Here is a 55,680-nt window from a genome sequence, read left to right as displayed (position 1 = left end):
CCACCGCGGGCTGTTCGGTCGCCACGGCGGGCTGACCGTTGGCGGTGGCCGCGGTAATCCCCACCGCGACAACCGACATCACAACAGCAGTAGTGAACTTTCCGAACTTCATTCTTGAATCCCTCCACATTCGAAAGCCCCCCGACCGGGTGGGCGAATTCAAGCTAGCTGACCCGAAAAGCCTTGCCGCAACGGGATACCCGTCGTCAACAAACCGCAATAAATGCGATATTGCCGAATGCGGGATTCAGTCGTTGGCGTGCAGCGCCGCATTGAGCTCGATACCGGTGCCCGAGCGCGGCACCACTTCCACCGCACCGGTGGTCGAATTGCGGCGGAACAGCAGATTGTTCTGCCCGGCCAGGGTGGCGGCCTTGACGACGGTGCCGTCGGGCGCGGTGACCTTGGTTCCGGCGGTCAGGTACAGGCCCGCCTCGAGCACGCAGTCGTTGCCGAGCGGAATGCCGAGACCCGCGTTGGCGCCGAGCAGGCTGCGCTCACCGACCGAGATGACGGTGGTTCCGCCGCCCGACAGCGTGCCCATCGTCGACGCGCCACCACCGATATCGGAGCCGTCGCCCACCACGACACCGGCCGAGATGCGGCCCTCGACCATCGAGTTGCCGAGGGTGCCCGCGTTGAAGTTCACGAAGCCCTCGTGCATGACGGTGGTGCCCGAGGCCAGGTGGGCGCCGAGGCGGACGCGGTCGGCGTCGCCGATGCGTACACCCGAGGGCACCACGTAGTCGACCATGCGGGGGAACTTGTCGATGCTGTACACGGTCACCGGGCCACGGGCGCGCAGCTTGATGCGGGTCTGCTCGAAACCCTCCACCGCGCACGGGCCGTGGTTGGTCCACACCACATTGCTGAGCAGGCCGAACTGGCCGTCCAGGCTCAGGCCGTGCGGCTGGACCAGGCGGTGCGAGAGCAGGTGCAGGCGCAGGTACACGTCGTGGGCGTCGGTGGGAGCCGCCGACAGGTCGGCGATGGTGGTCCGTACCGCGACCACCTCCACGCCGCGCGCCTTGTCGGGGCCGAGCAGGTCGGCGAACTCCGGTGCGTCGGCCGCGTCGAGGCGCTGGGAGCCGGTCTCGGTGAATTCTCCCAGCTCCGGGCTCGGGTACCAGGTGTCGAGGACGGTGCCGTCCGAGGTGATGGTGGCGATACCGACTGCGCTTGCTCCTTGAGTGCTCACGGGCCACATTTTGCCGCGTCGATCGATGTCGAGGTGGCGCGGGGGCTGTGCGTTGGACCACCCGGTCCGATTCCCGCACCCGGACACGGCGTCGTACCCGCGTACTACTGTCGAGATGTGACTCTCGATTTGCGCGCCGACCCCGTCCAGTTGACCGCCGCTCTGGTCGATGTGCCGAGCGTTTCCCGCGACGAGGCCGCCATCGCGGACCTGGTCGAGCAGGCGCTGCGCGATCAGACCACCGGTTTCGAGATCAAGCGCCACGGCAATGTGGTGCTGGCGCGCACGAACCTCGGCCTGCCGACCCGGGTGATCCTGGCCGGGCACCTGGACACGGTGCCCATCGCCGACAACGTGCCGAGCAGGCCCGCCGAGGTGAACGGGGAGCCGGTGCTGTTCGGCTGCGGCACCGTCGACATGAAGTCCGGTGACGCGGTATTCCTGCACCTGGCCGCCACCATCACCGACCCGGCCCACGACCTCACGCTCATCTTCTACGACGGCGAGGAGATCGCCGCCGAGTTCAACGGCCTCAACCACATCGAACGGGATATGCCCGAGTGGCTCCACGGCGACCTCGCCGTGCTCGGCGAACCCTCCGGTGGCTGGATCGAGGCGGGCTGCCAGGGCACGCTGCGGGTGCGGTTGAGTACCTCGGGTGTGCGTGCGCATTCGGCGCGGGCCTGGTTGGGGGAGAACGCGATTCACGCGCTGGCGCCGGTGCTGGAACGGCTCGCCGCCTACGAGGCGCGCCAAGTCGACATCGACGGCTGCGTGTACCGCGAAGGGCTCTCGGCGGTGCGCGTCTCCGGTGGCGTCGCGGGCAATGTGGTGCCCGACGTGGCCGAGGTGGACGTGAACTTCCGCTACGCCCCCGACCGCACGGTCGAGCAGGCCATCGCCCACGTGCGCGAGGTCTTCGACGGGCTCGACGTGAGTTTCCGGGTCACCGATTCCTCGCCCGGCGCCCTGCCCGGTCTCACCGCACCGGCCGCCCGCAGCCTCATCGACTCGGTCAACGCCCACGGCGGCGGCGGAGTGCGCGCCAAGTACGGCTGGACCGACGTCTCGCGCTTCGCCGCCCGTGGCATCCCCGCCGTGAACTTCGGCCCCGGCGACCCCAACCTCGCCCACAAGCGCGACGAACACGTCCCGCTCAGCCAGATCACCGCCGTCACCGCCATGCTGCGCACCTACCTCACCGCGGGTGCCCAGTAGCGTGGAGGACATGTCGAGCGAATCCGTGGATGAACAGGTGGGGAAGGCCAAACCGAAGTTCCGGGGGCCGGTGATGTTCCGTCGCGAACGCAAGCCGGGAGCGCGGACCGCGGACCGCAATCTTCTCGACACCCGTCAGGACAGCGAGTGGGTGCACACGGATCCGTGGCGGGTGCTGCGGATCCAGGCCGAGTTCGTCGAGGGCTTCGGCGCGCTGGCCGAGGTGCCGCCCGCCGTCACGGTGTTCGGCTCGGCGCGCACGCCGGTCGACCACCCCGAGTACGCGGCGGCACGGGCGATCGGGTCGGCGCTCACCGACGCCGGTTTCGCGATCATCACCGGCGGCGGTCCCGGGGCGATGGAGGCGGCCAACCGTGGGTCCTCGGAGGCGGGCGGGTACTCGATCGGCCTCGGCATCGAGCTGCCGTTCGAACAGGGGCTCAACGACTGGGTGGACCTGGGGATCAACTTCCGCTACTTCTTCGTCCGCAAGACGATGTTCGTGAAGTACTCACAGGCCTTCGTCTGCCTGCCCGGCGGTTTCGGCACCCTCGACGAACTGTTCGAGGCGCTCACCCTGGTGCAGACCCGCAAGATCACCCGCTTCCCGATCATCCTGTTCGGCACGGCCTACTGGTCCGGGCTGGTGGAGTGGATGCGCAATTCGCTGGCCGGGTCGGGCAAGATCTCGCCGGAGGATCTGGACCTCATCCAGGTCACCGACAGCGTCGAAGACGTGGTGCGCATCGTCAAGGAGGCGACCGGCGGCGGCAACAGCGACATCGAACGGCTCGGCACCGAGGACCAGTGGTGAGCTACTCGATCTGCGTCTACTGCTCGGCGAGTACAACCGAACCGAAACTGATCGACCTGGCGTCTCAAGTAGGCACCGAAATCGCCCGTCGCGGTTGGCAACTGGTGTCCGGCGGCGGCCGGGTGTCGATGATGGGCGCGGTCGCGGCGGCCGCGCGGGCGGGCGGCGCGCACACCGTCGGGGTGATCCCCAAGCATCTGGTGCACCGCGAGGTCGCCGATACCGCCGCCGACGAACTGCTCGTCACCGACACCATGCGCCAGCGCAAACAGCTGATGGAGGAACGCGCCGACGCCTTCCTCACCCTGCCCGGCGGTGTCGGGACGCTCGAGGAATTCTTCGAAACCTGGACCGGCGGCTACCTGGGCGAACACACCAAACCCGTGGTCGTCCTCGACGCCGACGGCTTCTACCGCGGGCTGTTCGGCTGGTTGGACGAGCTGTTCGAGCGCAAGATTGTCACACAGCAGGCGCGCGACCGCATCGTCGTGGCCGCCGACCTGCCAGCCGCGTTCGCCGCGTTGACACCGGCCGCGGCCCGAGGGTAGGAGATCGACGTGAGCAACGACGCCCGCGACACCGTCAGTGTGTTCGACCTGGCCAAGAAGCTGCCTGGCATGGCCATGGACGCACCGCGCATGCTGCGCAACGCACCGGGAATGCTGGTGGGGCCCAAGGACAAAGCCTCCATCGGCAAGTACTTCCAGCGGCTCGCCCACCGGCGGCCCGACCGGGTGTTCCTGCGCTTCGAAGGCCGTTCCTACACCTACCGCGCCGCCAACAGCGAGGTGAACCGGTACGCCGCAGTGCTTTCCGCGCGCGGAGTCGATCGCGGCGACGTGGTCGGCGTGCTGATGACCAACCGTCCCGAGACGCTGTTCACCGTCCTCTCGGTGCTCAAGCTCGGCGCCACCGTCGGGTTGCTCAACTACAACCAGCGCGATCAGGTGCTGGCACACAGCATCGGTCTGCTCGACAGCGCGCTGGTCGTGGTCGGCGAGGAATGCGTCGAAGCGCTCGAGTCGCTGCCCGAGGCACCGGCGACCGTGCTCATGTCCGAGGAACTCGCCGAATCCGCGCGTGGCGCAACAGCTTCCGATCCGGCGGTCTGTGAGCAGGTGACGGCGGGCGAACGCGCGTTCCTGATCTTCACCTCCGGCACCACCGGCATGCCCAAGGCCAGCGTGATGACCCACCTGCGCTGGACCAAGAGCATGGCTGGGCTCGGCGGGCTCGGCGTGCGGTTGCGCGGCGACGACGCGCTGTACTGCTGCCTGCCGCTGTACCACAACAACGCGCTCACAGTAGCGCTGTCGGCGGTGCTGGCCGGTGAGTCGACCTATGTGCTCGCGCGCAAGTTCTCCGCCTCCAACTTCTGGGCCGAGATCGCCCGCGAAGGGGCGACGGCGTTCATCTACATCGGTGAGCTGTGCCGCTACCTGCTCAACCAGCCCGTACGGCCCGACGAGGACAACAACCGGGTCCGGCTCGTCGTCGGCAACGGGCTGCGGCCGGAACTGTGGGACGAGTTCCGCCGCCGCTTCGGCATCGACCGCGTGGTGGAGTTCTACGGGTCGAGCGAGGCGCCGCTCGCCTTCGTCAACGCCTTCGGTGTCGACCGCACGGCCGGGCTGTGCCCGCTGCCGTACGCGGTGGTCGAATACGACGACGAGACCGGTAAGCCGCGCCGCGGACGGGACGGGAAGCTGCGCAAGGTGCGCTCCGGCGGCGTCGGACTGCTGCTGGCGAAGGTGAACAACCGTCAGCCCTTCGACGGTTACACCGATGCGAAGGCCTCCGAATCCAAGCTGGTCCGCGACGGGTTCAAGAAGGGCGACTGCTGGTTCGACACCGGCGACCTGGTGCGCGACCAGCACTTCTGGCACATCGCGTTCGTCGACCGGCTCGGTGACACCTTCCGCTGGAAGGGCGAGAACGTCGCCACCACCGAGGTGGAGGGTGCGCTCGACCAGCACCCGAGCGTCGAGCAGGCGGTGGTGTTCGGTGTGGACATCCCCGGCACCGACGGCAAGGCGGGCATGGCCGCGATCACCCTGCACCCCGACGCCGAATTCGACGGCAAGGGGCTGGCCGCCACCGTGTACGAGCGGCTGCCGCTCTACGCGGTCCCGCTGTTCGTCCGGGTGGTCGCCGAACTCGAGCAGACCTCCACCTTCAAGAGCCGCAAGGTGGAACTGCGCAAGCAGGGCTACGCCGCCGATGCCGAGGGGCAGCTGTACGTGCTCAGCGGACCCACCGAGGGCTACGTTCCGGCCTACGACGGCTACGCCGACGACGTCGCCGCGGGTAGAGCTCCGCGATAGCGATGCCTGAACCCACCTTCTGTGGTCGGCCCGTGCCGACCGATCGCGCCCTGGTGATGGCGATCGTGAACCGCACCCCCGACTCGTTCTACGACCGGGGTGCCACCTTCACCGACCGGGCCGCGATGGATCGGGTGACGCGGGCCGTCGACGAAGGCGCCGATCTGGTCGACATCGGTGGGGTGAAGGCCGGACCGGGCGACACGGTCGACGCGGCCGAGGAAACGCGACGGGTGGTTCCGTTCGTCGCGGCGATCCGGGAGAAGTACCCGGAGCTGTTGATCAGTGTGGACACCTGGCGCGGCAAGGTCGCCAGGGACGCCGTGGCGGCCGGTGCCGACCTCGTCAACGACACCTGGGCCGGGGCCGACCCCGAGCTGGTGCACGTGGCCGCCGACCTGGGTGCCGGGATCGTCTGCAGCCACACCGGCGGCGCCGCGCCGCGCACCCGTCCGCACCGGGTCCGCTACGCCGATGTGGTCGCCGAAGTGACCGCCACCGTGGCCGCCGCGGCCGAGCGCGCGGCCGCCGCCGGGGTGCGTCGCGACGGAATCGTGATCGATCCCACTCACGATTTCGGAAAAAACACCTATCACGGGCTCGAGTTGTTGCGTGGAATCGACAGTCTCGTAAAAACCGGGTGGCCAGTGCTGATGGCCCTGAGTAACAAGGACTTTATCGGGGAGACTCTAGGTGTCGGTCTGACCGAGAGGGTCGAGGGCACACTGGCGGCAACCGCGTGGTCGGCCGCCGCGGGCGCTCGGGTCTTCCGGGTTCACGAAGTCGCCGAAACCCGGCGGGTCGTGGACATGATCGCCGCGATCCAGGGCATCCGGCCCCCCGCACGAACTCTGCGAGGTCTGGCATGAAAATCCAACACCGCGAGCCCGCCTGGGCCACTACCCACACCTGGGACACCCCTGACTGGACGGTCGGCGACCTGGTCGCCGCCAAAGCGGGCCGCACCGTTTCGGTGGTGCTGCCCGCCCTCAACGAACAGGACACCGTCGCCGACGTGGTGGCCAGTATCCGGCCGCTGCTCGGCACCCTCGTCGACGAACTGATCGTGCTCGACTCCGGATCCACCGATGCCACCGCCGCCCGGGCGCGACGCGCGGGCGCCGAGGTGGTGACCCGCGAGGAGGCCGTGCCCGAGCTCGAACCGGTCGCGGGCAAGGGCGAGGCGCTGTGGCGGTCGCTGGCCTGCACCTCCGGTGACCTCATCGCCTTCGTCGACTCCGATCTCATCGATCCCGATCCGGCGTTCGTGCCCAAGCTGCTCGGCCCGCTGCTGACCATGCCCGGCACCCACCTGTCCAAGGCCTACTACCGGCGCCCGCTGCGCCAAGGCGAGTCCGTCGACGCCAACGGCGGTGGCCGGGTCACCGAACTGGTCGCCCGCCCCCTGCTGGCGGCGCTGCGCCCCGAACTGGTCCAGGTGCTGCAACCGCTCGGCGGTGAATACGCGGGCACCCGCGAACTGCTCACCGCCGTCCCCTTCGCCCCCGGCTACGGCGTGGAGATCGGCCTGCTGCTCGACACCTACGACCGCCTCGGCCTGGACGCCATCACCCAGGTGAACCTCGGTGTCCGCACCCACCGCAACCGCCCCCTCTCCGACCTCGGCGTGATGAGCCGCCAGATCCTCGGCACCGCCCTGCGCCGCAGCGGCGTCCCCGACTCCGGCGCCCCCCTCACCCAATTCCCCCTCATCGCAGGCGAATTCATCCCCCACACCACCGAGGTCTCCCTCGAAGACCGCCCCCCGATGAAAACCCTCCGCCCCGAACAGGTCGCCGCCTGACACCTGCCCCGACCGCCTCGTCGTCCCGACGAGGCGGTCGTCGGCGGGCGCACCCCTTGCCCTCGCTGCCGCTGATCCGTACTGTTTGCCGGTTCTGGCGAATCGGCTTGCGGGAGAAGAAGTTCAGTGGTTTTGGAGGTTCAGCTCAACGGTAGTGTCCGATGTCGGCATTGTGGAGCATCGCCGGCCATCGACGTGGATCTCGTCGGGCACTGGGGTCTGCTGATCTTCCGGATCGAAACCACCGAGGAAGGCCCGTTCTGCCGCGACTGCGGGCTGGCGACCTACCGCGAGATCACCATCGGCAGTGCGTGGTTCGGGTGGTGGGGCGTGCAATCGATGTTCTACAACCTTGGCGGATTCGTCGTCAACGCTAGGAACCGGCGCCGTATCGCCGCCCTGCCCGCGCCCGAGACCGCGTGGGGTCATCGGCCGATGGATCCGGGCAAACCATTGTTCCGACGTGTCGGCGCCCTCGGTTTCACGATCCCGTTTCTCGTCGCGCTCGGGGTCGTGTTCACCGCGTACCTGGGCGATCAGATCGAGATCGAGGAATCGATGCAGCGGGTCACCGCCGGGCAGTGTGTCGGCCAGTTGACGGTCGGCTGGTTCCGTGACGAGATCCGATGGCAGAAAGTCGCGTGCTCCGACCCGGCGGCGGCCGGCAGGGTGTTGCGCAAAGTGACAGGGACGGCGACGGATCCTGCGGACGCGCTCGACTGTGCTGGGCTGCCGACGACGCTGTTCGTCCACTCCGAGCGGGATTTCGTTGTCTGTATCGGTCCACGGAACTGAGTGGGTGCGGTCGGCGTCTGTGCGGGGATGCGTGGTGGTCGAGGTGTTCAGGGTGTTCGGGGGTGGATCGGGCCGGTCAGGGTGGTGAGGGGGCGGGCCGAGGTATTGGTTCGGGTGGCGAGGATCTGGGCGAGGATGGAGACGGCGGTTTCCTCGGGGGTGTGGGCGCCGAGGTCGAGGCCGAGAGGGCTGTGGATGCGGGCGATGGTGGTGGGGGAGAGGCCGTGGTCGTGGAGGCGGGTGGTGCGGTCGCGGTGGGCTCGGCGGGAACCGAGGGCGCCGATGAAGGCGACCGCGGGGAGGTCGAGGGCGGTGGCCAGCATGGGGACGTCGAATTTGGGGTCGTGGGTGAGGACGCAGACGACCGTGCGGTCGTCGATGCGGTCTGCCGCGGCTTCGGCGGCCAGGTAGCGGTGGGGCCAGTCGACGACCACTTCGTCGGCGGTGGGGAAAAGTGCCGGGGTGGTGAAGGTTTCGCGGGCGTCGACGACGGTGACGCGGTAGCCGAGCTGGGTGGCGGCGGTGGTGAGGGCACGGGTGTAGTCGTTGGCGCCTGCCAGGATCATGCGGGCGGGGGAGCGGAACACCTGGACGAAAGTGCGGGGACGGGTCGCGGCGGCAGGCGTGCAGTCCTGGGCGCCGACCATGCCGTTGTGGCCCGCGGTGAGCAGCGCGGCCGCGTCCTGGTCGAGACCGCGCCACGGCGAGACCTGCCCGGGCCGCAGTAGCCGGCGATCCGGGGTGGATTCGAGAGTCGTGGCGTAGGCGATGGGCTGGTGCGCGGTGAGCGCGGCACGCAGCTCGCGAAGCCGTGGCAGATCGGCGTGGTCGAGCCGTTCGACGAAGACCTCGATCTCCCCGCCACACGGCAGTCCGACGGTGAGCTCGTCGGCTGCCGCGAACCGCTCCACACAGGCCGAGCCGTCGGCGAGCACCTGTTGGGCCGTCACCAGCAGGGCCGCCTCGACGCATCCACCCGAGAGCGAGCCGACGACCCGACCATCCGGGGACACCACCATGGCGGCCCCGGTGTCGCGCGGCCCCGCCCCGATTCGATCGACGATCCGGGCCAGCGCCACGGGCCCGTCGGCGAGCAGACCGAGCACCTGTCCGAGCAGATCGCGCATCGCCCACCGGCCTCTCCACCGACTGTGACCTTTCAGTCCAGCCTAGCTAACCGCGAGCATCCCGGCGCGGCGAAAGCTCAGTCGAGGATCTCGCGGTGCTGCAGCCCGGCGGGCACGACGCCCTGGTGGAAGAACTCGTGGAAGATCTGCGCCGCGTACTCGGCGGTGAAGACCTCCTCCGGGTACACGTAGGTGTCGTCGTCGCCGTGTGGCACGTAGACCGTGGGTAGCCCGAGGCGGCTGCCGGGGAACCCGAGGGTGTACCGGCGCGGCAGATGATCGACCGTCGTGCGCAGCTGCAGCGTCATCGCGTCGGCCGAGCCGGTGCAGCGCAGCGCCAGATCGCCGCGGGCCGCGCTCACCGAGGCCGTCACCTCGGTGGCGGGCATGGGCTCGGGCAGCACCGTCAGATCGAGCGCGAAGCGCTGATGACCGTCCATCCGGCGCAGAGGGCGCAGGAAGCTGTCCACGTCCTCGTGCGGGCCGATGAAGACCTTCAAACGGTCGCTGTAGGTCACGCGGTGGGTCGTCATGACCACCTCACCGCCGACGGATTCGGTATCGGACGGGGAAACAGGCCGGGGGCCCGCGACGCCGACCGCGCGCACGGGCAGGACCCGGCAGGCATTGGCCTCGGGAGACGAGAACATGTGAAGCTCACCTACTCACACTCGGTTACTCGCTAGCAATCTAACCATCGGGCTCGGGTTGTGATCTATAACATTACCGTGATGCAGATCACAAAGTGCCCGTTGTTTAGATGCAGTTATGGGCGAGTCCGGTTCGCAGCGGACTTTTGGTCGGTTTCGTGCCGATAAACCGGGGTGAGTAGATCCGCATCGACCGGTTCACCGGTCGTGCGGTCGTACCGCACGGCGATGAGAACCGAGAACAGATGCGTGCTCGCCCGCTCGTGCAGCGTCGCCAGCCGGGTGGCCAGCAACCGGATCGCACCCAGCGAACCCGGCGGGTGCAGCCCGTCGATGAGCATCACGGTGCCGCGCCGGTCGGGGCGGGGCAGCCGGGCCAGATAGGCGATGTCGTGTGGTTCGGTGCCGCCGGGCCGGTAGACGCGGCGCGCGGCCCGGTCCTCGATGCCGCGCCGGGTGTCGCCCGCGCGGGTGACGGTGCGCCGCAGTCGTGGATCGGCCGCCACCAGCTGACGCAGGCTCGGCGACAGCTCGGGCCCGCCGAGGACCACCAGGCCGTCGCGATTGAGATCGATGGGTCTGCCCGGCAGGAACGTCTCGACCGTCGCCACGAAACCGAGCTGGCGCAGCAGCTCGGCCAGCCGTTGCGCGGCCGCCGGATCGGGTGCGCCGAGCAGCCTGCCCGTGCGGACCTCCGGGGCAAGCACGGTGAGCGTGCCGTGCCCGAAGAACAGTCCTTCGGGTACCGGACCCTGGGTGCTCACCTGGTGGATGCGCGCCCGCGACAAGCCCGCTGCGGCGCCGATGCGGGCGAACGTCCAGCCCTCGGCGTGGAGTTCGCGGATCACGGCGCGGCGGATCCTGGTGAGTTCGTTGATGGTCTGCTGGGCAGCCGCCACCCCGTCGGTGGCTGCTTTGAGTCTCTCGACCTTGTCTTCGATCGCGAAGACTCGTGCCACGTCATCGGCCGACATGTGCGAAGTCTAGACAGCTGGACGGCGATTCGTGTCTATAACGATTGACATCGAATGTCTTGGCGCACAACGCCGATCGAGGTATGCCTGTCGGCAACCACAAAGACGGCGAGGTCGGCGCGGACATCGGCGCTACGCGCGATCGAGTGGCAAATGACGACCGTGTGGTCTGTTCGCCGGTGTCAGGTGGCGTCGGAGTCGATCGGCGGCCGCTCGTTGTGCTCCAACGGCTTCGGCGCCTTCGACAACGAGGGCCCGCTGCCGGGCATTCCGCTGCTCGTGCCGAACAGCTCCTTGCGGTCCGGCACGGCCTTCTCGAGATCGCGCAGCACCGAGTCGTCGCCGCCCAGCAGGTGCTTGGTGACCGCGGCCCGCGGTGTCATCCCGCGCAGCTCGTTGAGTTCGGCGAGCGGTTTGCGCAGCTCGTCGAACTCCGGGCCGAGTTCCTGCTTGAGCGTGGAGGTGGCCCCGCTGGCGTAGTCGCGCACCTGACGCAGCGACGACGTGGTCCAGCGGATCGCCCCGGGCAGGCGCTCCGGGCCGAGGATCACGAGGGCGGCGACGAGCAGGATCATCATCTCGCTCCACCCGATGTTGCTGAACACGATCCCAGGTTACCCGGCGCGCGTCGTCGCAGCTCAGTCGGATTCGAGGGTGACAGGCACGTCCACCTGCCTGCCATCGCGGATCAACTGCACGTTCACCCGCTCGCCGATCTTGTGCGACTGCACCGCGACGACCAGTTCGTCGGGACCCTCGACGACACGGTCGCCGACCTTGACGATCACGTCGCCCTCGACGATGCCCGCCTTGGCCGCAGGTCCGCCCGCCACCACGTCGGCCACGGCGGCGCCGCTGCGCAATTCGTTGGCGACGGCCTTGGTGCGGGCGCTGAGCCCGAGCTGCGGATGGTTGACCTTGCCGTCGCGGATCAGGGTCTGCGCGATGGAGGTGACCACGTCGATCGGGATGGCGAACCCGAGACCGACCGAGTTACCGGTGTTGCTCTTGATAGCGGTGTTGACGCCGATCAGCCTGCCGTCCATGTCGACGAGGGCGCCGCCGGAGTTACCGGGGTTGATCGAGGCGTCGGTCTGCACCGCGTCGATCACGGCATTGGTGTCGGTGCCCTCGCCGCCGAGGCTCACCGGGCGGTGCAGCGCGCTGACGATGCCGGAGGTAACGGTTTTCTCCAGGCCGAGCGGCGAACCGATGGCGAGCACGTCGTCGCCCACCTGCACGTCGTCGGAGCGGCCGAGGTTCGCCTCGGTGAGGTTGTCGGCGTCGACCTTGAGCACCGCGAGGTCGGTCTTGGGATCGCGCCCGACGATCTGGGCAGGCACCCGGGTGTTGTCGGAGAATTCGATCTGGATCTTGGCGTTGCCGGACTTGTCGGTGGCCGCCGCCGAGATCACGTGGTTGTTGGTGACGATGTAGCCCTGCTCGGCGTCGAGGACGACCCCCGAGCCGGACGGTCCGCCGTCACCGATGATGACCTGGATCGACACCACCGACGGCAGCACCGCGTCGGCGACAGCCGCGATCTTGCCGTGCGGGGAATCGGAGCTCTCGCTCTGCTGCAGGGTGACCTTGCGCGAGGTGAGGGTGGACGCGGTCTCGGCGGTGATCCGCCCGACCAGCCCACCGACTACGGCGATACCGAGCGCGATCACGGCGAGCAGAGCCAGCGCTTTCGGCGCGACACGGGAGCCGAACAGCACCTCGCGGGCCGACAATTTGGGTGCGACAGGCAGCGGGGCGGGTTCGGGTGTCTCGATCGCCGGGGCGCCGAGGCGCGCGCCCGCGGCAGGGTCACGCCAGGGGTCGACCGGACCCGCGACGACGATCTTGCGTTCGCCGGAATCGGGTTCGCGCTGCAACAGTTCGTCGGAGCCGTCGGGGCGGGCGAACGCCTCGGCGAGTACACCGTCCGGCGGCCGCCGATCGACCAGTTCGCCGTCGTCGGAACGCTTGCCGCCGCGCATCGGGTCGTGCGGGGCGAACGAACCCGTCTGGCCGTTCGGGCGGCGGAACGCGTGCGCGGTATGGCTGTCGATGTGCGGCCGGTACACCGGACGCGGGCCGAGGGTCGGCGCGTCGGAGGGCCGCAGATTCCCCCGTGACGCCGCCGAATCCGAGTTGTCGGTCGATCCGGGATTCGTCGATTCGCCTGTCACGCCCGTGACTCTACTTGCGCCGCCACGTAGTCCACCGGGCTGCGGGGAACGAATCGGTCAGGAATCCGAGAAATGCCTCGTTACGGCGGGGAGGTTCGGGTGCGGCGGCGGGCAGTTCGGCCAGCGGGATGCGGCTGAGGCTGTCGTGCAGGCTGCGTGGAACGGCGATTTCGCCCGCCCGGCGCAGCGCGATCCGCGCCTGCTGCTGGGCCTCGACCTCGGCGGCGCATTCGGGGCACACCGAGAGATGCTGGGCGGCACGCAGATAGGCGTTCATGCGCAGCTCGCCGTCGACGTAGGCCGCGATCGCCTCGCTGGCCAGATGCTCGGTGGGCTGAAAGCGCGGTGTGCGACCTGAGGATGCTGGATCCACGCTCATGCGGAGTTCTTCCTTCCGACCGACATCAACCCGACCAGGCCGGGTGTGGCCGCTCGCGGCGGTCACCCTGCGTAGGCGTCAGCGGAGTATCGCTGCTCAGTTCCATTATGCGCAAGGTAGTCGCGCAGTGCCTGGCGCCCGCGGTGGATGCGGCTGCGCACAGTGCCGAGCTTGACGCCGAGGGTGGCGCCGATCTCCTCGTAGGACAGGCCCTCGATGTCACACAGCACCACGGCCGCGCGGAACTCCGGAGCGAGGGCGTCGAGCGCCTTCTGCAGGTCCGGGTCGAGGCGGGAGTCGTGGTAGGCGTCCTCGGGCGTCGGTCCCTCGGCGGGTACCCGGTCGTAGTCCTCGGGTAAGGCCTCCATGCGGATGCGATTGCGTCTGCGGACCATGTCGAGGAACAGGTTCGTGGTGATGCGGTGCAACCAGCCTTCGAACGTGCCCGGCTGATAGCTCTGCAGGGAACGGAACACCCGGATGAAGGTTTCCTGGGTGAGGTCCTCGGCGTCCTGGGCGTCGCCGGACAGCCGGTAGGCGAGGCGGTAGACCCGGTCGGCGTGCTCGCGGACCAGTTCGTCCCACGACGGCATCACCGTGCGGTCACCGGTGGCGTCGAAAGCCGCGGTGCCGGTGAGTTCGGCATCGAGATCGTCCTCGACGGACGGCGGAAAGTCGGTGGGAAGGGTCTGGGCGGGCAGTGTGGCGTCGGAACGCGCCGTGTCTACCATCGGGATGGGACACCTCCTACTCGGGACCGCCGGCACGAAACCGAACCGGTCCGGGTCAGCGGACCTTGTCTTGTCAGAAACAACCGCCGGATGTCTGCGGTTGTTCCCGCGTCTCGTACCCGCCGCGATCGGCTGGTGTGGCAACTATTTCCTGTCGCGATATGGGGCACGTGTGGAGACCCTGAGTGGCGCCTGAGAATCCTGGCGCACCCCGACACTCACCCCGCGTGGGCGCCTTCGCTGAATACACATACCCAGTCGGTGACATAGCCTCATAGCTGTGGCATCGAACGTGGAGCGGAACCTGGCCTATGTGGAGGAGTCCGTCGTCGAGGACGAAGTCCTCCTCGACGCGCGCGAGCGGGCCACCGAATTGGGCGCCGCGCCCGTGCCCGCCTCGGTCGGCGCGCTGCTGAGCATGTACGCGCAGATGCTCGGCGCCCGCTCGGTCGTCGAGGTGGGCACCGGCGCGGGTGTGAGCGGATTGTGGCTGCTCGACGGCATGCGTGAGGACGGAACCCTCACCACCATCGACTCCGAACCCGAGCATCAGCGGGCCGCCAAGGAGGCCTTCCGCACCGCCGAGATCGCGCCCGCGCGCACCCGGCTCATCAACGGCCGTGCTCTCGATGTGCTGCCGCGCCTGGCCGACGGCGCCTACGACCTGGTGTTCGTCGACGCCTCGCCCATGGAACACCCGCTCTACGTGGAGCAGGGTGTGCGATTACTGCGCGAGGGCGGTGCGTTCATCCTGAACAACGCGCTGCTCGGCGGGCGCGTCCCCGATCAGTCCCAGCGCGACCCGGCCACCCAGGCGGTGCGTGCCGCGACCAGGGCGATCGCGGAGAACCCCGAGCTCACCAGCGTGCTCATCCCCATCGGCGACGGGTTGCTCTGCGCATCGCGTGGGTAGTCACCCCACCCAGATGCCCTTGCCGACGGTGACGACCCCGCCGTTGCTCACGGCGAATCGTTCCCGGTCGCGGTCCAGGTCCACGCCGATGATCTCACCCTCGCCGACCACCACGTTCTTGTCGAGGATGGCGTGGCGGACCACCGCGCCACGCCCGATGCGCACGCCGGGCATCAGCACGCTGCCCTCCACCGTCGCGCCGTCGTCGATCATCACGTTGGAACTGAGAACCGAATTGCGCACGGTGGCCGCCGACAGGATCGAGCCCGCGCCGACGATCGACTCCTGAGCGAGCCCGCCGCGCGCGAACTTGGCGGGCGGCAGGTTCTCGGCGGCGCCGCGGATGGGCCAGTGCTTGTTGTAGAGGTTGAACACCGGATGCACCGAGACCAGGTCCATGTGCGCCTCGTAGAAGGCGTCGATGGTGCCGACATCGCGCCAGTAGCCCCGGTCGCGAGCGGTGGCCCCCGGTACGTCGTTGTCGGCGAAGTCGTAGACGGCGGCCTGCCCGGCCGCGACCAGCGACGGGATGATGTCGCCGCCCATGTCGTGATCGGAATCGGAGTTCTCCGCGTCGGCGCGGATCGCGTCGACGAGCACGCGGGTGGTGAACACGTAGTTGCCCATCGACGCGAAGGTCATGTTCGGGTCGTCCGGTGTGCCGGGCGGATGGGCCGGTTTCTCCAGGAACTGGGTGATGCGGCCGGACTCGTCGGAGTCGATGCACCCGAACGCGCTCGCCTCGCTGCGCGGCACCCGGATCCCCGCGACGGTGACGCCCGCGCCCGAGGCGATATGGCTGGCCACCATCTGTTCCGGGTCCATCCGGTACACGTGATCGGCGCCGAAGACCACGATGTAGTCGGGGTCCTCGTCGTAGATCAGGTTGAGCGACTGCATGATCGCGTCGGCGCTGCCGGTGTACCAGCGCGGTCCGAGCCGCTGCTGGGCGGGCACCGGGGTGATGTACTCACCGGTGAAACCCGACAGCCGCCAGGTCTGGGAGATGTGGCGGTCCAGCGAATGCGACTTGTACTGGGTGAGGACGCACAGGCGCAGATATCCCGCGTTGACCAGGTTGCTGAGCACGAAATCGATCAGCCGGTAGGCCCCACCGAACGGAACCGCGGGCTTGGCGCGGTCGGCCGTGAGCGGAAACAGTCGTTTGCCCTCGCCACCGGCGAGCACGATCCCGAGTACGTGCGGCTGGCTCCTCACCCTGTCAAAGTACAGGCCCCGGGCCCACCCGGTGGCCCATGTCGACCCGAGCGTCTAACTTTGGACCCGTGAGTGATGGCACCGACGGGGAATCAGCGATCGCGGATCCGTTGCGGGTGGCCATGCTGACCCGGGAGTATCCGCCCGAGGTGTACGGCGGTGCGGGCGTGCACGTCACCGAGCTCACCGCGCGGCTGCGCGCGCTGTGTGAGGTCACCGTGCACTGCATGGGCGCGCCGCGCACGGGGGCGGTGGTGCACCGGCCCGATCCCGAGCTGTACGCCGCCAACGCCGCCTTGCAGATGATGTCGGCCCAACTGCGGATGGCCGACGCCGTGGGCGCGGTGGACGTGGTGCATTCGCACACCTGGTACGCGGGCCTGGCCGGCCATCTCGCCGGTGCGCTGTACGGCATTCCGCACGTGCTCACCGCGCATTCGCTCGAACCGCGCAGGCCGTGGAAGGCCGAACAGCTCGGCGGCGGGTACCGCTTGTCGTCGTGGTCGGAACGCAATGCCATGGAGCAGGCCGACGCCGTGATCGCGGTGAGCGAGGGCATGGCCCACGACGTCCTCGACGCCTATCCCGCCATCGACCCCGGCCGGGTCCACGTGGTGCACAACGGCATCGACGCAGGCGTGTGGCATCCGGGTGCCCCCGCCGGCTCCGAGCAACCGGTGCTCGACCGCCTCGGAGTGCGCGCTGATCTGCCGATCGTCTCGTTCGTCGGCCGTATCACCCGACAAAAGGGTGTCGGCCACCTGCTGGCCGCCGCGGCCGATTTCGACCCCGACATCCAGCTGGTGTTGTGCGCCGGCGCGGCGGACACGGTGGAACTCGAGCAGGAAGTGGCCGCCGCTGTCGACGAGCTGCAAAACCAGCGCGGCAATGTGTTCTGGGTGAAGGAGATGCTCCCCACCGAACAGGTGCGTCAAATCCTCACGGCCTCGACAGTTTTCGTCTGCCCGTCGGTATACGAACCCCTCGGCATCGTGAACCTGGAAGCGATGGCCTGCGCCACCGCCGTCGTCGCCTCGGACGTAGGCGGTATCCCGGAAGTGGTCGCCGACGGTGTCACAGGGCGATTGGTGCACTACGACCCGGTCGCCTCGGGTGACTACGAACACGCACTCGCCGACGCGGTGAACGCGGTGGCAGGCGACGCCGAATTGGCGACGCGCTACGGGCAGGCAGGCCGCGCGCGAGCCATCGCGGAGTTCGACTGGTCGAGGATCGCGGAACAGACTGTGCAGGTCTATCGCGAAGTCATCCGCTGAGAGCCTCCGCGCCACGTGCGCCTCGCTGCATCCCAGCCACACGGCCCCACTCGGGTCCGTCACCTACCGCACTCCAGCCCACACAGCACTCGGGTCTGCCACTTACCGCACTCCCAGCCACACGGCACCACTCGAGTCCGCCACCTACCGCACTCCAGCCCACACGGCACCACTCGAGTCCGTCACCTACCGCACTCCAGCCCACACAGCACTCGGGTCCGCCGCCTACCGCATTGCCCAGCCGCACGGCACTACTCGAGTCCGCCACTACCGCCTTCACAGCCGCACGGCACCACTTAAGTCCGCCATGACCGCATTCCCAGCCCCGTACGACCCGACCTCGAGGAGGGTCCGCCGCGAAGCGGCGCAGCGGCCCGGCCGCGCGAACAGCGCTCGAAGCGCATGCGCGAAGCGCGAGTCTCGAGCGCTGTTCGCGCGGCCCCTCAGGGGCCGCGCTCGAGCGCGCCAGCGCTCCAAAAACACAGCCCAATACCCCCGTGGTGCACAAAACACCGAGGTGTTGTCCGCGCTCAGCCGACAGGTGCGTACCGCGCAACGGTGACCGAAGCGGTGACCTCAGTGATGTCGGCGAGGCCGGCGATGCGTGGGTCGTCCCCGACGGTGGTGTGAAAGGCGGACGGTCCCATGGCGACCACATTGGTGACGTCGCCACGCGACAGCTTCATAGGAAATTCGACAACACCGTGATCGATGCGAGTGAAGGTGCCCGACAGCGCGTCGTCGAGCCGACGCTCCTTATCGGGGTCGACGCGAACCATCCCCAGCGGCTCGATCAACTCGCCCAGATGCCGCGGGGTAGGCGTGACGACGACGAACCGCCCCCCGGGCGCGAGCACACGCGCGACCTCGGCGGGGTTTCGTGGCGCGAAGACGGACAAGACCCCGGCGAGAGCGTCATCGCGGATCGGCAGACCACGCCAGGCGTCGGCCAGGATCGACGCGAGCCGTGGATGCGCACGAGCCGCGCGACGAGCAGCAGGCTTCGCGACATCGAGCGCGATGCCGAGGAGCCCGGGGTGCGCCTCGAGGACCTCGGCCAGGTAGTACCCGGTACCGGCCCCGATCTCCAGCACCGCACCCCCCAGCAATCCGGCGTCGGCCGGCGATGCGGGGCCGTTCGGCGATGCGGGGCCGTTCGGCGATGCGGGGCCGTTCGGCGATGCGGCGCTGGCGGGCGATGCGGCGCTGCTCGGCACCGTCGGGCCGTTCGGCAACGTGGGCGTGCCTTGCGGCCGCGCATTGCCCAGCGTGTCGAACTGACGAGCCGCGGACGGCGTGTATCCGGCCGGGTGCGCGAAGCGGAAAGCTTGGGCAACGGCATCCGCGATGGGCGCGAAGTGTCCCGCACTCTGGAAATCCGCGCGAGCATCGAGCATCGCGGCGGTGTCGCCGGTCATTTTCGTCGAGGCGCCGGTGAGCAGGCCGACGTAACCCTGGCGGGCGATGTCGAAGCTGTGCCGGTTGCCGCACCGCAGTGCGCCTGCGCCGGGCTGCAGGGTGTCGCCGCACTCCGGGCAGGCCAGGAGTGCGGCGACCTCGGTCAGGGCTGTCAGCTGGTGACGCTCTTCAGTTCGTCACCGAGGGCAGCTGCCTCGTCCGGTGTGAGTTCGACGACCAAACGCCCGCCACCCTCGAGTGGAACCCGCATGACGATTCCACGACCTTCCTTGGTTGCCTCGAGGGGACCGTCCCCGGTACGGGGCTTCATGGCCGCCATCCTCTGCTCCCTCCAGATCTGCGCGGTGGAGTGCGCACTACTGTTCTCTGGTCCGCCGGGTGTTCGGCGGGCCACACCGGTCCTATTCTTCCCTATTGCCGACTCGGGCGGACACCTGAGTAGCAAATCTGACTCCGGAGTCGGTTCCTTTCGGTACGGCTTGCACCCAGCAAACGGCCAGGTGATCGTCGACCATGCCGGTCGCCTGCATCAGTGCGTAGGCCGTGGTCGGGCCCACGAAAGCGAAGCCGCGGCGCTTCAATTCCTTTGCCAGAGCAATGGATTCGGGTGTGGTGGCGGGCACATCCGCGATGGTCGCGGGCCTCGGGCGTGGCTCGGGTGCGAACGACCACACCAGCTCGTCGAGGCCTGTCGGCAGGTCGCGAGCAACCCGGGCGTTGGTGATGGCCGCGTCGATTTTCGCGCGGTTGCGGACGATCCCGGCGTCGGCGAGCAGCCGGGCCCGGTCGGTGTCGTCGAATTCGGCGACCTTGGCGATCTCGAAGTCGGCGAAGGCGGCGCGGAAGGCCGGGCGCTTGCGGAGGATGGTGATCCAGGACAGGCCCGATTGGAACGCCTCGAGGCACAGCCGCTCGAACATGGCGTCGTCGCCGTGGAGGATCTTGCCCCATTCGTGGTCGTGGTAATCGCGGTAGAGCTGGGAGCCGGTCGCCCAGTCGCAGCGGACCAGCCCGTCGTCGACGAACTCGCTCACCGTTGCTCCTGGCCCGCTGCCACCTGCGCCTGCCACTGCCGCATCTGCGCTAATTCGAACTCGAGTTCGTCGATGCGCTCGGCCAACCGCCCCAGCGCCCAGTCGACCTCACCGGCCTTGTAGCCGCGCACAACCTGCTGAAACCGCAACGCGCGCACATCCGCCCCCGTGACGCCCTCGGCGGGCAGCACGGTCGCGGTGGTCCCCTGCGGCAACGGACCCAACTCCTCGGAGCGCCCGAACACCGCACTGGCGACCAAGAACAACATCGCCGCGACCAACCCGACGATGAGCACGTACAGAAGCAGCGTCAGCATGCTCCCACCCTAAGCAAGCCCACCGACAAGTCCCGTCCCGCCTCCGCGAATTCAGTGCGGGAGTCAGGCGCGGGTGGGCTTGCGTCGGCGACCGCCTGGTCTCAGAGGTGACGGGTGGTGTCGATGCCGAGGGACATGCCCGCCAGACCACGCTTGCGGACGGCGAGCTTGTCGGCCACCCCGCGCAGAGCCACGGCGGCCGGGTTCTCCGGATCGGAAAGCACGATCGGGGTGCCCGCGTCGCCACCTTCGCGCAGAGCCTGCTCGATCGGGATCTGGCCGAGTAGCGGAACGGTGGAGCCGACGGCGCGGGTGAGGCGGTCGGCGACCACCTGGCCGCCGCCGGAACCGTAGAGCTCCATCCGCGAACCGTCGGGCAGGTCGAGCCAGGACATGTTCTCGACGACGCCCGCGATCCGCTGACGGGTCTGCAGGGCGATGGCACCCGCGCGTTCGGCCACCTCGGCGGCGGCGATCTGCGGGGTGGTGACGACGAGGATCTCGGCGCTCGGGATCAGCTGGGCGATGGAGATCGCCACGTCGCCGGTGCCGGGCGGCAGGTCGAGCAGCAGCACGTCCAGGTCGCCCCAGAACACGTCGGCGAGGAACTGCTGCAGCGCGCGGTGCAGCATCGGACCGCGCCACACCACGGGCGTGTTGCCCTGGGTGAACTGGGCGATCGAGATCATCTTCACGTCATGGGCGACGGGCGGCATGATCATCCGCTCCACCTGGGTGGGCCGGGCGTCGGTGCCGAGCATGCGCGGGATGGAGTGACCGTAGATGTCGGCGTCGAGCACACCGACCGACAGACCGCGTTCCGCGAGCGCGACGGCCAGGTTGGCGGTGACGCTGGACTTGCCGACGCCGCCCTTGCCGGAGGCCACCGCGTACACGCGGGTGAGCGAGCCGGGCTGGGCGAAGGGGATCACCGGTTCGGCGGAGTCGCCGCGCAGGGACTTGCGCAGTTCGGTGCGCTGTTCGTCGTTCATCACGTCGAGGTCGACGGTCACCGCGCCGGCACCCGGCACGTCGGCGACGGCCTTGGTGACGCGCTGGATGATCTCGGTGCGCAGCGGGCAGCCCGAGGTGGTCAGGTACACCTCGACATGCACGTCACCGCTGTCGGCGATGGCGATGCTCTTGACCATGCCGAGCTCGGTGATCGGCTTGCGGATCTCCGGATCGTCGACCTTCGCGAGCGCCGCCCGCACATCCGCTTCCGTAATCACTGCCATATGTCCGATATTAGGCTGCACCGGTTTCCCGGCCGGGTGTGGGGCGCGTGCTCAGTGGATGCGCGGGAGGTCTTGGGGCTTGGGGGCGAGGCCGCTGGAGTAGGAGCCCGACCATGCCATCACATTGGCGACGTAGGCCATGGAGTTGTTGTAGCGCAGGATCGCCTTGGACTGCTGGGACAGGTCGCGCATGTTCAGGCCGCCGTCGCAGAGGTACTTGCCCGCGGTGAGGGCGGCGTCGTAGAGGTTCTGCGGGTCGGCGATGCCGTCGGCATTGCCGTCGGCGGCGTAGCGCTCCCAGGTTTCGGGGAGGAACTGCATGGGGCCGATGGCGCGGTCGTAGCCACCGATGCCGTCGAGGGTGCCGCCGTCGCTGTCGTGGATGACGTTGTTGCCCGACAGGCTGCCGTCGAGGACGGGGCCGTAGACGGCCTTGATCGGGTTGCCGTCGGCGTCGGCTTTGCCGAAGGCGTGGGTGGATTCGACGCGGCCGATGCCCGCCAGCAGGGACCACGACATGCCGCAGTGCGGATTCTCCACGGCCAGTTGTTGTTCGGCGTTCTGGTAGGCGGCCACCGCGATGCCGGGGATACCGAGCGGCCCGGCGGGCAGATCGGAGGCGGCCCGATCGCCGGGCAGCGCAACGGTTTTCACCTCGGGTGTGGCCGACCGCGACTGCTTGGCCTCGGCGTGGACGACCTCGGCGACCTCGGCCTGCGGTGCGGCGGCGAACTCGGGGCCGGTCTCGGTGTCAAGCTCGGGCAGATCGTGCTCCACGGCCGCCATTTCGGCGGTGGTCGTGTCGGTGGCGGCGGCGGTGACGGCCACGAGTCCGGCCGGTACCAAGCCGGTGAGCGCGATGATCGAACTACGTCGAACCGTCGTTGCAGGCTGTTTACGATGACGACCCATGAGCCGAGATTACCGCACCCGAGACCTTTTTGTTACCCCTCCGTGATCTGAATTTCGGTTTGATTTCTAGGGGGCCGGCGGAGCGGGCGGCAGCGGGATAACGATGTTGAACGGCAACGTGATTCCGGGCTGCGGCGCCGGTGCCGGAGCGGCGGGCGGCGCGGGCTCCTCGGTGGGGGCGATACCCGGCTCCGGAGTCTTCTCCAGAGTAGGTGCAGGTGCCGGTGCCTCGGCGGGAGCGGGCTGTTCCGCGGGCGTGCACGCCGCCTGCTCGGTGCGCTCACCGGGCTGCGGGGGAGCGGCGGCGGGATCCTGCGGTGCCGGATTCTGTTGCACCTCAGCACCGAACGTCTGCGGTGCGGGCGCGATGGGGTCGGGCATCTGCGCGGGCAGCGGCTCGTTCACACACACCTCGGGCGCGGGTGCGACCGGCGCGGGGCAGAAGATGCCGCAGGGGATCGGCGGCAAGCCGGGCAGCGTGATCATCACCTGGGTCGGTGTGGTGACCTTCGGTGTGTTGGGCGGCAATTGGTTCGTCGTCGACGGCGGCGCCGCCGTGACGGGTGTGTCGGCCGCGAGCACGTTCGGCGCGACGGTCGGCGCGCTGCCCGGCGGCACGATGTCGGGCGAGATCGACACCTGGCTCGGCGCACCGCCGGTGCGGTAGGCCGCCGACCAGCTGAGCACATTGGCCGCGTACGACATCGAGTTGTTGTAGCGCAGGACGGCACGCAGTTCCTGGGCCGCGTCGCGCAGGTTCAGCCCGCCGGAGCACAGGTACTTGGCCGCGCCGAGGGCGGCGTCGAAGACGTTGTGCGGGTCGGCCGCGCCGTCGCCGTTGCCGTCGGCCGAGTAGTGCGCCCAGGTGCTCGGCAGGAACTGCATGGGTCCGACGGCGCGGACGAAGCCGCCGTCGGCCTCCTTGATGATCTCGTTACCCGGCAGGGTGCCGTCGAGCGCGGGTCCGAAGATGGGGGTGGTCGTGGTGCCCGCGGCGTCGGTTCGACCGCTGCTGGCGTGCCCGGATTCGATGCGCCCGATGCCGGCGAGCAGGTTCCAGGTGAGTCCGCAGCCGGGCTGGGCGGTCTGCATGGCCAGTTCGGCGTTGCGGTAGGCGGCGAGCACGATCTCGGGGATGCCGAGCGTGCCGCTGCCGGGAGGTAGTGAAATCGATTGCAGCGGCACGGTTCCGGCGAAGGGGGCCAGGCTGTTGGCCGAGGGGCTCAGCGCGCGCAGTTTGCGCGGCGCCTCCTGGGTCACCGGTAGCAGGCCGACGATTTCGGACGGATCGCTCTCGGGTTTGTGGTCGGTGGTGCTCTTGTTCGCGGCGAGCAGGGCCTCCGGCGCGCTCGGCGCGGTGCTCGGGTTCGACGAGTGCGCGGCCGACCCCGACGCGACGAGTCCCGCGACGACAAGGGCCGACATAGTTATCGGAGCAGAGATTCGCATTGCGGCCACACCAACCCTTTACGTCGAAGCAGCGGCGCCGCAGAGTCCCCCCTCCGGCCCGCCCGGAACAACGTGATCCAGGTTACCCATCGGTCAGGTACTTACAGAGCATTTCCGGTTACTCATCTGGAGCACCTGGCGAAACCGGGGGCGAAGACGGCGTTTGACCGGAGGTTTTCTTGCGGGCGCCTTTTCGCTTCGCCTCCGTCTTCGGCGCGCCGTCGAGCATTTCCTTGATCTCTTCCAATTCGCGCCGGAGGTAGTCGCGGGTGGCGACATCGCCGACGGCCAGGCGCAGCGCCGCCAGCTCACGGGCGAGGAACTCGGTGTCGGCCTTGGTCTGCGCGGCCCGGGTGCGGTCCTCCTCGAGCGAGACCTTGTCGCGATTGTCCTGCCGGTTCTGGGCGAGCAGGATCAGCGGCGCCGCGTAGGCCGCCTGGGTGGAGAAGGCCAGGTTGAGCAGGATGAACGGGTACGGGTCCCAGCGCAGCGCCACCACGAAGACATTGAGCAGGATCCAGACGATGACGATGATGGTCTGGATCGCCAGATAACGCCCGGTGCCGAGGAACCGGGCAACCCGCTCGCTGCTGCGCGCGAACGCCTCGGAGTCCCAGTCGAAACGCAGCCGGGTACCGCCCGGTGTCTCCAGCCGCTGCCGGGCCAGGTTCTTCTCGCTCACGCGTGTCCTTTCGGCTGCTCCGCTGATGCCTCGAGGCGCTGACCTCTCATGCCGGTTTCCCGTCGGTGTCGATCGGTGTCGGCTCGGTCTGTTCGAGCGGCGGGGTCTCCTCTTCGCGCCAGTCCTCGGGCAGCAGATGGTCGAGCACGTCGTCGACGGTGACCGCCCCGAGCAGGTGGTTCTCGTCGTCGATCACCGGCCCGCAGACCAGGTTGTAGGTGGCGAAGTAGCGGGTGACGGCCGAGAGCGGCAGTTCGGGGGTCAGAGCGGCCAGGTCGGTGTCGACCATGCCGCCCACCAGGTGCGCGGGCGGCTCGCGCAACAGGTGCTGGATGTGCACGCAGCCCAGGTAGTTACCGGTCGGGGTGGCCGTGGGCGGCCGGACGACGAAGACCATCGAGGCCAGGGCGGGGGTGAGGTCGGGATCGCGGACGCGGGCCAGCGCCTCGGCGACCGTGGTCGACGGACTGAGGACGACCGGTTTGGTGGTCATCAGGCCACCCGCGGTGTCGGGGGAGTGGGCGAGCAACCTGCGCACCGGTTCGGACTCCTCCGGGTCCATCAGGGCGAGCAGCGATTCGGCTTCGCTCTCGGGCAGTTCGCCGAGCAGGTCGGCCGCGTCGTCGGGGTCCATGGCCTCGAGCACGTCGGCGGCCCGCCGGACCTCGAGGTGGCCGAGCAGGTCGACCTGGTCGTCGTCGGGCAGTTCCTGCACCACATCGGCGAGGCGTTCGTCGTCGAGGGCGATCGCCACTTCCACGCGGCGCTTCTCGGGCAGCTCGCGCAACCGGTTGGCCACGTCGGCGGCGCGCAGTCCTTCGAATTGGGCGAGCAGCGCGGTGACATCCTGGCCCGGCCTGCCGACGGCGGCCGGTGTCAGGCCGCTCACCGACGACCAGTCGACCACATGCACCGTCCGCCTGCGCCCGATCCGCCGGTGCCCGCGCACCGCGATCCGGCCGACCACCCAGTCCCGGGTGCGGGTCTGCTCGATGCCCAGATCGGCGACGAACACGTCCACGTCCTCGAGATCGGGTAGGTCCGGGTCGTGCACGTGCACCCGGGTGTCGACGATCTGGGCCAGCGCGAGCAATTCGCCCGCGCGCTGGGCGAACCGGCGCAGACTCACGGTTCCGGTATTGAGCGTCACCACGCCCGGCTCGATCGCGGTGACCCGCAGCATCGGCACGAAAATTCTTCGGCGCGTGGGCAACTCGACGACCAGGCCGTGTACGCGCGGCGGTTGCCGCCCGAACCGGACGGCGACGACCGCGTCCCGGACCCGGCCGATAGACTCGCCGTCCGGACCCAGCACTGTCAGGCCGGCGAGCCGGGCGACGTACACCCTGGTGGTTGCCATGACCTCAGGCTAGTAGTAAGGAGCGTGCTCCCATGAAGCCCCGCCGTTCGGTGCTCGCCGTGCCAGGCAGTAGCCAGAAGATGATCCACAAGGCGATGGGACTGCCGGTCGACGAGGTCTTCCTCGATCTGGAGGACGCGGTGGCGCCCGAGGCGAAGGTGTCGGCGCGCGCCAATATCGTGGCCGCCCTGCACGAACCGGGCTGGGGCGGGAAGCTGCGGGTGGTCCGGGTCAACGACTGGACGACCGAATGGACCTACGCCGACGTCATCACGGTGGTGGAGGGCGCGGGCCGCGAGCTCGACGCGATCCTGCTGCCCAAGGTCACCGACGCGGGGCAGGTGCGGGCGCTGGATCTGCTGCTGACCCAGCTGGAGAAGGTGTGCGGGCTCGAGGTCGGGCGCATCGGCATCGAACCGCAGCTCGAAAACGCCATGGGCCTACGCAATATCGACGAGATCGCCACCGCCAGCCCCCGTGTGCAGGCCCTGGTCTTCGGTCCCGCCGACTTCATGGCGAGCCTGAATATGCGCACCCTCGTCGTCGGCGAACAGCCGCCCGGCTACGACACCGGCGATGCCTACCACCACATCCTGATGACCATCCTGCTCACCGCCCGCGCCCACGGCCTGCAGGCCATCGACGGTCCCTACCTGCAGGTTCGCGATGTCGACGGCTTCCGCCGGGCCGCCGCGCGCACCGCCGCGCTCGGCTTCGACGGCAAATGGGTGCTGCACCCGGACCAGATCGACGCCGCCAACGAGATCTTCAGCCCGCGCCAGGAGGACTACGACCGCGCCGAATTGATCCTCGAGGCCTACGCCTTCCACACCTCGGCCGCCGGTGGTGCTCGTGGCGCGGTGATGCTCGGCAATGAGATGATCGACGAGGCCTCCGCCAAGATGGCACAGGTCATAGCCGAGAAGGGCCGCGCCGCCGGAATGAGCAGGACCACCCGTTTCACTCCGCCACAACCCGGCCAGGAATAGCAGAATGGGACTATGACGAATCCCTTGGGCAACTCGAACCGCGGGCGGCAGGCGTTGCCGACGCCGCCGTCGGGCTGGCCGGTCGGGTCGTATCCGACCTACGCCGAGGCGCAGCGCGCGGTCGATTACCTGGCCGACAACCAGTTCCCGGTGCAGGACGTGACCATCGTCGGCGTCGACCTGATGCAGGTGGAGCGGGTGCTGTACCGGCTCACCTGGGGCAAGGTCATCGGTGGCGGGGTGGTGTCGGGCGCCTGGCTCGGCCTGTTCCTCGGCCTGCTGCTGAGCCTGTTCACCACCACCGGTGGGGCGCTCGGTCCGCTGGTCGTCGGTCTGCTCGGCGGCATCGTGTTCGGTGTCATCACCACGTCCATTCCCTACGCGGCGACCAAGGGGCAGCGCGATTTCGCGTCGACCATGCAGTTGGTCGCCGGTCGCTACGACGTGCTGTGCGACCCGAAGACCGCCGAACGCGCCCGCGACATGCTGGCCCGATTGGCGCTGTGACGCAATGGATGTGGTGAATTCGGTCCGCACCGCGGTGCTGGACCACTACGAGGTCGAGCGTGCCGGTGTGGACTCCGCGTCGGTGACGTTCCTCGGGCTGGAACCGATCGAGATCCTGCGCATCCCCGGTGACGGTGTGGTGCACTACGCGACGCTTGGCGGGTCGCGTCATCCGATGGGCGATCCGGCCGACCTGCTCGCCGATCCGGTCCGTGGCCCCCGCGCCGAACTCGTGCTCACGCTGCTGGCCGCCGCCGGGCCGCAGGCGGGCCTGGTTCGTTCACTCGGCGTGCTCGTGGCCACGCCGTCGGTGGAAGGCGTTGTGCTGCAAGCCGACGCGCTGCTCGATCTCGGCGAACCGTTGTGGCACAACGGGCCTTTCACCGCGGTGCTGCTCGGCGAGAGCGAGGTGCCCGAGATCGTGCTGCCCGAACCGGCCGAACCGGTGCGCTACCTCAGCGTCACCCCGGTGACCGCCACCGAGGCCGCCTGGGTGCGGGTGCGCGGCGCGCAGGCATTGCGGGACGCGTGGGCCGAGGCGGGTATCGACGTGCGCGATCCCGGACGCGGTGCGGTGAACCTCTAGAGCCACTTGTTGCGGCGGAAACTGCGGAACAGCAACGCGCACAACACGGCCATCAGTGCGACCACCGCCGGATAAGCCCACCGCTGGTGCAGTTCCCACATGTAGTCGAAGTTCATGCCGTACACACCCGCGATCATGGTCGGCACCGCCGCCATGGCCGCGTACGCCGAGATCTTGCGCATATCGGTGTTCTGCTGAACGCTGATCTTGGCCAGCGCCGCGTTGACCAGGCTGCTCAGCGCCTCGTCGAAGTAGGCGATCTGTTCGTTGACGCTGACATGGTGGTCGGCCACATCGCGCATGTAGCGCCGGAATTCGGTCGGTACCGGCAGGTCCTGGTTGTTCACCAACCGCTCCAGCGGAACGCCCAGCGGTGACACCGCCCGACGCAGCTCGACGACCTCGCGTTTGAGCTGGTAGATCGATTCGATGCCCACCTTGGAGTTCGGTGTGAACACCGCCTCCTCCATCTCGTTGACGTCTTCCTCGATGGATTCGGTTGTCTCCACGTAGGAATCGACCACGTGATCGGCCACGGCGTGCAGCACCGAGGGCGGACCCATCCGCAGCTGATCGGGATGACCCTCGAGTGCCCTTCGCACGCCCGACAGGCCGGTGTGTTCGCCGTGGCGCACGGTGATCGCGAAATGGGGGCCGGTGAAGACCATGATGTCGCCGGTCTCCACGATCTCGCTGATGGCGTGCATGTCGTGTTCCACATAGCTGACCGTGCGCATCACCAGGAACAGCGTGTCGTCGTAGCGTTCCAGCTTGGGCCGCTGACGCCCGACCACGGCGTCCTCGACCGCCAGCGGATGTAGCCCGAAGATCTGGGCGATGTCGTTCATCTGCGTCTCGTCGGGATCGTGCAGGCCGACCCAGACGAAGCCCGAGTCGGTGCCGCGCGCCTCCGCCAGCGCCTGCTGCGGGGTGAAGCGGCCGGGTAACCGCTTGCCGTCGACGTAGACACCGCAGTCGACGATGGCACGCGCGGTCGGCACCGGTACCCGTGGCCGCGCGGTCGTCGCGGCACGACCCGTCTTGTGAAAGTTCGGCAGTGACGGGAAGGAAGGCACATCCGGATGTTACGGGCAGGTCGACGACCGCACACCGGCCGACACCGCACTGTAAGACTGAGTGTGTGCGCATCGACCTGCATACCCATTCCACCGCCTCCGACGGCACCGACACACCGGCCGAACTGGTTCGCCACGCCGCCGCGGCCGGGCTCGACGTCGTCGCGATCACCGACCACGACACCACCGGCGGGTGGGCCGAGGCAGAAGCGGCGCGTCCGCCGGGACTCACACTGGTACGCGGGATGGAGATGTCGTGTACGGGCATGGGGGAGGACGGTTTTCCCGTTCCGGTGCACCTGCTGGCCTACCTGTTCGACCCGGCCGACCGCGGCTTCGCCGAGGAACGTGAACGCTTGCGGGCCGAGCGCATCGCACGGGTGCGTGCCATGGCGGAGTTGATGGTGGCCGACGGGCTGCCGATCGATCCCGAGGCCGTGCTGGCCGGTGCCGGACCGGCCGCGGGGCGTCCGCATCTGGCGCGGGCACTGGTCGCGGCGGGTGTGGTGGCCAGTGTCGACGCCGCGTTCGTCGACCTGCTCGCCCCGCACGGGCCGTACTACGCGGAGAAGGTGGACACCCCGTTGCCGCGCGCGGTGCAGCTCATCGCCGACGCGGGCGGGGTGAGCGTGCTCGCCCATGTGCGGGCCCGCAAACGGGGCAGGCTGCTCGCGCTCGACGAGATCAGGAACCTGGCCGGGCTCGGTCTCACCGGCCTCGAGATCGACCATCCCGATCACAGCGACGCCGATCGCGCGGTACTCACCGAGCTGTCCGGCGAGCTCGGCCTGGTGCGCACCGGGTCGTCGGACTACCACGGCAGCAACAAGACCATCGAGATCGGCGCCTGCCGCACCGATCCGGAACAGTTCGAGGTATTGATCGGCAAGGCGAGCGGGGTTCCGGTGATCTCGTCGTGACGGCGGTCCGGGCGCTGAGCGGGGTGGTCGCGGGCGGTGTCGTCGCGCTGCTGTGTGTGGTCGTCGGTGCCGCGCTGATCGGTGCGCGCCGCGACTTTCCCGGGCCTGGCGGCGAATCCTTGACGTGGCATGTCCTGGTGACGGTGGTCGTGGTCGGGGCGCAGATCGTCGCGGATCGGCGGCGCGGGGCGGCGGCTCTGGCCGGGTCGGCCGTCGTGTTCGTGACGACCGGCGCCCTGCTGTGGACACAGTGGTGGGGATGACAGTCCGCTAATGGTTGCGGAAGGGTGAACTGTGCCCGAATATTTCTCAGTATGGGCAACCTGGAGACGGATGTTCTGATTCTCGGCGGCGGACCCGCCGGGCTCTGGGCCGCCGTCTCCGCGGCCGCGCACGGGGCGCGGGTGGTGCTGGTCGACAAGAGCCGGAGCGGTTCGAGCGGCCCGGGTGTCTACGGTGCGACCACGGTGTGGGACATACCGCCTGGTCAGGCACGGGCCGAAGCCGTGGAGCGCGCGCTGGTGCGCGGCGGTGGCCTCGGTGATCCGGCCTGGCTGCACCGCGTCATCGACGAGGCGCACGAGCGGTTGCGGAACTGGTCGGGCAGGCAGGTCGCCGACCCGCGACGGATCCGGTTCGACGGTGCGAGTTACCTGCGCCGACTGCGTCGCGGCGCCCTCGAAGCCGGCGTGCGCATCCTCGATCACCACCCCGCCCTGCACCTGCTCGTCGATCGCTCGGGCCGGGTGGTCGGAGCCTCAGGGGTGCAGCGGCACAACAACTTTCAGCGCTGGACGATTCGTGCGGGCGCCGTGGTCGTCGCCACCGGCGGCTGTGCGTTCGGGTCCGGCGGCGCGGGCACCGAGGTGAACACCGGAGACGGCCTGCTGATGGCGGCGGAGGCCGGTGCCGAGCTGTCGGGCATGGAATTCTCCACCGCCTACGTCCTGGCCCCGGTGCTCGCCCGGGTGCACCCGCATCGCACGATCGTCAGTGGGCTCGCGGTGCGTTTCACCACGTTCTACGACGAATCCGGGGCCGAGCTTCCCGGCCGCACGTCCGCGGCGCTGGCCGCCATCGCCGACGGCAGGCGGGTCTTCGCCGCGCTCGACGACGTGCCCGAGGTGGTCGGGCACTGGCTGCGCAGGCAAGGCGCGGTCGACGCGGCGGGCCGGGTGCCGGTGCGCGCGGTGCTCGACGGCACCGTGCGCGGCTCCGGCGGGCTGGCTCTCACCGGCGCCGACTGCGCGAGTACCGTGCCCGGGCTCTTCGCCGCGGGCGGGGTCGCCGGTCGTGAGGTCGTCGCCGGTGCTGCCGGGTGCTCGGGCGGGTTGCGTGGCGCCTGGGCGCTCGCCTCGGGTAGCTGGGCGGGAGAGGGCGCCGCCCGCGCGGCCACCGCCTTCCGTGACGATGTCGCCCTGCCACCTGCGCCCGGGGCCGGACTCGGTCCACACGCCCACATCGACCCGCGCTCGGTGATCGGACTCGTCCAGGAACACACCTTGCCGTTGCGCCGCAGCTTCCGGCGCAGCGCCGACAGCCTCACCGACAGCATCGCCGAACTCGACGCCATGTGGCCCGGCGCCCGGTTCGAGCTCGGCGGAACCGGTGCCGAGCGATTGCGCGCCCGCGAGGCCGCCGCTCTGCTCGCCGTCGCCCGGTGGGCCGGGTACAGCGCCCTCGCCCGCACCGAGAGCCGTGGTATCCACCGGCGCATCGACCATCCCGATGTGCTGGCCGAGTGGCGGCTCAGGTTGCGCTGTGGTGGCCTCGACGAGGTCTGGGTGCGCCCGGAGCAGCGGCCCGACCCGCGCGGCGGCGAGCTCACCGCGAACACCACCGTCACGGTGTGACTGTTCACCGGTGACCGCACCGGTGCTGCGAGTTTTCGCTAACTCCACGGCAATTCGACACGGCTACGCTCGACGGATGACGCCCAGCTCGTTGACACGCCGCACCGGTTTGGCAACCGGTCGGCCGAGCTGGCAGAATGGTGCGAATTCCCTTCCCTTGCCACCGCCGGGTTCGGGGATGTTGGAGACCGTCCGCGTCGCGACGCACCGTCGTGGCCGAAGGTCGACCCGTTTGCTCGCCCGGACCACCCGTCCGGCTCCGCTCCGCGGTTCAGTGTCGCGCCCCGCATCCGGTTCCGTCCGGAAACGCGGGCGGCCGCGCACCCGATGAGCGTCATGTATCCCGTATTCCAGATAAACGCGGCTTTCAGAAAAACCCGGCGGTAACCGTCCCCCGGTTGAGCCCGACTCGAGCAGGAGTGAAATCGTGTCACCTGTGACTGACGCACCGAATGCCACCGCGGCGCCCCAGGCCGATGACGCAGCCAGCCTCGCTGCTATCACCAACGAGGAGATCTTCGCCGGTCACCTCGGCGGCAAACTGTCGGTCGAGCTCAGCGCGCCGCTGGAGACCCAGCGCGACCTGTCGATCGCCTACACCCCCGGCGTCGCCCAGGTGAGCCGCGCGATCGCCGAGGACCCCGCCCTCACCAAGACCTACACCTGGACCGATCGCCTCGTCGTTGTCGTCAGCGACGGCACCGCCGTGCTCGGCCTCGGTGACATCGGCCCGCGCGCCTCGCTGCCCGTGATGGAGGGCAAGGCCGCGCTGTTCAAGAAGTTCGCGGGCCTCAACTCGATCCCGCTGGTGCTCGACACCACCGATCCCGACGAGATCGTCGAGACCCTGATCCGCCTGCGCCCCAGCTTCGGTGCGGTGAACCTGGAAGACATCTCGGCGCCGCGCTGCTTCGAGATCGAGCGCCGCGTCATCGAGGCGCTCGACTGCCCCGTCATGCACGACGACCAGCACGGCACCGCCATCGTGGTGCTCGCCGCGCTCAAGGGTGCCGCCGCGCAGCAGGGCCGCGACATGTCGGCGCTCAAGGTCGTCGTCTCCGGTGCCGGTGCCGCGGGTGTGGCGTGCGCCAACATCCTGCTGGCCGCGGGCGTTCCCGATGTGGTCGTGCTCGATTCCAAGGGCATCGTGAGCATCGGTCGTGACGGCCTCAACGGCGTGAAGGCCGACCTGGCCGCCCGCAGCAATCCGCGTGGCCTGACCGGTGGTCCCGCCGACGCGCTGGCCGGCGCCGATGTCTTCCTCGGCCTGTCCGCGGGCACCATCCCCGAGGAGCTCATCGCCTCGATGGCTCCCGAGTCGATCGTGTTCGCCATGTCGAACCCCGACCCGGAGATCCACCCCGAGGTGGCCGCCAAGTACGCCGCCATCGTGGCCACCGGCCGCAGCGACTTCCCGAACCAGATCAACAACGTCCTCGCCTTCCCCGGCGTTTTCAAGGGCGCACTGGACGCGGGCGCTCGCCGCATCACCGAGGGCATGAAGGTCGCCGCCGCCGACGCCATCTTCAACGTCGTCGCCGACGAACTGGCCGTCGACCGCATCATCCCGAGCCCGCTCGACCCGCGCGTGGCTCCCGCCGTCGCCGAGGCCGTGGCCGAGGCCGCGCGCCGCGAGGGCGTCGCCTGATCGGCAACGCACAACTGACAGCGGCCCCGCTCCCCTAGGAGCGGGGCCGTCGTCGTCCACCTGTGCGCGGTGGGATCATGAGGTGATGAAGACGATCACCGTGCAGCTTCCCGATGAGGTCGAATCCCAGCTGGCAGGCGCGGCGGAGGCCGACGGAATCTCGGTGAACGTGGCCGTCGTGCAGGCGGTGCAGGACTGGATTCACGCCCAGGCCCAGCGGACTCGTGAACGCGCGAGGATGCGGGATGTGCTCGCCGACGATCCGCATCTGCGTGCGCTGCTCGGCGACGACTGAATCGCCTAGGCGATCGGGGTGTCGAGGCCGCGGGCGGTGAGCCAGGCGAGGGCGGCGGCCTTGGGTTCGATCTTGGCGGCGCCGGAGACGGCGGTGTTGAGGGAAATCAGTTCCGCGGTGGTGAGTTCGGCCGACACCGCGTCGAGGACGGCGACGGCTTTGTCGGTCTTCTTGGCGGCGTGGAAGAGGGGGACCACATTCTGGGCGGCGAAATTGTTCTTGGGGTCGGTGAGGACGACGAGGTCGTTCTGGATGATCGCCGGTGAGGTCGTGTAGATATCGGCGGCGGTGACCCGGCCGTCGATCAGGGCACGGACGGTCTCCGGTTCGTCGGCGATGGCGGCGAAATTCTGGGCGCTGATATCGAGGCCGTAGTTCTTGCGTAAGCCGGGTAGGCCGCCGGGGCGATCGGCGAATTCGGGTTTGGCGGCGAAAGTCGTCTCGGCCGAATGCGGTGCGAGGTCGGCGATGGTGGTGAGGTTCCAGCGCTGTGCGGTCGCCCGGGTGACGACGACCGCGTCGGAATTCTGACCGGGGGCGGGGGTGGCGATGGCGAGGTCCTCACCGAGCGCGCTGGTCAGCGCGGTGTCCACCTCGGCCGGGGAGGTCGCGGTCGCGTCTTTGTTCAAGTACCGCAGCAGGTTTCCGGTGTATTCGGGGACCAGCGAGATGACGCATCGGCGGACGGCGGGTAGATAGGCCTCGCGATTTCCGAAATCGAATTTCGTCGCCACCTTGAAACCGTTGATCCGCAGCACCTCGGAGTAGATGGTGGCCACGGTCTCGGACTCGGCGAAATCGGCCGAGCCGATGATCAATTCGTCGCTGGCGCAATCGCCGCGCGCCAGCTGCTGATCGGAGTCGGCGCACGACGCCACCACCATCGCGGCGGCCAGTGCCACCGCGGCGGCCAGAATCCGGCCCATCCGCACCACCATGCGGTGTGCCGGTCGACATTGTCGGTGTGCAGAGGTTCTCACTGGAGTCCTTCCGGCAAAGGCGGGCAGTGCGCTGTGCGTGCGACGCGGACGCCGCAGGTACATTCTGGGTGTTCATATTGCCCCGCGTCGCGGCGAATTGCGGGGGTTGACGGCAAAGACAGGAAGTTGGTGTCGGCGGATGATCTCGGGCGCCCTGCGGCGGAGCGCGGCCGTGTTGGTAGCCGCCACCTGCGTTTTCGCCCTCGCGTCCTGTGCCGGTGACGAACCGGGCCCGGTCGTGACGGTCGGCGCCGACGGTTCGGCGGAAGCGATGGTGCTCGCCGAGATCTACGCCCAGGCACTGGCTCGTACAGGCATGGAAACGTCCGTCGTGAGCGAGTCCGCCGCGCCCGTGGCTGATCTGGATGCCGGTCGGATCGCCGTCCTGCCCGCACGCAACGGCGCCCTGCTCGATCGATGGAATCCGTCGTCCCCTGCGCGCAAGCCCGAAGACGTCGGCGCGGCCGTGAACGCGGCACTGCCGCAGGGACTGTCGCTGTCGGACGCCGCCGACGGCACCGACCTGCGCGCGCGACTGCTGGTCACCCAGGAGGCCGCCGCCCGCGACAACGTGCGCACTGTCGACGCGTTCACCTGCGAAAACGCCACGGCCGGCTTCGTCGAGGTGCCGGGGCTCGCGCCCACCGCACCCCCACGCATCGAGGGTTGCTCCTTCGCAGCGACGGTGCGTTATTCGTCCTCGGCGCAACTGTTCGAAGCCTTGCGCCACGGGGACGTTCAGGTCGCCGTGCTGTCGGGTCCGGTCGCGGCGATCGAGGGTTTCGTGGTCCTCGACGACAAGAATTACGACCTGCGCGCGCAGAACGTCCTCGCGCTGTTCCGCTCGGGCATCTTCGACCGTGCGCGGCTGAAGAAGCTCAATTACGTCGCGGGCGAGCTGACCACCGAGGGTCTGGTCGAGTTGCTCGGGCAGGTCGAGGGCGGGACAGCGCCCGCCGACGCCGCGCGCGGCTGGTTGAACGCGCACGGTCTCTGAGCCGGATCAACTATTGGCACTGAGCCAAAAACGCTAGTGTCGTCACCGACGCGGCAACGAGCGATGCCGTCGTGGGTGAAAGGTGTGCCGTGACAGATCCCGAGGTGGACCCGCTGATCGAACGGGTGCGCGAGGCCTATGCCGCGGTCACCGACGAGGCGCGCGCCGACAAGGTCGCCAAACAGCACGCCCGCGGCAAGCTGACCGCGCGCGAACGGGTCGCACTGCTCGCCAACGGCGGCTTCTACGAATTCGGCGCGCTCGCCGGACCCGGACCCGCCCAGGCCGGTGCCGCGCCGTTGGTCGCGCCCGGTGACGGTGTGGTCACCGGCATCGCCTACGTCGACGGACGCCCGCTCGCCCTGGCCGCGTTCGACTTCACCGTGCTCGGTGGCAGCAACGGCGCCACCGGCATGGCCAAGCTCGACCGCTGCGTGGAACGAGCACTCCTGGACAAGATTCCGCTCGTCATGCTGATGGACGGCGGCGGGCACCGCATGCAGGAGGCGCTCGATTCCCGACTGGCCGCACCGGGTTCGCGGCTGCTGATGCGGCTGGCCGATCTGTCGGGGTACGTCCCGATCGTTGCGGCCATGATGGGTCCCGGTTTCGGCGCCCCCGCCAATCTCGCCGCCTGCTGCGACTTCGTCACCATCGTGCGGGGGATCGGCACCATCGGGATGTCGTCTGCGCCGCTCGTGCAGGCCGCGACGGGGGAGACCCTGACCAACGACGAGATCGGCGGCGCCGACATCCAGGCCGAACGCGGTGTCGTGGACGTGGTCACCGACGACGAACACGAGGCCATCGACGCCATCCGGCTCTACCTGTCCTACCTTCCGCCCTCGGCCGACGGCGCTCCCGTGCTCGGCACGGCTCCGTTCGAACCCGGCGACCGAGCAGGCGAGATCGACGCACTCGTGCCCGCCTCGTTGCGTGCGGGCTACGACGTGCGCGAGGTGATCGAGGCCCTGGCCGACCGCGACACGCTCTTCGAACTCAAACGCACCAACGCGCCGAATGTGGTGACCGCGTTCGTGCGCCTCGGCGGCCGCCCGGTCGGTGTGGTGGCCAACCAGCCGCTGCATCTGGCGGGTGCGCTCGACAGCGCGGCGTGTGAGAAGGCCGCCCATTTCGTGGCCGTCTGCGACGCGTTCGGCCTGCCGCTGCTGATCCTCATCGACCTGCCCGGTTTCCTGGTGGGTACCGCCGCCGAGGAAACCGGCCTGGTCCGGCGCAGTGCGCGCCTGGGTTACGAACTCGCCAACGCGACGGTGCCGCGCTTCGTCATCGTCACCCGCAAGGCCTACGGCGCCGCCTACATCGTGATGGGCGGCGGGCGAAGCGTCGACGCGGACCTGTCGCTGGCCTGGCCGACCGCCGAGATCTGCGCCATCCCCATCGACAGCGCCGTCGACGTGGCCTTCCGCGCCGACTACGAATCCGCCCCCGACCCCGCCGAGCGCCGCACCCAGCTCATCAAGCTCTTCCAGGCCAATATCGATCCGCTGCTGGCTGCCGACGGGTTCGGCATCGACGACGTCGTCCTGCCGTCGCGTACGCGCGGGCTGCTGCTCGAGGCGCTTGGCCGCGTCCAGCCCCGCCGCCCCGACCGGGTGCCGGGCAAGCGGCGGACGATCTCGCCGATCTAGATCACAGCGGGCCGAGTCCACGCGGCGCGTAACACGATTCGGCCCGCCTCGGACGCCATACTCGAGAGATGCCGATCAGAGCCGCCGCATCGACCTCGACCCCCTCCCGGCGGGACCGGCGACTATGACCGACTCGCCGGCCCGCTCCCTGACCGCCCCGCTGACCCGCGTCCAGAACTGGGTGGAGTCGACACTGGCCCCCGTGGCGACCGACGACGACGATCCCGCCGACGTCTCGCACGGCTGGTGGGAGCGGATCCCCGCCGACCTCGCCGTCCTGTTCAACCACGTCGACCACTTCCCGCCCCGCCTCCTCCCCGACCACGACCTGCTCACCCTGTCCGGTGCCCACCGCGTCTGGACGATGTGGCTGGGGATCATCGACGACCAGCGAAACCGGATCCCCGAGTACGCCGCCGTTTACGACCCGGCAACCCTCAGCGCCGAACCCGCGGGTTCACCGAGCGAACTCTTCCTCCCAGAATTCATCCCGTTCGCCGACCTCGACGGCTCCACCCTGTTCCTCGACACCCGCCCCGGCGCCCGCTCCGGCTGCATCGCCGAATACAGCGCCACCGGCGCCTCGGAAGGCGAGTTGTGGCCGTCCCTCACCGACTTGTTCACCACCCTCGCCAACAGCCTGGAATCCGGCACACCATTCGCCGGCCACCACCCCACCGTCACCGAAGCAACACTGTATTGGCGCAGATGACGCTCGACGATCTAAAGGTGTGTTGGGGCCCAGCGGGATTGGGTGCGGGTGATTTTCAGGACGGTGGTGGACAGGAGGATTCCTGCGGTGATGAAGAGCAGGGTGGCGAACGTGCGTAGGAGGCTGAAGGTGAACAGGGAGTCGACCTCGGCGTCGCGCAGGGGTTGGATGGTGTCGTGGTCCTCGGAGATGCCGGCGGCTGTCAGGACGGAGCCGGTCCAGAAGGTGAGCCAGGCGGCGAGCCAGGCGATCCACCAGAGGGGTACTAGGGGCGTGCCGCGTTGCTCGGGGTTCGATGCTCTCGCGATGTCGTGCAGGAACAGGGGTGGGAACCACAGTGAGACGACGGGGACCACCCAGCCCCAGAACGCCCATGGCGCGGAGAGGTGATGCTGTGCGGGGGAGACCAGTTGGGCGTTGTTTCGGGACCGCAGCATCCACACCACCAGGATGATCCAGGTGATGAACATCAACAGCACCGACAGCAGCCACATGCCGACCTCGAGCGGCATCATGATGTCGCGGGCCGCGTTGTACTCGGCGCTGCTCACGGTGCCCTCGTAGCGTCCGGAGACCGAGCGATAGCCGAGCCAGCGCACGGCGACCCCGGCCGTTTCGAGCACAAGTATTACGGCGATCAGCGCCACCACCGCGGTCCCGAGCCCACGAACGGCACGAAAAGCTATGGGATGACTCATTTTCCACTCCCCCTGTCGAGATTTCCCCACGGTACCGCAGCCTTGACCAGCCAGAAGGGCTTATCCAGGGCGCAGCAGATGCTCGCCGGGCTTCGTGTCGGTGCCCGGGCCTAGGCTCGGCAGTGCGACGATCATGAACGGCCGGATCGTCACCCGATCAATCCCTCGATAGGACGTATCGATGACCACCGAACGCAATCCATGGCTGGCGCTGTTCGCGCTGGTGGTCGGGTTCTTCATGATCCTGCTGGACATGACGATCGTCGCCGTCGCCAATCCGGCGATCATGAGCGCGTTCCACACCGACATCACCGATGTCATCTGGGTGACCAGCGCCTACCTGCTCACCTATGCGGTGCCGCTGCTGGTCACCGGGCGATTAGGGGACAGATTCGGGCCGAAGAACATCTACCTGATCGGGTTGGCGGTGTTCACCGGTGCGTCGCTGTGGTGCGGGTTGTCGGGCAGCATCGGGATGCTGATCGCGGCGCGCGCCGCCCAGGGGATCGGTGCCGCGCTGATGACACCGCAGACGATGGCGGTGATCACCCGGACCTTCCCGCCGGACCGGCGCGGTGCGGCGATGGGTCTGTGGGGTGCGGTGGCCGGTCTGGCGACGCTGATCGGCCCGATTCTCGGCGGTGTCCTGGTCGACGGGCTCGGCTGGGAATGGATCTTCTTCGTGAACCTGCCGGTGGGTGTCATCGCGTTCGGTCTGGCGATGTGGCTGGTACCTGCCTTGCCGACCAGCAAGCACAAGTTCGACTTCGTCGGCGTGCTGCTCAGCGGTATCGGCATGCTCGCCCTGGTTTTCGGTATCCAGGAAGGCAACGCGCAGGATTGGGCGCCGTGGATCTGGGCGTTGATCGCGTTCGGTGTGGTGATGCTCGTGCTGTTCGTCGTGAATCAGGCGCGCAATACCGGCGAACCGCTCGTGCCGTTGAGTTTGTTCGCCGACCGCAATTTCGCCTTGTCGAATCTGGCGATCGCCGCGATGGGCGCCGCCGTCACATCCATGATGGTGCCCGCCTATTTCTATCTGCAGGGCGTGCGGGAGATGTCGCCGACCACATCGGCACTGATGTTCGCGCCGATGGCGATCGTCACCGGTATCGCGGCGCCGTTCATCGGTAAATTCGCCGACCGATTACCGCCTCGCCTGATCCCCACCGCGGGCTTCTCCCTCTTCGCCGCCTCCATCGTCGGTTTCGCCGTGCTGATGAAGCCGGATTCCTCGATCGTGGCGTTCATGATCGTGGGCGGTCTCGCCGGTCTGGCCAACGCCTGCATCTGGGCTCCGCTCGCCTCGACCGCCACCCACAACCTGCCGGTCACCCAGGCCGGTGCGGGCGCCGGTGTCTACAACACCACCCGCCAGGTCGGTTCGGTCCTGGGCAGTGCCGCCATCGGCGCCCTCATCGCCGCCCGGCTCAGCGCCAACGGCCTCAGCGGCGATGCCCCGATCGGTGAGGGCGCGAGCACCGGCCCCCTCCCACCCCACGTCATCGACGAATTCAGTACGTCGCTGGCTCAGTCCATGCTGCTGCCCGCCGCGATCCTGCTCGTGGGCGTGCTCGCCTCGGCTCTGTTTGTGGGCCACGCGAAATCGGCGGCGAAACCGGAAGTCGCCGTCACAGCACCAGGTCGCTCAACCGCTTCCAATCGATCTGGCAGCGGACCGGCGCCTCGATAACGGAATCACCGTCGGCAGGCTGCAACTCCAGGTGCGGGACGTACTGCCCCTGTACATGGTCCAGGACAAAGATCTTGATCATGCTGACGCTGTTGTCCGACACCCACACCAGCCAGTACCAGGGGATTCCGGCCAGGGCGTATTCGGTCTTCTTGTCGGCGCTGTCCACCATTTCGGTGCCGGGGGAGATCACCTCGATCGCGATCTTCACCAGTGACGCGGGCAGCGGGCGCAGATCGTTCGGTGCGCAGTCGAACAATGCGACATCAGGACGGCGGATGGTGACTCGGGGAAACTCCCACAACACCACATCGAAGTCGGTGTCTACATCCAGGCACCCACCCCATTGGTTGACATGTGCGAGCGCGGCGGCTTCCACCAGGTCGGCCAAGCGTCGCGCGGCCTTCTGATGAGCGCGATTCGGCGATTCCGCGCGCACGATGTCACCGTTGACCACCTCGACCTGACGGCAGTAGTCCTCGGACAGCTTGCGCCAGATCTCCAGGGTGACCGGCTCCGGCTGCAAGTTGTCGCTGGTCGCCCAGTCGAAGATGGCGGACACACGCGCTCCTAGGTTGTGCTGCTTCGTGCACGAACATCCACTATCTTGCCAGCAAGTTCAACAGGTGTTGCAGCTTCTCGAGGGCTCGGGGCCCGCGCGTTATCGATCGTCGGTCGGCGAGTCGGTGTGGAAAGGGGCTGGTCAACGCCGCCGGTAGGTAGTCTGCGCGGCATGACAGCACGTTCTCTTCGTCGATTCGTGTCTGCAGTGTTCTTGGCAGCCGCGATTCCGGTGGTATCGCCCGTCCAGTCCGCGCTCGCCGCGCCCTGCTCCGATGTGGAGGTGGTGTTCGCGCGGGGGACCGCTGAGCCGGGTGGGGAGCTCGGGGTGACCGGGGTGTCCTTTGTCGAGGCGCTACGGGCGAATGCCGGTGGGCGGTCGGTGGGGGCCTATGGGGTCGACTATCCGGCCAGTAGTGACTTCGCGGATCGGCTAGGGTTCGCGCAGTCGGTGGTGCGGGGGATCGACGATGCGCAGCGGCGGGTGGAGTTCGTCGCGGCGAATTGTCCCGGCACGCGGATCGTGCTCGGCGGGTATTCGCAGGGTGCGGCGCTGGCCGGGTTCGCGACGGGTGCCGGTGTGCCCGAGGGGGTTCCGCCGGAATACGAGCGGTACCTGCCCGAACCGATGCGGGGCGAGGTGGTCGAGCACGTCGCCGCCGTCGTGCTGTTCGGCAAACCCTCCGAACGGTTCCTGCGTGACGCCGCCGCGCCCGCGCTGTCGATCGGCGCGTCCTACCGGAACAAGACCATCGACCTGTGCATCGATGGCGACAACATCTGCGACGGTTCCCCGCTGGCCTACCCCAATGCCCTGCACACCCTCTACAGCGTCAACGGAATGACCGTCACCGCAGCCCAATTCGCGGCCCAGCGGTTCTGAAACGTACCGAGAACAACGAAAAGGCCGGTTGCACAAAGCAACCGGCCTTTTCTGATCAGCTACGTCAGCTGTAGATCTTGTCGACCTCACCGGCGTACTGCTTCATGACGACGGCGCGCTTGAGTGACATCTTCGGGGTGAGCTCGCCCGTCTCCTGGGTCCAGTCGACCGGGAGGATACGGATCTTCTTGATGGCCTCGGCCTTGGAGACCTTCTTGTTGGTCTCGTCGACGGCGGCCTGGATCTCGGCGACCAGCGCCTCGTTCTCGATCAGCTTCTCGATCGCGGTGTCGGCGGCGACACCGTTGCGGTCCTTCCAGCCCGGCAGGGCCTCGGGATCGAGGGTGATCAGGGCGCCGATGAACGGCTGACCGTCACCGACGACCATCACCTGGCTGATCAGCGGGTGCGCGCGCAGGGAGTCCTCGAGCACGGCGGGGGAGACGTTCTTGCCGCCCGCGGTGACCAGGATTTCCTTCTTGCGGCCCGTGATGGTGATGAAGCCGTCGGCGTCGATGGCACCCAGGTCGCCGGTCTTGAACCAGCCGTCCTCGAACGCTTCGGCGGTGGCTTCGTCGTTCTTCCAGTAGCCGCCGAACACGACCGAACCCTTGAGCAGCAGCTCGCCGTCCTCGGCGATCTTGGCGGCGTGGCCCTGGATCGGGCGACCCACCGAACCGACCCGGATGTGGGTGGGGGTGTTCACGCTGAACGCGGCGGTGGTCTCGGTCAGGCCGTAGCCCTCGTAGATGGTGACGCCGACGCCACGGAAGAAGTGGCCGAGGCGAGCGCCCAGGGGGCCACCACCGGACACGGCGGCCAGGCACTGCCCACCGAGAGCGGCACGCAGCTTGCTGTAGACCAGCTTGTCGAAGACGAAGTGCTTGAGCTTGAGCAGCAGGTCGGGGCTGCCCTTCTCGAGCGCCTCGCTGTAGGCGATGGCCGTCTCGGCGGCGGCGTCGAAGATCTTGCCCTTGCCGCCGTCGTGCGCCTTCTGCTTGGCCGAGTTGTAGACCTTCTCGAACACGCGCGGCACCGAGAGGATGAAGTCCGGCTTGAACTCACCGAACTGTTCGACCAGCGTGGTCCAGTCCGAGGAGTGGCGGATGGTCACCTTGGAATCGAAGGCGATCAGCGCGACCGCGCGGGCGAACACGTGCGCCAGCGGCAGGAACAGCAGGGTCTTCTGGCCCTCGGCGACGAACGCGCTGAGCTCGATGCCACCCGAGCGCGACTCGGCCCACAGGTTGGCGTGGGTGAGCTGCACGCCCTTGGGCTTGCCGGTGGTGCCCGAGGTGTAGATCAGGGTGGCGGGCGAGGCCGCGCCGACCTGCTTGCGGCGCTCGTGCACCACGGCATCGTCGAGGTCGGCACCACGCTCGGTCAGGGTGTCGACGGCGCCCTTGTCGATCTGCAGGGTCTCGGCGAGCGCGGGCAGCGACGCGGCGTCGATCTCGTCGATGGTCGCCTTGTGCTTGTCGTTCTCGACGACCAGCAGCTTGGTCTCGGAATCCTGCAGGATCCACTTGGCCTGCTCGGCGGCCGAGCTGTCGTAGATCGCGACGGTCACGCCACCGGCGGCCCAGATCGCGAAGTCGAGCAGCGTCCACTCGTATCGCGTGGCCGCCATGATCGCGACCCGGTCGCCCAGTTCGACGCCGGAGGCGATCAGGCCCTTGGCGACGCCGGTGACGGCTTTCGCGAATTGTGCCGCCGTGACGTCATTCCAGCCGCCGCTGCCGTTCGGAACGTTGAACAACACCGCGTTCGGCGTCTCCTCGCCGAAGCGGAAGACGTTGTCGGAATTGTTCGCATCGTCCGGGATGGTGTAGGAAGCCGGAACTTCGAACTCTCGCATCAGTGCCCTTCCAGTGGGTTCTACTCGCCAGTAATCTACGACACGTTCGGCCCGGTTGCGATATCGCCGCCCGAAATGCCCGTCACCTGGCTTTATCGTAAGTCGTCTATCGATACGGGCTGGATTGCTTCCCGCAGGAAGTCCGCGAGTTCGCGCAGCGCGAGCGCGGCCTCGGCGACCAGCGCGGCCTGCAGTTGCGCGACGTGCCAAAGGCCGCGGGTTTCGGTGAAACGGACGTGCACGCCCGCTCCACGCAGGGCCGAGACGAGCGTGCGGCACTGGTCGTGCAGAAGTTCGCTCACATCGACCTGCACATAGGTGGGTGGCAGGCCGATCAGGTTGCCCGACAGCGGGGCGTAACCCGCTGTGGTGGCGTCGCCGTCGCCGAGGTAGTGGGCGGCGCACAGTCGCGACCACGCCCGGTTGATCACCAGGTCACGGTCGCGGCTCGGCGGGTCGGTGGGGTCGACCCACGGTGCGATGAGCCCGAGCGCGGCCGGGGTCATCTTGTGGCGTTCGATCAGCCGCTGGGCCAGCGCGAGCGCGAGTCCACCGCCCGCCGAATCGCCGGCCAGACAGATCTGATCCGGCTGGTAGCCGACGTTGTTCACCAGATCGAGGAACGCGGCCTCGGCGTCGTCGAGGCCGGCCGGGAAGGGGTGCTCGGGCGCCAGCCGGTAGTCCAGCGAGTACACCGCACAGCAACTCTCCAGCGCCAGCCTGGCGACCAGGGAGCGGTGGGTGGCCAGCGAACCGACCACGTAACCGCCGCCGTGCAGGTACAGGATCGCGCCCGCCGCGCGCTCCGGCGGGACGGCCCGGGTACGCGAACCCGGGATCGCGATCTCGGCGATCACCCGCTCGGCGGGGCGCCCACCCAGCTGCAATTGCTGCACGACGGCGCCGTCGGGCATGAACTGCAGCCGGGAGGACACGTCGAGCAGGGTGCGCTGCACGGCGACGGGCAGTCGCGCGTGCAGCGTCACCCGGAAGACCGGATCGAGCAGCGCGCGAACCACCGGCAGCGGAATCTTGAACTCGCGCATGGCGTTTTCCTGGATCTCGAGAGGGTCAGTGCGGCATGAAGCGGCCGTTGACAGCGGCCGAGATCCGGTTGTAGCCCGAGGCCAGGAAGCGCACGCTCACGTCGAGCAGCTTGGCCTCCCAGCCGATCAGCACGCGTGCGTGACCCTTGCGCACACCCTCGGTGATGGTCTGCGCGGCCATCTCCGGGCTGTGGATCGCCAGGTACTTGTCGAACAGCGACGCGGTGTTGGCCTTGTCGATGCCCTCGGCGTAAGTGGCGTTGCGGGCGACGGCGGTCTTGATGCCGCCGGGATGCACGCAGGTGACCTGCACGGGTGTCTTCGAGACCTTCATCTCCTGGTACAGCGCCTCGGTGAAGCCGCGCACCGCGAACTTGGCCGAGTTGTAGGCCGCCTGGCCCGGCACGGTGACCAGACCGAACAGGCTCGACACGTTGACCACGTGGCCGTCACCGGACTCGATCAGCATCGGCAGGAACGCCTTGGTGCCGTTGACGACACCCCAGAAGTCCACGTCCATGATGCGTTCGATGTCTTTGAACTCGGTCTTCACCACGTCGCCGTGGTAGGCGATGCCCGCGTTGTTGTACACCTGGTGCACCACGCCGAAGTGCTGCTTCACCGAGTCGGCGTAGACCAGGAAAGCCTCGCGCTCGGCCACGTTGAGCCGGTCGGACTTCACCTGCGCGCCCAGTGCCTCGCACAGCCGGACGGTCTCGGCCAGGCCTTCGGTGTCGATATCGCTCAGTGCCAGCTTGGCGCCGCGCTTGGCCAGGTTCTCGGCCAGCGCGCGCCCGATGCCGGAGCCGGCACCGGTGATCACACATACCTTGTTCGTGAAGTAAGCATCTTTGCTCACTGTGCTGCCACCACTTTCAGATCGGCGCCGGAGGCGTCTGCGGTTGTCGTATTGTAGGCGGAAACGTCGAAATGCTTTGTGATCCTGCGGAATTCGAACGTGAAGTCCGGCCACAGGGTGGTGTTGTTGCCGTGCTTGTCGAGGTACCAGCTGGCGCAGCCGCCGGTATTCCAGACCGACTTGGCGAGCTTGTTCTGCAAGCCGGTGTTGTACTCGCGCAGAATGTCTTCGCGTACCTCGACAGTTTTCAGGCCGAGTTTGTCGATGGTAGCCAGGGCATCGCTGACGTAATTGATCTGCGATTCGATCATGTACACCATCGAGGTGTGCCCCAGGCCCACATTCGGGCCGACCAGGAAGAACATATTCGGGAAGTTCGCGATCGCCGAACCCTTGTAGGCCTGCTGGCCGATCTCGTCGAACACCTCCGACAGGGTGCGCCCGTCGCGGCCGACGATGTTGTTGTAGGTCGGCGAATCGGTGACGTGGAAGCCGGTGGCCACGATCAGGGCGTCGATCTCGCGCTCGGTGCCGTCCTTGGTGACGATCGAGCCCGGCTTCACCTCGGCGATGCCGTCGGTGATCACGTCGACGTTGTCGCGATCGAGCGCCGGGTAGTACTCGTTGGAGATCAGCATGCGCTTGCAGCCGATCCGGTAGTTCGGGGTGACCTTCTTGCGCAGTTCGGGGTCGCGGATCTCGAACTGCAGCTTGGCGCGCGAGAGGGCTTCGAAGCCCTTCATCAGCACCGGGAACTTGGCCAGGCCGACGACCTGGGTCTCGCGCGCGGCGTAGATGGCGGCGCGGCTGAGGCGCTGCACGCCCGGAATGTGCTTGAACGCCAGGCGTTCCGGCAGCAGGTAGGGACGGTCCATCCGCGGCAGCAGCCAGGGGGCGGTGCGCTGGTAGACGTCGAGGGTGGCGACCTTGTCGGCGATGGCGGGCACGATCTGGATCGCCGAGGCGCCGGTGCCGATCACGGCGACGCGCTTGCCGGTGAGGTCGGCGTCGTGGTTCCACTGCGCGGAGTGGAAGATCTCGCCCTCGAACTCGTTGATGCCCTTGATGTCGGGCAGCGCGGGCTCGCAGAGTGCGCCGACCGCGCTGACGACGGTGTCGGCGGTGAATTCGCCCTGCGTGGAGCTGATCTCCCAGCGGCTGGTCTCGTTGTTCCAGTGCACGCGGCGCACGTCGCAGTCGAAGACGTGCCGGTCGAGCACGTCGTAGCGCTCCGCAACGCTCTTGATGTACGCCTGGATCTCGCCCTGGCGCGAGAACGAGCGGGTCCAGTCCGGGTTCAGCGCGAAGGAGTACGAGTACAGGTGCGAAGGCACGTCGCAGGCGGCGCCCGGATAGGTGTTGTCACGCCAGGTGCCGCCGACCTCGCTGCCCCGCTCGAGCACGAGGAAGTCCTCGCGACCCTGCTGGGCCAGGCGGATGGCCAGGCCGAGACCGGCGAAACCGCTGCCGATGATGATCGTCTTCACGTGGCGGGCGCGGTTGTCGACGGTTCGGGGTTCGACAACGTTGTCTGTAACCTTGCGACTCATGTAATGCAGACTACGTCGCTATTGAGCCGGAGTCAACAGCTATTGAGCATAGTTCAGTAGTGGCTAGGATGGTCGATGTGAGTAGCAGAAGTTCGGGAGCGACCAAGCGTGTCCGGCTCGGCCCGGAGGAGCGGCGACTACAGCTGATCCACCTCGGCGCCGAGATGCTGGCCGATCGACCGCTCGAGGACATCTCGGTCGACGACATCGCCAAGCAGGCGGGCATCTCGCGGGGTCTGCTGTTCCACTACTTCGCCTCCAAGCAGGAGTTCCACGAGGCGATCGCGCGGCACGTGAGCACCGAGTTCTATGCCGCCGTCATGCCCGACCGCGAGTTGTCGCTGTTCGACATGCTGCGCGATTCGATCGAACGGTTCGTCGACTACGCCATCGGCCATTCCGCGGCCTACCACTCGGTGTTGCGCGGTCCCGCCAGCCGCACCCCCGACATGACCGACTACGTCAACGAGACCCGCGCCGCCATCGCCGATCTCATCGTCAGCGAACTGCCGCTGCCGCCCGACGACCCCGACCTGGCGCGACTCACCCTCGCGATCCGCGGCTGGATCGCGTTCGTAGAGGAGACGATTCTGACCTGGATGGTCGAAAAGCCCATCAGCCGTGAGTCTTTGGTCGATCTGCTGGTCGAGTCGCTGCCCGCGCTCGCCCTCAGTCCCGCGTTGATCTCCGCGCTGCGGGGTTGAGCGTCAACCGTTCTCGCGCGGTTTCGCGCGGAAGTGGGCGCGTTCGCCCTGTTTGCCGAACAGGCTGAGGAACTCGACGGGCTGGTTGTCGGCCGCGCCGAACCAGTGCGGGACGTGGGTGTCGAATTCGGCTGCCTCGCCGGGGGTGAGGACGATATCGTGGTCGCCGAGGATCAGGCGTAGACGGCCGTTGAGAACGTAGAGCCATTCGTAGCCCTCATGTGTTTGGGGTGTGTCGGGCCGGTCGCGGGCGCCCGGGGGGATGACGATCTTGTAGGCCTGGATACCGCCCGCGCGTTTGGTGAGTGGGAGCATCGTCATGCCGTGTCTGGTCACCGGGCGCAGGTGGATGCGTGGGTCGCCGGTGGGTGGGGCGTCGACGAGTTCGTCGAGGGTGACGCCGTGTGCCTTGGCCAGGGGGAGCAGCAGTTCCAGGGTGGGTTTGCGGTCGCCCGATTCCAGGCGCGACAGGGTGCTCACCGAGATCCCGGTCTCGGTGGACAGGTCGGCGAGGGTGGTCTGGCGCTGTTTGCGCAGGGCGCGCAGACGGGGGCCGACCGAGTCGAGGGTCTGTTCGAGGTCGTCCATGCCAACCAGTTTGCCATAGCGGCAAACATGCTTGCCAGTTTTTCGTCCGTTGGTGCACTGTGAATTCCCGAAGGAGGTCGACATGACAGAGCTGAACGAGTCCTACGACGTGGTGGTGATCGGCGGGGGTGCCGCCGGGCTGAACGGTGCGTTGATGCTGGTGCGGCAGCGGCGATCGGTGCTGGTGATCGATGCCGGTACGCCGCGCAACGCGCCCGCCGACGGGGTGCACGGGCTGCTGGGGCGGGAGGGGATGCCGCCGCTGGAGCTGGTTGCGCTCGGGCGCGAGGAGGTGCGTGGGTACGGGGGCCAGGTGGTGACCGGCGAGGTGGTCGCTGTCGACCGTGTCGGCGACTCCGCCTCCACCGATCCGTCCGGAAATGAGCACGCCTCCCGCGAATTCCGGGTGGAGCTGGCGGACGGCCGGTCCGTCTTCGCACGGCGCATCCTCGTCACCACCGGGCTCGCCGACGAGCTGCCACCGATCGCCGGACTGCGCGAACGCTGGGGGCACGACGTGCTGCACTGCCCGTACTGCCACGGCTGGGAGGTGCGCGATCAGCGGATCGCGATCCTGGCGACCGGGCCGATGGCGGTCCATCAGGCGCTGCTGTTCACCCAATTGACCGACGACATCGTGTTCCTGTCACACACGGCTCCGGCCGCTGACGAAGACGCGGAAAAGCTTGCGGCACGGGGTGTTCGCGTGGTCGACGGCGAGGTGGTCGAGGTGCTCGCCGACGGCGGAAAGCTGAGCGGCGTCCGGCTTGCCGACGGCACCGTGATCGACAGGGACGCCCTGGTCGTCGGCCCCCGCTTCAGCACCCGCGCCACCTTCCTCACCGACCTCGGCCTCACCCCCGAACCCCACCCGAGCGGGGTCGGCGACCACATCCCAGCCGACCCTATGGGCCGCACCTCGGCCCCCGGCGTGTGGATCGCGGGCAACGCCACCGACCCGATGGCCCAGGTCGGCGCCGCCGCGGCGGCTGGTGCGATGGCGGGTGCGCAGATCAACGCGGAGCTGGTGATGGTTGACACCGCCGAGGCTGTCGCGCGGCTCCGGGCTTCGGAAGGCGCCGCTGTCACTGGATGAGTTCCGGCCCCGGCGCATCGAACGGTGCGCCGGGACTGCTGGTCATCGGCCATTGCCGAACGTGCAGCGGGAGCGGGCTCGTCGCCTCTGCTCATCGCCCACGCGAGCGTCGTGCGAGAGCTTCATCGATGGCGCTGGTCAACAGTGCGCGTGCGTCGTCGGCGGAGATCTGGCCGACGGTGACGTGTAGGGCCAGGCCGTCGAGGAGGGCCAGCAAAGCGCTGGCTGCCTTCGTCGGCTCGGGGTGGTAGGGGAGCAGTGTCGCGATGTGGTCGCGGAAGCCTCGGCCGTTGGTTGCCAGGGTTTCGGCGATCTGGGGGCGGACCGAGGCGAAGGCCAGGTAGCCGATCAGGGTGCGGGTGTCGGCGGTGGATTCGGCGTCGGTGGGGAGGAGGGCGGTGAGGATCTGGTGCAGGTCGGGGTCGGGGCCCGCGGCGGTGATGCGCTCACCGATTCTGCCCGCGATGGTGGTCGCGGCGAATTCCATCATCGCGTCCTTGGTGGGGAAGTAGTGCTGCACCTGACCTGCGGAGACGCCCGCCTCGGCGGCGACGTGGCGCAGGCTGACCGCTTCGAGCCCGTCGCGGGCGAGTAGGCGCATCACGGCGTCGCTGATCTCGGCCCGGCGCGAACTGTGATCCACCCGTTTCGGCATGCGGCCATTCTTTCACGATGCACTTGTATTGCCATGGTGTGGCTCTTTACAATGCAGTTGTATTGCAAAGGAGGTCGCCATGCGCCCTGTCCTGCGGCTCGTACGCCGTTTCTTCCGGTTCGAAATCGATCTGTGGGTGAGCCTCGGCCGCGCGATCACCCGCAGGCCCGACATCGCGGACGGCACCTCGATCCGCTACGCGGGCGCCATGTCGGCCATCCTTTGGGCGTTCGTCGTGGTCAGTGCGGTGGAGATTCCCGCTGTGCACCTGATCATTCCGTGGGCGCCGGTCCGCCTGGCCGCACTGGCACTCGGCATCTGGGGACTGCTGTGGATGCTCGGCCTGCTCGCCGCTCACCACGTGTACCCGCACGTCCTCACCCCCGCCCACCTACGCGTTCGCTACCTGCGCCGCACAGAACTCGCGATCCCCCTCTCCGCCGTGCGCGCTGTGCGCCCCGACATGCGCGGCTACGACGAATCGAAGTCGTTGCACCGCACAGCAAATGGAACCATCGCCCTCCCGGTCGGCAGTTCCACCAACATCCGCCTGGAACTGGCCGCGCCCCACACCTTCTCCACACCACAGGGCGAGCTGACCTCATCGACCATCGCCTTCTGGGCCGACGACCCACAAACCGCCATCGGCGCCATCAAGGCCGCGATCCCGAAGCAGCACTCCGAACCCTGATCACCCCGGCATCGGCGCATCCTCGGGAAATCGCCGCACCACCTCGATCGTGCCGACGATATTGCGGTTGAACTCGGCGAGATCCTCTGCCGGGATCCAGTATTCGAGGATCTCGCGTCCACCGGCCTGGTCTCGGCTATCTCGGGCCGAAGGTTTCGAGGCCGGTCACGCGGAGGAGGTCGAGGGCTGTGGCGGTGGGGGTGTTGGGCGGTGCGGAGTAGATGACGATGGTTTGGTCGGTGTGGGGCACGTGCATGGCGTCGCAGTCGAGGGTGAGGGTGCCCAGGTCGGGGTGGGCGATGGTTTTGGTGAGGCTGTGCATGGTGCTGGAACGGCCTGCTTGCCAGTGGGACTCGAATTCCTCGCTGCGCGTGCGTAGTTCGGTGAGCAGGCGGGTGAGGTCTGGGTCGTCGGGGTAGGTGGCCTTGACGGCGCGCAGGCAGCCGACGCAGGCGGCGGCGTTGCTGTCGGCCTCCTCCGGTGTCATGACGACGCGGCTCATACCGGTGCCGAGGAAGCGCTGCCACATGATGTTCCGCTGCTCGGGCGGGATGGCGGAGAAGTCGCCCAGCAGCGCGGCCGACAGTGAATTCCAGGCGAGGGTGTCGGATTTCGCGGACAGGACGAGCACCGGAAGGTCGGTGAGCCGATCCAGCAGCCGCTGGACGCTCGGCCGGATGACCATCGGAATCCGCCCCGCCTGCGGTGGTTCGGAGCCGGCGAGCCGGTAGACCAGATCCCGGTCGACATCGGTGAGCCGCAGCGCCCTGGTGAGTGCTCCGAGTACCTGATCGGACGGCTTGGGTCCACGCCCTTGTTCGAGGCGAACGATGTAATCGACACTCACGCCGGCCAGGCTCGCCACCTCCTCGCGCCGCAGCCCGCGCACCTGTCGGCGGGCTCCGGCGGGCAGGCCGACATCGACGGGCGAGAGCCGGGAGCGCGCACCGCGCAGTACCGTCGCCAATTCCGCTCTGTCCACGTTTTCCATGGTGCCGCAGGCCGGTGGTGGCGGGGTGGTACCGCGAATCCCACCCGAATTCCTCGCGTGGGCGGTGCTCGGCTGGGGACCTCGAAGCCCGGCGTGTGTGGTGTGCGCCGTCGTCGTGGAGCCGACGCCCGCTCCGGTGGTGGTGATCGCGGCGATCCTGCTGCTGCGCGGCATCCGCGTCGCCGGTGCGCGGGTCGCTTCGCCAGTTCTCGCTCGATAGGGCGTGGTACCGCCCGTCCTATGCCTCTCCGGCACTGGAGTGTGGCTCGCTGTGGCGTGAGTCTGGATGCATGACACAGACGATCGCCCTGGTGACCGGGGCAAACAAAGGACTCGGCCGCGAAACGGTTCGCCGGCTGGCGGGCTCGGGCTGGCAGGTGTTCCTCGCCGCTCGCGACACCGGTCGCGGTAGGGCGGCGGCCGTCGAACTCGCCGCGACCGGTGCCGACGTCCGGTTCGTCGCGCTGGACGTGACCTCCGACGACTCCGTCATGGCCGCGGCGGACACAGTGAAATCCGAAGCGGGCCGCCTCGATGTCCTGATCAACAACGCCGCCATCGGCGGCCCACATACCGCGCCGAGCGAGACCGGGCCCGAAGATCTGCGCGAGGTGTTCGAAACCAATGTCTTCGGGCCGATCCGGGTGACCAACGCGTTCCTGCCGCTGCTGCGCCTGTCCGGGCATCCACGCATCGTGATGGTTTCCAGCGGCATCGGCTCGATCGCCACCATCACCGACCCGAAGTGGGCAGGCCTGCTGCCACCGGCCCTCGGCTACCCGAGCACCAAGGCCGCGCTGAACATGCTAACCGTCATGTACGCGAGCGAACTCGACACGATGAAGGTCAACGCCGTCGATCCCGGCTATACGGCGACCGACCTCAACGGGCACAGTGGTTTCCAGACTGTTACCGAGGGCACCGATGCGATCGTGGCCATGGCGACGATCGGCCCCGACGGACCCACCGGCGCATTCGTGGACCGCATCGGCACCGCGCCGTGGTGAAGTTCGGCGCCGTGCTCGCTGCGGGGGTGCTGGTAGTAGCCGCCTATCTGATGACAACGGAGGACGCAGTGGCCGACCAGAAATCCGACACCGTGCTCTCGATCGGCCTGCACCCCAGCGCCGTCGACTACAGCCGGTACCCGCAGCTCGACGAAGCGACCCTCACCGCCCGTATCGCGGCAGGCGAGAACGCCTTGCGCGAAGCGGGTTTCGACATCGTCACCTGCCAGGTCCCGGCAGACCCCGACGCCGCCGAGGCGACCCTGCGGGACTGCGCGACGGGCAGGCCGTTCGGGGTCGCGATGATCGGCGCCGGGGTGCGGATGGCACCCGAGCACACCGTGCTGTTCGAACGCCTGATCAATGTGGCGACCGAGATCGCGCCGGGAATCCGGTTCTGCTTCAACACTTCTCCGGAGACAACCATCGACGCGCTGCGCCGCGGATTGCAAACCCGCTGACCATCGGCAGTCGAGGCGCGCTTGCCGGGAATCGGACCTGCGGACCTCCGGCCTGGGGAAAGCGGTCCTACTTGTGGCCGCCACCGTGGTCGTGGCCGCCGCAGGTGTCGGTGCGTCGACCGTCCGTGGCCGCCTGCCCGGCGCCGTGACCTTCCAGCGCCGCGAACGGGCCGCATTCGTGCGGGGCGATCCACACGTGCACCATCGGGTTGCCCGCGCCGGGGTTGATCGAGTTCGGCGGGCAGTTGCCCTGCTCGTCGGTCACGCCGGCGACCTGGGGGCCGTTGTCGCCTGCCTTCCAGCACAGGTTGTCGTGCACGTGCCACTGCATCAGCGGGCCCGCGTAATCGGTGAGGGCAGGGTCGTCGATCTTCTTGCCCTTGGCCATGTACATGGCCGACACCAGGGTGCGGTTCTGGCCGTCGACCCGGTAGACCAGCGATTCCGGTCGCGTCGGGTCGAGGAAGCTGTCGTCGCGGATGTAGCCGGTGTTGATCCAGTGCTCGTAGCCGGTGGCGGCATCGCCGATCGAGCGGAAGCCGAGTGCGCCGATGGTGGTGACGTCGGCGAAGGCGGGCAGTTTCGCGAGGGTGTTCTGGATCAGGGCCGTCGCGCGCTGCTCCTGTTCGGCGGTGACGCCCGGGACGCCGGAGATATCGATCGGTTTGCCCGGGTCGAACGCCCGAGGCCAGGAGTCACCGTGGTCCTCGCCCGCCGCGTGCGCGTGATCGTCGCTGTCGCCGTGGCTGTGCACATGCCCGACACCGTTGAGCATGGCCGCCAGCGCCAGCACACCGACGGCCGCGGCCGCGAACCCGGACCGCATGGGCGGCAGGGTCGCGCCGGGCCGCACCAGTGCGACGGCCGCACCGAGGACAGCGAGCGCACCCAGCGCCGCGCACACGGTATCGGCGACGGCCGGTGACTCCGCTGTCAGCCCGGTGACCCACGGGATATCGGCGAAACGGGTGAACGCCCACACCGCAACCGCGAACGCGTTCACGGCGGCCAACGCTGACACGACGATCTTGCGATCACTCAGCAGCACCGCCAGCCCGACGGCGCACTGCATCGCGGCGAGCACGACCATCAGCCGCGCCAAGGTGGCGTGTTCGGTGTGCATTCCGGCGGCCATGAAGTGCACCGCCCCCGCCCCGACCGACGAGATCCCGCCGAGCAGCAGAAATCCGTTGCGTCCGCTCACCTGTTGTCTCCAATCCGGTAGTTCGCCGCGGACATTACTGGGCAACAGTGAGTGGGGAGTGCCGCATGCCTGAGGAAACTCTGTGACCCAGGTCTCCGATGCCGTTGTCACATCGAGACCATTACGGTGGTTAACGATCTCCGGGCGAGTCGCGAATTTCGGAGCATGAGTCTGAAAAGCAAGCAAGGTCAACGGGTTTCGGTTCAGGTCGGGGTGGCCGCCGCAGCGGCCGTTACCGCGCTCGTCGGGTTCAGTGGTCCGGCGGCGGCATTGCCGTCGGATCAGGTCGTCCGATTCGTACCGACACTCGTCCGGGTGCCGGGAGGATGCTCGGCCATCGTCAACGCGGAAACCGTGCCCCAGCCACAGGCCGGGCACCTCGGTGTTCGCGTGAAAATCATTCAGGACGGACAGAACTGCCAGCCGTACCGGATCTCGGTGCGGTGGAAGAACCTCGACACCGGTCGTGAGAACAGTCAGTCCCACCGGGTCGACGCCAACGGCGTCATCGAACAGGCGCCGGACGGGGTGATCACCGGTTTCGGCATGGGCCCCGGCCCCGGCCGGGTCGAGGCGAAGATCGTCGCCACCTCCGACACCTACCCGCAACACTATGACCTGGAACAGCTTTCGGGTCAGGCCTGGATCACCCTCAACGGATAGAACGGACAGCAGCAGGGGCGGAGCCGACCGGGCCCGCCCCTGCTGGGGCGTGTTCCGCCGCAGTGAGACGGTTGCCCGACCGCCCGACTGCCCTTAGATTCATCCGTGATCGGGTGGGCCCTCAGTTCCGCTCAGGGTGCGGCGGGTGAAGCGGAGGTGGGGCTGTCCCTTCTACACATCTGACGCTGACGACGCATCTAGAGTTATAGTTCACTGTCTGCATAGGATATCTTCATATTATTTCATT

At 68.3% G+C, this 55,680-nt stretch carries 60 protein-coding genes (1 of these 60 only partly in view); 29 read left to right on the top strand and 31 right to left on the bottom strand.

The window, feature by feature from the left end; translation table 11 throughout:
• Both HYG95_RS03330 and dapD read right to left on the bottom strand, forming a co-directional pair.
• Positions 1-112: the beginning of a hypothetical protein gene (locus HYG95_RS03330; RefSeq protein WP_181696546.1), read on the bottom strand. Its footprint begins 506 nt before the window's first position; the window shows 112 of its 618 coding nt (coding positions 1-112); the start codon lies at positions 110-112; its stop codon lies off the left edge, out of view.
• 135 nt (positions 113-247) lie between these two features.
• Positions 248-1,198, bottom strand: a complete 951-nt coding sequence (dapD, locus tag HYG95_RS03325; protein ID WP_181696545.1) for a 2,3,4,5-tetrahydropyridine-2,6-dicarboxylate N-succinyltransferase — start codon at positions 1,196-1,198, stop codon at positions 248-250.
• Positions 1,199-1,315: 117 nt separating this feature from the next.
• Here dapD and dapE point away from each other — a divergent pair, with 117 nt between their 5' ends.
• The 7 genes from dapE to HYG95_RS03290 all read left to right on the top strand — a co-directional run bounded on the left by dapE (position 1,316) and on the right by HYG95_RS03290 (position 8,153).
• Positions 1,316-2,416 (top strand): succinyl-diaminopimelate desuccinylase, encoded by a 1,101-nt coding sequence (gene dapE / locus HYG95_RS03320; protein ID WP_181696544.1) that lies wholly within the window; start codon positions 1,316-1,318, stop codon positions 2,414-2,416.
• 10 nt (positions 2,417-2,426) lie between these two features.
• On the top strand, positions 2,427-3,230 hold the full coding sequence (locus HYG95_RS24640; protein WP_181696543.1) for a TIGR00730 family Rossman fold protein: 804 nt from the start codon (positions 2,427-2,429) through the stop codon (positions 3,228-3,230).
• Positions 3,224-3,778 (top strand): TIGR00730 family Rossman fold protein, encoded by a 555-nt coding sequence (locus HYG95_RS03310; protein ID WP_181696542.1) that lies wholly within the window; start codon positions 3,224-3,226, stop codon positions 3,776-3,778. The genes HYG95_RS24640 and HYG95_RS03310 overlap by 7 nt, the downstream gene beginning before the upstream one ends.
• Before the next feature lie 9 nt (positions 3,779-3,787).
• Positions 3,788-5,554 carry a long-chain-acyl-CoA synthetase gene (locus tag HYG95_RS03305; protein ID WP_181696541.1) on the top strand — a complete coding sequence of 589 codons (1,767 nt, stop codon included), beginning with the start codon at positions 3,788-3,790 and terminating at the stop codon, positions 5,552-5,554.
• 2 nt (positions 5,555-5,556) lie between these two features.
• Entirely contained in the window at positions 5,557-6,423 is an 867-nt protein-coding gene (gene folP / locus HYG95_RS03300; RefSeq protein WP_181696540.1) for a dihydropteroate synthase, read from the top strand.
• Positions 6,420-7,358 carry a glucosyl-3-phosphoglycerate synthase gene (locus HYG95_RS03295; protein ID WP_181696539.1) on the top strand — a complete coding sequence of 313 codons (939 nt, stop codon included), beginning with the start codon at positions 6,420-6,422 and terminating at the stop codon, positions 7,356-7,358. The genes folP and HYG95_RS03295 overlap by 4 nt, the downstream gene beginning before the upstream one ends.
• Before the next feature lie 195 nt (positions 7,359-7,553).
• Positions 7,554-8,153: a hypothetical protein gene (locus tag HYG95_RS03290; protein ID WP_181696538.1), complete on the top strand. Its 600-nt coding sequence runs from the start codon at positions 7,554-7,556 to the stop codon at positions 8,151-8,153.
• Positions 8,154-8,200: 47 nt separating this feature from the next.
• Here HYG95_RS03290 and HYG95_RS03285 read toward each other — a convergent pair whose 3' ends face one another.
• The 7 genes from HYG95_RS03285 to sigE all read right to left on the bottom strand — a co-directional run bounded on the left by HYG95_RS03285 (position 8,201) and on the right by sigE (position 14,191).
• Positions 8,201-9,280 carry an XdhC family protein gene (locus HYG95_RS03285; RefSeq protein ID WP_181696537.1) on the bottom strand — a complete coding sequence of 360 codons (1,080 nt, stop codon included), beginning with the start codon at positions 9,278-9,280 and terminating at the stop codon, positions 8,201-8,203.
• A 77-nt stretch (positions 9,281-9,357) separates the two neighbouring features.
• The gene (locus HYG95_RS03280; RefSeq protein WP_181696536.1) at positions 9,358-9,930 is read right to left on the bottom strand and encodes a hypothetical protein; all 573 of its coding nucleotides are present in this window, start codon (positions 9,928-9,930) and stop codon (positions 9,358-9,360) included.
• A 116-nt stretch (positions 9,931-10,046) separates the two neighbouring features.
• Positions 10,047-10,904: a hypothetical protein gene (locus HYG95_RS03275; RefSeq protein WP_067485776.1), complete on the bottom strand. Its 858-nt coding sequence runs from the start codon at positions 10,902-10,904 to the stop codon at positions 10,047-10,049.
• Between the two features lie 182 nt (positions 10,905-11,086).
• On the bottom strand, positions 11,087-11,509 hold the full coding sequence (gene tatB, locus HYG95_RS03270) for a Sec-independent protein translocase protein TatB (RefSeq protein ID WP_067485778.1): 423 nt from the start codon (positions 11,507-11,509) through the stop codon (positions 11,087-11,089).
• 33 nt (positions 11,510-11,542) lie between these two features.
• Positions 11,543-13,081, bottom strand: coding sequence for a S1C family serine protease (locus HYG95_RS03265; RefSeq protein ID WP_370465664.1), 1,539 nt, complete (start codon positions 13,079-13,081; stop codon positions 11,543-11,545).
• Positions 13,082-13,091: 10 nt separating this feature from the next.
• Positions 13,092-13,460 carry a hypothetical protein gene (locus HYG95_RS03260; protein WP_181696535.1) on the bottom strand — a complete coding sequence of 123 codons (369 nt, stop codon included), beginning with the start codon at positions 13,458-13,460 and terminating at the stop codon, positions 13,092-13,094.
• A 62-nt stretch (positions 13,461-13,522) separates the two neighbouring features.
• A complete protein-coding gene (gene sigE, locus HYG95_RS03255; RefSeq protein WP_225278783.1) occupies positions 13,523-14,191 on the bottom strand; it encodes an RNA polymerase sigma factor SigE in 669 nt (222 codons plus the stop codon).
• A 280-nt stretch (positions 14,192-14,471) separates the two neighbouring features.
• Here sigE and HYG95_RS03250 point away from each other — a divergent pair, with 280 nt between their 5' ends.
• The gene (locus tag HYG95_RS03250) at positions 14,472-15,104 is read left to right on the top strand and encodes an O-methyltransferase (RefSeq protein ID WP_067485784.1); all 633 of its coding nucleotides are present in this window, start codon (positions 14,472-14,474) and stop codon (positions 15,102-15,104) included.
• On the opposite strand, the gene glgC is transcribed toward HYG95_RS03250, so the two are convergent.
• Positions 15,105-16,322: a glucose-1-phosphate adenylyltransferase gene (glgC, locus tag HYG95_RS03245; protein WP_181696534.1), complete on the bottom strand. Its 1,218-nt coding sequence runs from the start codon at positions 16,320-16,322 to the stop codon at positions 15,105-15,107.
• Positions 16,323-16,432: 110 nt separating this feature from the next.
• Here glgC and glgA point away from each other — a divergent pair, with 110 nt between their 5' ends.
• A complete protein-coding gene (gene glgA, locus HYG95_RS03240) occupies positions 16,433-17,599 on the top strand; it encodes a glycogen synthase (protein ID WP_181696767.1) in 1,167 nt (388 codons plus the stop codon).
• Positions 17,600-18,129: 530 nt separating this feature from the next.
• On the opposite strand, the gene HYG95_RS25085 is transcribed toward glgA, so the two are convergent.
• From HYG95_RS25085 to HYG95_RS03195, 9 genes are all read right to left on the bottom strand, one after another.
• On the bottom strand, positions 18,130-19,143 hold the full coding sequence (locus HYG95_RS25085; RefSeq protein ID WP_370465677.1) for a putative RNA methyltransferase: 1,014 nt from the start codon (positions 19,141-19,143) through the stop codon (positions 18,130-18,132).
• Between the two features lie 26 nt (positions 19,144-19,169).
• Positions 19,170-19,337: a DUF3117 domain-containing protein gene (locus tag HYG95_RS03230; RefSeq protein ID WP_011211259.1), complete on the bottom strand. Its 168-nt coding sequence runs from the start codon at positions 19,335-19,337 to the stop codon at positions 19,170-19,172.
• 82 nt (positions 19,338-19,419) lie between these two features.
• On the bottom strand, positions 19,420-20,052 hold the full coding sequence (locus HYG95_RS03225; RefSeq protein ID WP_181696533.1) for a DNA-3-methyladenine glycosylase I: 633 nt from the start codon (positions 20,050-20,052) through the stop codon (positions 19,420-19,422).
• Positions 20,049-20,369, bottom strand: a complete 321-nt coding sequence (locus HYG95_RS03220) for a DivIVA domain-containing protein (protein ID WP_181696532.1) — start codon at positions 20,367-20,369, stop codon at positions 20,049-20,051. Before HYG95_RS03220 ends, HYG95_RS03225 begins: the two co-directional genes overlap by 4 nt.
• 101 nt (positions 20,370-20,470) lie before the next feature.
• Complete coding sequence (locus HYG95_RS03215; RefSeq protein ID WP_181696531.1) at positions 20,471-21,607, bottom strand: Mrp/NBP35 family ATP-binding protein; 1,137 nt, start codon at positions 21,605-21,607, stop codon at positions 20,471-20,473.
• Positions 21,608-21,658: 51 nt separating this feature from the next.
• The gene (locus HYG95_RS03210) at positions 21,659-22,519 is read right to left on the bottom strand and encodes a lytic transglycosylase domain-containing protein (RefSeq protein ID WP_181696530.1); all 861 of its coding nucleotides are present in this window, start codon (positions 22,517-22,519) and stop codon (positions 21,659-21,661) included.
• A 66-nt stretch (positions 22,520-22,585) separates the two neighbouring features.
• Complete coding sequence (locus tag HYG95_RS03205) at positions 22,586-23,968, bottom strand: lytic transglycosylase domain-containing protein (protein ID WP_181696529.1); 1,383 nt, start codon at positions 23,966-23,968, stop codon at positions 22,586-22,588.
• Positions 23,969-24,086: 118 nt separating this feature from the next.
• On the bottom strand, positions 24,087-24,650 hold the full coding sequence (locus HYG95_RS03200) for a DUF1003 domain-containing protein (protein ID WP_181696527.1): 564 nt from the start codon (positions 24,648-24,650) through the stop codon (positions 24,087-24,089).
• Positions 24,651-24,696: 46 nt separating this feature from the next.
• Positions 24,697-26,010, bottom strand: coding sequence for a magnesium transporter MgtE N-terminal domain-containing protein (locus HYG95_RS03195; protein WP_181696526.1), 1,314 nt, complete (start codon positions 26,008-26,010; stop codon positions 24,697-24,699).
• Between the two features lie 32 nt (positions 26,011-26,042).
• Here HYG95_RS03195 and HYG95_RS03190 point away from each other — a divergent pair, with 32 nt between their 5' ends.
• From HYG95_RS03190 to HYG95_RS03180, 3 genes are read left to right on the top strand one after another with little or no spacing between them, the layout of a single operon-like run.
• A complete protein-coding gene (locus HYG95_RS03190; protein WP_181696525.1) occupies positions 26,043-26,999 on the top strand; it encodes a CoA ester lyase in 957 nt (318 codons plus the stop codon).
• Positions 27,000-27,011: 12 nt separating this feature from the next.
• The gene (locus HYG95_RS03185) at positions 27,012-27,506 is read left to right on the top strand and encodes a general stress protein (protein WP_067486041.1); all 495 of its coding nucleotides are present in this window, start codon (positions 27,012-27,014) and stop codon (positions 27,504-27,506) included.
• A gap of 4 nt (positions 27,507-27,510) precedes the next feature.
• A complete protein-coding gene (locus HYG95_RS03180) occupies positions 27,511-28,092 on the top strand; it encodes a suppressor of fused domain protein (protein ID WP_084456740.1) in 582 nt (193 codons plus the stop codon).
• Here the strand turns inward: HYG95_RS03180 and HYG95_RS03175 are convergent.
• Complete coding sequence (locus HYG95_RS03175; RefSeq protein ID WP_181696524.1) at positions 28,089-29,168, bottom strand: magnesium and cobalt transport protein CorA; 1,080 nt, start codon at positions 29,166-29,168, stop codon at positions 28,089-28,091. The two genes, HYG95_RS03180 and HYG95_RS03175, sit on opposite strands and share 4 nt — an antisense overlap.
• Before the next feature lie 65 nt (positions 29,169-29,233).
• On the opposite strand from HYG95_RS03175, the gene HYG95_RS03170 reads away from it, so the two are divergent.
• The 5 genes from HYG95_RS03170 to HYG95_RS03150 all read left to right on the top strand — a co-directional run bounded on the left by HYG95_RS03170 (position 29,234) and on the right by HYG95_RS03150 (position 33,884).
• Positions 29,234-30,088, top strand: coding sequence for a PHP domain-containing protein (locus HYG95_RS03170; RefSeq protein ID WP_181696523.1), 855 nt, complete (start codon positions 29,234-29,236; stop codon positions 30,086-30,088).
• The gene (locus HYG95_RS03165) at positions 30,085-30,351 is read left to right on the top strand and encodes a hypothetical protein (protein ID WP_181696522.1); all 267 of its coding nucleotides are present in this window, start codon (positions 30,085-30,087) and stop codon (positions 30,349-30,351) included. The genes HYG95_RS03170 and HYG95_RS03165 overlap by 4 nt, the downstream gene beginning before the upstream one ends.
• 51 nt (positions 30,352-30,402) lie before the next feature.
• Positions 30,403-31,941, top strand: a complete 1,539-nt coding sequence (locus tag HYG95_RS03160; protein WP_181696521.1) for an FAD-binding protein — start codon at positions 30,403-30,405, stop codon at positions 31,939-31,941.
• Between the two features lie 427 nt (positions 31,942-32,368).
• A complete protein-coding gene (locus tag HYG95_RS03155; protein WP_370465663.1) occupies positions 32,369-33,589 on the top strand; it encodes an NADP-dependent malic enzyme in 1,221 nt (406 codons plus the stop codon).
• Positions 33,590-33,674: 85 nt separating this feature from the next.
• Positions 33,675-33,884 carry an Arc family DNA-binding protein gene (locus HYG95_RS03150; RefSeq protein ID WP_181696520.1) on the top strand — a complete coding sequence of 70 codons (210 nt, stop codon included), beginning with the start codon at positions 33,675-33,677 and terminating at the stop codon, positions 33,882-33,884.
• Positions 33,885-33,889: 5 nt separating this feature from the next.
• Here HYG95_RS03150 and HYG95_RS03145 read toward each other — a convergent pair whose 3' ends face one another.
• Complete coding sequence (locus HYG95_RS03145) at positions 33,890-34,810, bottom strand: ABC transporter substrate-binding protein (RefSeq protein ID WP_255494968.1); 921 nt, start codon at positions 34,808-34,810, stop codon at positions 33,890-33,892.
• Between the two features lie 193 nt (positions 34,811-35,003).
• Here HYG95_RS03145 and HYG95_RS03140 point away from each other — a divergent pair, with 193 nt between their 5' ends.
• The 3 genes from HYG95_RS03140 to HYG95_RS03130 all read left to right on the top strand — a co-directional run bounded on the left by HYG95_RS03140 (position 35,004) and on the right by HYG95_RS03130 (position 38,225).
• Complete coding sequence (locus HYG95_RS03140) at positions 35,004-35,861, top strand: glycine betaine ABC transporter substrate-binding protein (RefSeq protein WP_181696518.1); 858 nt, start codon at positions 35,004-35,006, stop codon at positions 35,859-35,861.
• Between the two features lie 89 nt (positions 35,862-35,950).
• On the top strand, positions 35,951-37,513 hold the full coding sequence (locus tag HYG95_RS03135) for a carboxyl transferase domain-containing protein (RefSeq protein WP_181696517.1): 1,563 nt from the start codon (positions 35,951-35,953) through the stop codon (positions 37,511-37,513).
• 124 nt (positions 37,514-37,637) lie between these two features.
• Positions 37,638-38,225, top strand: a complete 588-nt coding sequence (locus HYG95_RS03130; protein WP_181696516.1) for an SMI1/KNR4 family protein — start codon at positions 37,638-37,640, stop codon at positions 38,223-38,225.
• 11 nt (positions 38,226-38,236) lie between these two features.
• Here the strand turns inward: HYG95_RS03130 and HYG95_RS03125 are convergent, their stop codons facing one another.
• Positions 38,237-38,923: a DUF4328 domain-containing protein gene (locus HYG95_RS03125; RefSeq protein ID WP_181696515.1), complete on the bottom strand. Its 687-nt coding sequence runs from the start codon at positions 38,921-38,923 to the stop codon at positions 38,237-38,239.
• A gap of 181 nt (positions 38,924-39,104) precedes the next feature.
• Here HYG95_RS03125 and HYG95_RS03120 point away from each other — a divergent pair, with 181 nt between their 5' ends.
• Entirely contained in the window at positions 39,105-40,616 is a 1,512-nt protein-coding gene (locus HYG95_RS03120; RefSeq protein WP_181696514.1) for a DHA2 family efflux MFS transporter permease subunit, read from the top strand.
• Here the strand turns inward: HYG95_RS03120 and HYG95_RS03115 are convergent.
• The gene (locus HYG95_RS03115) at positions 40,555-41,178 is read right to left on the bottom strand and encodes a Uma2 family endonuclease (protein ID WP_181696513.1); all 624 of its coding nucleotides are present in this window, start codon (positions 41,176-41,178) and stop codon (positions 40,555-40,557) included. The genes HYG95_RS03120 and HYG95_RS03115 overlap by 62 nt on opposite strands.
• A gap of 171 nt (positions 41,179-41,349) precedes the next feature.
• Between HYG95_RS03115 and HYG95_RS03110 the strand changes: the two genes are divergently transcribed.
• A complete protein-coding gene (locus HYG95_RS03110) occupies positions 41,350-42,060 on the top strand; it encodes a cutinase family protein (RefSeq protein ID WP_181696512.1) in 711 nt (236 codons plus the stop codon).
• A 64-nt stretch (positions 42,061-42,124) separates the two neighbouring features.
• Here the strand turns inward: HYG95_RS03110 and HYG95_RS03105 are convergent, their stop codons facing one another.
• The 4 genes from HYG95_RS03105 to HYG95_RS03090 form a co-directional block, all read right to left on the bottom strand.
• A complete protein-coding gene (locus HYG95_RS03105; protein WP_067637644.1) occupies positions 42,125-43,918 on the bottom strand; it encodes a long-chain fatty acid--CoA ligase in 1,794 nt (597 codons plus the stop codon).
• 92 nt (positions 43,919-44,010) lie between these two features.
• A complete protein-coding gene (locus HYG95_RS03100; RefSeq protein ID WP_067491255.1) occupies positions 44,011-44,964 on the bottom strand; it encodes an alpha/beta hydrolase in 954 nt (317 codons plus the stop codon).
• Positions 44,965-44,989: 25 nt separating this feature from the next.
• The gene (locus HYG95_RS03095; protein WP_181696511.1) at positions 44,990-45,823 is read right to left on the bottom strand and encodes an SDR family NAD(P)-dependent oxidoreductase; all 834 of its coding nucleotides are present in this window, start codon (positions 45,821-45,823) and stop codon (positions 44,990-44,992) included.
• The gene (locus HYG95_RS03090; protein ID WP_181696510.1) at positions 45,820-47,373 is read right to left on the bottom strand and encodes an NAD(P)/FAD-dependent oxidoreductase; all 1,554 of its coding nucleotides are present in this window, start codon (positions 47,371-47,373) and stop codon (positions 45,820-45,822) included. The genes HYG95_RS03095 and HYG95_RS03090 overlap by 4 nt, the downstream gene beginning before the upstream one ends.
• A gap of 68 nt (positions 47,374-47,441) precedes the next feature.
• On the opposite strand from HYG95_RS03090, the gene HYG95_RS03085 reads away from it, so the two are divergent.
• Positions 47,442-48,077 carry a TetR/AcrR family transcriptional regulator gene (locus tag HYG95_RS03085; protein ID WP_181696765.1) on the top strand — a complete coding sequence of 212 codons (636 nt, stop codon included), beginning with the start codon at positions 47,442-47,444 and terminating at the stop codon, positions 48,075-48,077.
• Positions 48,078-48,080: 3 nt separating this feature from the next.
• Here HYG95_RS03085 and HYG95_RS03080 read toward each other — a convergent pair whose 3' ends face one another.
• Positions 48,081-48,665, bottom strand: coding sequence for a helix-turn-helix domain-containing protein (locus HYG95_RS03080; RefSeq protein WP_067491263.1), 585 nt, complete (start codon positions 48,663-48,665; stop codon positions 48,081-48,083).
• An 82-nt stretch (positions 48,666-48,747) separates the two neighbouring features.
• Between HYG95_RS03080 and HYG95_RS03075 the strand changes: the two genes are divergently transcribed.
• Positions 48,748-49,761: an NAD(P)/FAD-dependent oxidoreductase gene (locus HYG95_RS03075; protein ID WP_181696509.1), complete on the top strand. Its 1,014-nt coding sequence runs from the start codon at positions 48,748-48,750 to the stop codon at positions 49,759-49,761.
• 91 nt (positions 49,762-49,852) lie between these two features.
• On the opposite strand, the gene HYG95_RS03070 is transcribed toward HYG95_RS03075, so the two are convergent.
• Complete coding sequence (locus HYG95_RS03070) at positions 49,853-50,416, bottom strand: TetR/AcrR family transcriptional regulator (RefSeq protein ID WP_181696508.1); 564 nt, start codon at positions 50,414-50,416, stop codon at positions 49,853-49,855.
• Positions 50,417-50,495: 79 nt separating this feature from the next.
• Here HYG95_RS03070 and HYG95_RS03065 point away from each other — a divergent pair, with 79 nt between their 5' ends.
• Positions 50,496-51,107: a hypothetical protein gene (locus HYG95_RS03065; protein WP_181696507.1), complete on the top strand. Its 612-nt coding sequence runs from the start codon at positions 50,496-50,498 to the stop codon at positions 51,105-51,107.
• A 136-nt stretch (positions 51,108-51,243) separates the two neighbouring features.
• Here the strand turns inward: HYG95_RS03065 and HYG95_RS03060 are convergent, their stop codons facing one another.
• On the bottom strand, positions 51,244-52,098 hold the full coding sequence (locus HYG95_RS03060) for a helix-turn-helix transcriptional regulator (RefSeq protein WP_220139008.1): 855 nt from the start codon (positions 52,096-52,098) through the stop codon (positions 51,244-51,246).
• Here HYG95_RS03060 and HYG95_RS03055 point away from each other — a divergent pair.
• The 3 genes from HYG95_RS03055 (at position 52,097) to HYG95_RS03045 (ending at position 53,566) form a co-directional block, all read left to right on the top strand.
• Positions 52,097-52,318, top strand: a complete 222-nt coding sequence (locus tag HYG95_RS03055) for a hypothetical protein (RefSeq protein ID WP_181696505.1) — start codon at positions 52,097-52,099, stop codon at positions 52,316-52,318. The two genes, HYG95_RS03060 and HYG95_RS03055, sit on opposite strands and share 2 nt — an antisense overlap.
• Positions 52,319-52,388: 70 nt before the next feature.
• Positions 52,389-53,105, top strand: coding sequence for an SDR family oxidoreductase (locus HYG95_RS03050; protein ID WP_181696504.1), 717 nt, complete (start codon positions 52,389-52,391; stop codon positions 53,103-53,105).
• Positions 53,102-53,566 (top strand): hypothetical protein, encoded by a 465-nt coding sequence (locus HYG95_RS03045; protein WP_220139007.1) that lies wholly within the window; start codon positions 53,102-53,104, stop codon positions 53,564-53,566. Before HYG95_RS03050 ends, HYG95_RS03045 begins: the two co-directional genes overlap by 4 nt.
• 67 nt (positions 53,567-53,633) lie before the next feature.
• On the opposite strand, the gene HYG95_RS03040 is transcribed toward HYG95_RS03045, so the two are convergent.
• Positions 53,634-54,770, bottom strand: a complete 1,137-nt coding sequence (locus HYG95_RS03040) for a hypothetical protein (protein WP_181696503.1) — start codon at positions 54,768-54,770, stop codon at positions 53,634-53,636.
• Between the two features lie 165 nt (positions 54,771-54,935).
• Here HYG95_RS03040 and HYG95_RS03035 point away from each other — a divergent pair, with 165 nt between their 5' ends.
• Complete coding sequence (locus HYG95_RS03035) at positions 54,936-55,433, top strand: hypothetical protein (protein WP_220139005.1); 498 nt, start codon at positions 54,936-54,938, stop codon at positions 55,431-55,433.
• Positions 55,434-55,680: the final 247 nt, after the last annotated feature.

Origin of the sequence: Nocardia sp. GTS18 (genome assembly GCF_013839555.1) — a bacterium.
GTDB classification, from domain to species: Bacteria; Actinomycetota; Actinomycetes; order Mycobacteriales; family Mycobacteriaceae; genus Nocardia; species Nocardia rosealba.
The sequence above is the reverse complement of the archived record's forward strand: the minus strand, read 5'-3'. Positions and strand labels throughout refer to the sequence as shown.

Coding starts and splice junctions, on each gene's coding strand:
- HYG95_RS24640 (WP_181696543.1), top strand. CDS start 2,427: ATGTCGAGCGAATCCGTGGATGAACAGGTGGGGAAGGCCAAACCGAAG.
- folP (WP_181696540.1), top strand. CDS start 5,557: ATGCCTGAACCCACCTTCTGTGGTCGGCCCGTGCCGACCGATCGCGCC.
- HYG95_RS03295 (WP_181696539.1), top strand. CDS start 6,420: ATGAAAATCCAACACCGCGAGCCCGCCTGGGCCACTACCCACACCTGG.
- HYG95_RS03285 (WP_181696537.1), bottom strand. CDS start 9,280: ATGCGCGATCTGCTCGGACAGGTGCTCGGTCTGCTCGCCGACGGGCCC.
- HYG95_RS03280 (WP_181696536.1), bottom strand. CDS start 9,930: ATGTTCTCGTCTCCCGAGGCCAATGCCTGCCGGGTCCTGCCCGTGCGC.
- HYG95_RS03275 (WP_067485776.1), bottom strand. CDS start 10,904: ATGTCGGCCGATGACGTGGCACGAGTCTTCGCGATCGAAGACAAGGTC.
- HYG95_RS03260 (WP_181696535.1), bottom strand. CDS start 13,460: ATGAGCGTGGATCCAGCATCCTCAGGTCGCACACCGCGCTTTCAGCCC.
- sigE (WP_225278783.1), bottom strand. CDS start 14,191: ATGGTAGACACGGCGCGTTCCGACGCCACACTGCCCGCCCAGACCCTT.
- HYG95_RS03230 (WP_011211259.1), bottom strand. CDS start 19,337: ATGGCGGCCATGAAGCCCCGTACCGGGGACGGTCCCCTCGAGGCAACC.
- HYG95_RS03220 (WP_181696532.1), bottom strand. CDS start 20,369: ATGCTGACGCTGCTTCTGTACGTGCTCATCGTCGGGTTGGTCGCGGCG.
- HYG95_RS03215 (WP_181696531.1), bottom strand. CDS start 21,607: ATGGCAGTGATTACGGAAGCGGATGTGCGGGCGGCGCTCGCGAAGGTC.
- HYG95_RS03210 (WP_181696530.1), bottom strand. CDS start 22,519: ATGGGTCGTCATCGTAAACAGCCTGCAACGACGGTTCGACGTAGTTCG.
- HYG95_RS03205 (WP_181696529.1), bottom strand. CDS start 23,968: ATGCGAATCTCTGCTCCGATAACTATGTCGGCCCTTGTCGTCGCGGGA.
- HYG95_RS03195 (WP_181696526.1), bottom strand. CDS start 26,010: ATGGCAACCACCAGGGTGTACGTCGCCCGGCTCGCCGGCCTGACAGTG.
- HYG95_RS03190 (WP_181696525.1), top strand. CDS start 26,043: ATGAAGCCCCGCCGTTCGGTGCTCGCCGTGCCAGGCAGTAGCCAGAAG.
- HYG95_RS03185 (WP_067486041.1), top strand. CDS start 27,012: ATGACGAATCCCTTGGGCAACTCGAACCGCGGGCGGCAGGCGTTGCCG.
- HYG95_RS03180 (WP_084456740.1), top strand. CDS start 27,511: ATGGATGTGGTGAATTCGGTCCGCACCGCGGTGCTGGACCACTACGAG.
- HYG95_RS03160 (WP_181696521.1), top strand. CDS start 30,403: ATGGGCAACCTGGAGACGGATGTTCTGATTCTCGGCGGCGGACCCGCC.
- HYG95_RS03150 (WP_181696520.1), top strand. CDS start 33,675: ATGAAGACGATCACCGTGCAGCTTCCCGATGAGGTCGAATCCCAGCTG.
- HYG95_RS03145 (WP_255494968.1), bottom strand. CDS start 34,810: ATGGGCCGGATTCTGGCCGCCGCGGTGGCACTGGCCGCCGCGATGGTG.
- HYG95_RS03140 (WP_181696518.1), top strand. CDS start 35,004: ATGATCTCGGGCGCCCTGCGGCGGAGCGCGGCCGTGTTGGTAGCCGCC.
- HYG95_RS03130 (WP_181696516.1), top strand. CDS start 37,638: ATGACCGACTCGCCGGCCCGCTCCCTGACCGCCCCGCTGACCCGCGTC.
- HYG95_RS03125 (WP_181696515.1), bottom strand. CDS start 38,923: ATGAGTCATCCCATAGCTTTTCGTGCCGTTCGTGGGCTCGGGACCGCG.
- HYG95_RS03120 (WP_181696514.1), top strand. CDS start 39,105: ATGACCACCGAACGCAATCCATGGCTGGCGCTGTTCGCGCTGGTGGTC.
- HYG95_RS03110 (WP_181696512.1), top strand. CDS start 41,350: ATGACAGCACGTTCTCTTCGTCGATTCGTGTCTGCAGTGTTCTTGGCA.
- HYG95_RS03105 (WP_067637644.1), bottom strand. CDS start 43,918: ATGCGAGAGTTCGAAGTTCCGGCTTCCTACACCATCCCGGACGATGCG.
- HYG95_RS03100 (WP_067491255.1), bottom strand. CDS start 44,964: ATGCGCGAGTTCAAGATTCCGCTGCCGGTGGTTCGCGCGCTGCTCGAT.
- HYG95_RS03090 (WP_181696510.1), bottom strand. CDS start 47,373: ATGAGTCGCAAGGTTACAGACAACGTTGTCGAACCCCGAACCGTCGAC.
- HYG95_RS03085 (WP_181696765.1), top strand. CDS start 47,442: ATGGTCGATGTGAGTAGCAGAAGTTCGGGAGCGACCAAGCGTGTCCGG.
- HYG95_RS03080 (WP_067491263.1), bottom strand. CDS start 48,665: ATGGACGACCTCGAACAGACCCTCGACTCGGTCGGCCCCCGTCTGCGC.
- HYG95_RS03075 (WP_181696509.1), top strand. CDS start 48,748: ATGACAGAGCTGAACGAGTCCTACGACGTGGTGGTGATCGGCGGGGGT.
- HYG95_RS03070 (WP_181696508.1), bottom strand. CDS start 50,416: ATGCCGAAACGGGTGGATCACAGTTCGCGCCGGGCCGAGATCAGCGAC.
- HYG95_RS03065 (WP_181696507.1), top strand. CDS start 50,496: ATGCGCCCTGTCCTGCGGCTCGTACGCCGTTTCTTCCGGTTCGAAATC.
- HYG95_RS03055 (WP_181696505.1), top strand. CDS start 52,097: ATGGTGCCGCAGGCCGGTGGTGGCGGGGTGGTACCGCGAATCCCACCC.
- HYG95_RS03060 (WP_220139008.1), bottom strand. CDS start 52,098: ATGGAAAACGTGGACAGAGCGGAATTGGCGACGGTACTGCGCGGTGCG.
- HYG95_RS03050 (WP_181696504.1), top strand. CDS start 52,389: ATGACACAGACGATCGCCCTGGTGACCGGGGCAAACAAAGGACTCGGC.
- HYG95_RS03035 (WP_220139005.1), top strand. CDS start 54,936: ATGAGTCTGAAAAGCAAGCAAGGTCAACGGGTTTCGGTTCAGGTCGGG.